Source organism: Kitasatospora herbaricolor (assembly GCF_030813695.1).
GTDB lineage: Bacteria > Actinomycetota > Actinomycetes > Streptomycetales > Streptomycetaceae > Kitasatospora > Kitasatospora herbaricolor.
Genome location: NZ_JAUSVA010000002.1, coordinates 6,511,403 through 6,567,572, shown reverse-complemented (window position 1 = coordinate 6,567,572; position 56,170 = coordinate 6,511,403). Strand labels below are relative to the sequence as shown.

Here is a 56,170-nt window from a genome sequence, read left to right as displayed (position 1 = left end):
GTGCCTAGGCGCCGCCGTTGTGCACCGAGAAGGCCGAGCGGCGGGCCGCCCGGGCCACCGCCGGGTCGGGGTGCACGCCGGAGACGGCGGTCAGGACGGAGGCCGCGCGCGGGTGCCCGGACTGCCGGGCCCGGGCGAAGAGCCGTACCGGGTCGCCCGCCGAGGCGCCCTCGACGTGGCCGACCAGCAGTCCGGTCTCCCCGTGGTCCAGGACGGCGGCGGCGGTGTCGACCCAGAGCCAGGCGGCGTCCTCCGCCCCGAGGACGTCGGCCGGGGAGACGCCCTCCTCGTCCGACTGCTCGGCGAGCCACAGCAGGGCGTACGGGCGCAGCACGGGCTCGTCGACGGCGGCCCTGACCGCCTGCTCGGCGGTGCCGCCGGCCACCCGCAGCGCCTCGAAGGCGAGGCCGCGCACCAGGGCGTCGTCGCCCTGCGCCGCGTCCAGCAGCTCGGCGACGGCGCGGTCCACCGGCCGGGCGGCGACCCAGGCGCGGTACTCGGCGCGGGCCGGGCCCGGGGAGTAGTCGGCGCAGGCGTTGAGGAGCTCCAGCGCGCTCTGCTCGATGTGCCCGGCCGCGGTCTGCGCGACGGTGCAGATCTCCTCCAGCTTGGCGCGCACCGCCCAGTGTCCGAGCGGGGAGAGTTCGGCGGCCTCGTCCAGCCGGATCACGGCGCCGACGGCCGCCAGGCCGTCCAGCATCCAGTCCAGCACGGCGGCGACGTCGGAGGGCGCCGCCGGGGTGTCCACCTGGGGCTCCCGGCAGGTGCCGCGGACGGCCGAGACCGCGGAGGCCGCGTGCGGGACGGGCGACAGCGACAGCAGGCCGGTGCCGGCCCCCATCCGGCGCTCGTCCAGGCCGCGGCGCAGCAGCTCCATCAGCTCGCCGTCGGAGACCGGGCCGTCCACCAGGTGGAGGAAGGAGAGCAGCTGCGGGGCCTGGTCGACCGCCTGCCCGGCGAGCACCGCGAAGACACCGCGCAGGGCGGCGGGCGGTACCGGGGCGAGCAGCGTCCAGGCGTCGAAGAGCGCGGACCAGCCGCGGACCACGGCCTCGTCGTCGTGCTCCCAGGCGTGCAGGCGCCAGCCGGGGGCGGCGCCGCCGTCGCGGGGCTCGACCAGCCCGACCAGCAGGGCCTGGCCCCAGGCCTTGGCGGCGGCGCCGACGGTCATCGCGAGCGCGCGTCCGGCGGCGCGGGCGTCCTCGGGGAGGAGTTCGCCGCGCTTGTCGACCTGCTCCAGCTCGCCGGCCCAGCGGGCGATCCGGACGGCGTCGACGAGCATCCGCCGGGCCAGCGGGGCCAGCTCGGCGGGGGCGGGGAAGCCTTCGGGTACGGGTGCGCGCCCGCGACCGGGAGCCGGTGCGGGGCCACGGCGGCGGGGTGCGCCGGGAGTGCCCGGGCGCGCACCGTCGGGACGGTGGGCCGTACCGGGCAGACGGGTCACCGTCGCGCCGGTACCGATCGTCGGCGGGAGCGGGGCATCACGGTCGCGCGGGTTCCGAGACGTCACGCCGTGCAGTCTTCCCCGTGCACGGGCGTTCTGTCACATCGAGTTCGGCGAGTCTGCGGGGAGCCGGGGCGGGGAGGGCCGCAAGATCGGGCAACAGACCCCAAACCGGGCTTGCGCACCGCAAAAATGACGTGGTCACGCCACCTATTGGATGGTGTACCCCCCGGCGAGGGGCGGCCCGGGCCGCTGCCGCCGGGTGCCTCGCACGGCGGCCCGGGCGGGCCCGGCAGGGGGCGCCGGGGCCGGTGCGGCGGCTCGGGTCACGGCGGCCGCGCGGGTCGCAGCAGCCGCCCGGGTCACAACAGCGGCGTGAGGAAGCGCCGCAGGTTCTCCTCGTACCCGTGCGGGTCGGCGTTCCACAGCGCGGCGTGCGCGGCCCCGGGCACCGGGCGCAGGCTGACCAGGTCCTCACGGCGGCCGGCCAGACGCTCGGCGGCCGGCCAGGGGGCGACCGCGTCGTCCGGGCTCTGCATCAGCAGCGTCGGCACCCGCAGGTCGGTGCCCTCGGCGAGCCGTGCGAAGCCCGCCAGGTCGACGCCGGAGCGCCCCTGGGCGGCCAGTGCCCCGAGCCCGGCCAGCGGGGCGCTGACACCCGCCCCGGCGGCCTCCCTGCGCACCGTCCTGGACCAGTCGAGCACCGGCGAGTCGAGGATCAGGCCGCTCACCGCCTCGGCCCAGGCCGAGCGGGCCGCCGTCTGGAGGGCCATGGTGGCGCCCAGCGACCAGCCGAACAGCACGACCTTGCCCGCGCCGCTGTCCAGCGCCAGCCGGACGGCCGCCTCGACGTCGCGCCACTCGGTGTCGCCGAAGTGGCCGAGCCCGTCGGGCGAGGCCGGCGCGCCCTCGTCGCCCCGGTAGGTGACGGCCAGCACCGGCAGTCGCAGGCGGTGCAGCAGCGGGACGACCGGGAGCGTCTGCTGCCGGTCCGCCCCCGGGCCGTGCACCAGCAGCACCCAGGTGCCGCGCATCCCGTCCAGGTACCAGGCGGGCAGCGGCCCGGCCTCGCCGACCGCGGCGGTCTCCAGGAAGGGCAGCCCGAGCGCGGTGGTCGGGTCCCCCAGGTGGACCCGGGGGGTCAGCCGCACCACGGTGCCGGTCTCCAGGGTGCCGGTGTCCGCCCGCTCCAGCCGGCGGGTGACGGCCTGCTGGTCGCTCTGCAGGACCTCGCCGACCACCGCGTGGCCGTCGGCCCCCCATTCCAGGGCGTAGCGGCCCGGACGGGCGGTCTCCACCGTCCGGGTGAGGGTGACCCGGCCGGCGGCCACGCCGAGCACCCGGACCGGCCGGGCGCCGGACGCGTGGTCCGCGCGGGGGTGCACCGCCCGCTCCGACACCTTGCGCCCGAGGGCCAGTACGGCCACGCCCGTACCGGCCGCGGCGGCCGCCACGACTGCTGCGGTTCCCCAACGCATATCTCGCTCCCCGCTCTGCTGCTCCCTGCCGGGCGGCCGGCCACGGCCCGGTTGGATCCGCTCCCCAGTCCACGCGTCGCGGGGCCGGGCGGCCACCGGTGCGGGGCCGTCCGGGGCACGGGCGGGGATCGGAAGCGGGCGGGCGGGGAGCCGTGCGGAGCGCGGAGGAAGGAACCCGGAAAGGGGGACGCGGAGGAAGAAAGGGGAAGGAGAGGCTCGGGGGTCAGACCGGGATCTCGGTGGGCCGCCGGGACAGCAGCTCCCAGAAGCGCTCGCCGAGCGGCCGGGTCTGCCGCGGGGGCTCGGGCTGCGCCGGGGCGGACGACCCCCAGCCGCCGGAGCCCCAGTGCGCCGTCACCTGGTACTCGTTCTGCAGGTCCGTCAGCACCGCCGCGAGCAGTTCCTTCGGCACCGGGACGATCCGCCCGACCGCCTTCACCTGGGCCTGCCAGCGCCCGTCGACGCAACGGCGCAGCCGCTGGTCCAGCTCCTCCCCACGGCCGAGGACGGCCACCACCTCCCGCAGCGTCATCCCGAGCACCTGGGCGAGCGCGTACGTCCGGTCCTCGTCCCCGGTCCACCGGCCGGCGTCCTCGGCGAGGTCGTAGGCGCGCGGCGACAGGCCGATCCGGCGGGCGGCCTCGTCCCGGCCGAGCTCCCGGGCCACCCGGAAGTCGCGCAGGCAGGCCGGCCGGGCTCCCATCAACTGGGCGGGCGGGCACCACAGGGCGCGGGCGAGGGCGATGAACTCCTCCTCGGAGGGCCGGATCTCCCCCGTCTCCCAGCCGATCACGTGGGCCGGCAGCAGCCGGACCCCGTGCGCGGCCATCCCCTCCGCCACTTGATGAGGGGTCAGGCCCAGCCCGGCGCGGTGCGCCCTGGCCGCCATGGGCGAGAAGGGCACCGGCGTCACGGAGGGCTGTCTGGATCGCATGAGCAACGACCGTACGGGCCGGGCCCGGACGGCCCCAGACGCCGAACGCACGAAGCGCAGGTCAGGCCCCCGGTGGGCGACTGGCGGATCGTACAGATCAGTGCCGCCCGACGGGCGCGCTACTCGGAGGTAATGACGGTTTCCTCCAAGGCGCACCGCTACGCGGGTAGCGCGACCCTGGCCTGCGCCGCTCGCGGACGGCCGGCCCGGCGCCCGGGGTGCGTCGTCCGCGCGCCGCGCACGGCGCACGCGGGCCGCGCGTGTGACCAAACCCTCGGTGGCCTTGGTTGACTCCCGGTTCGGCCGCGTGATGGGATCCATCAGCCAAACGGAGGCATGCAGAGGAAGCCGGTGCGAATCCGGCGCGGTCCCGCCACTGTCACCGGGGAGCACGCTCGAACCATGGTCACGGCGGTCCGTCAGAAGCCCGCGGGAAGGCCCGAGGGTGTGTCCGACCCGGAAGCCAGGAGACTCTCGCCCCCGGTACGTCGAGCCAGGGCGCGGACCCTGAGTGAGGACACGCACGCCATGCAGGCTGCCCGGGCCGTCCACCGGCCACCGTCGAACCGAGCCCGCCGCCGTACCGCCGCGCACCTGCCGTGCGCGGGCTGACCCGCGGCGCAGCCTTCGCCCTGGGCGCCGTCGCCGGACACCTGGCCGACGCCCGCTTCGCCGACCCGCGACGCGGTCACCCGGTGGCCGCCTTCGGCACCGCCGCCGGCCGCCTGGAACGGCTGCTCTGGCGCGACCGGCGGGCCGCCGGCGCGGCGTACACCGCGCTCTGCGTGGGCACCGTCGCGACCGTCGCCACGCTCGCCGACCGCACCCTGGGACGCTCGCCGGCAGGCAGGGCGGCGCTGGCCGCCGCCGCGACCTGGACGGTGCTCGGCGGCACCTCGCTCATCCGGGAGGCCGGGACCGTCGGGCGCTCGCTCTCGGCGGGGGACCTCACCGCCGCCCGGGAGCGGCTGCCGCACCTGTGCGGGCGCGACCCGAGCGCGCTGGACGAGCAGCAGATCGCCCGGGCGGTGGTGGAGTCCGTCGCCGAGAACACCGCCGACGCGGTGGTGAACGCCCTGGTCTGGGGAGCGCTGGCCGGCACCCCCGGCCTGCTCGCCTTCCGGGCCGTCAACACCCTGGACGCGATGGTCGGGCACCGCTCGCCCCGCTACGTCCGCTTCGGCTGGGCCTCGGCCCGGCTGGACGACGTGGCCGGCTGGCCCGGCGCCCGGCTCACCGCGCTGCTGACCGTCCTGGCCGCGCCCCGGCCCGCCACCGCCTGGCGGGTCTGGCACCGCGACGGCGCGGCCCACCCCAGCCCCAACGCCGGCCGGGCCGAGGCCGCCTTCGCCGGCGCGCTGGGCGTGCGCCTCGGCGGCACCCTGGCCTACGGCGAGAGGGTCGAGCACCGGCCGGTACTGGGCCGCGAACTGCCCCCGGTCGGGGTGGCCGACATCGAACGGGCCTGCCGGCTCTCCCGCCGGGTCGGGCTGCTCGCGCTCGGCGTCACCGCCGCCGGGCACGCCCTCCTGCACGGCGCGGGCCGGGGCCTCACACGTCAACGGAAGGGTGGCCGCAATTGAGCGGGGCACTGCTGGTCGCCGGAACGACCTCGGACGCCGGCAAGAGCGTGGTCACGGCCGGGATCTGCCGCTGGCTGGCCCGACAGGGCGTCAAGGTCGCGCCCTTCAAGGCGCAGAACATGTCGCTGAACTCCTTCGTCACCGCCGACGGCGCCGAGATCGGCCGCGCCCAGGCGATGCAGGCGCAGGCCGCCCGGGTCGAGCCGGAGGCGGCGATGAACCCGGTGCTGCTCAAGCCCGGCGCGGACGGCCGCAGCCAGGTGGTGCTGCTCGGACGGGCGGTCGCCGAGGTCGGCGCGCTGGACTACCGCGAGCGCAAGCCCGTCCTGCTGGAGAAGTCCCTGGAGTGCCTGGCCGACCTGCGGCGCCGCTACGACGTGGTGGTGTGCGAGGGCGCCGGCTCACCCGCCGAGATCAACCTGCGGGACCGCGACATCGCCAACATGGGCCTGGCCACGGCTGCCGCCCTGCCCGTGGTGGTGGTCGGCGACATCGACCGGGGCGGGGTCTTCGCCGCGATGTACGGGACGCTGGCGCTGCTCTCGGCCGAGGACCAGCGGCACGTGGCCGGGTGGTTCGTGAACAAGTTCCGCGGCGACGCCCGGCTGCTGGAGCCCGGCCTGGAGATGCTGCACCGGCTGACCGGCCGTCCGGTGCTCGGCACCCTGCCGATGCTGAAGGGCCTCTGGCTGGACGCCGAGGACTCGCTCGACCTCTCCACCGTGGTCGACCGCGAGGACACGCCCGGCCCGCTCGGCGCGGACGTGCTGCGGGTGGCCGTGGTGCGGTTCCCCCGGCTGTCCAACTTCACCGACGTGGACGCGCTGGCCCAGGAGCCCGGGGTGCTGGTCCGCTGGGCCACCCGCCCCGAGGAGCTGGCCGACGCCGACCTGGTGATCCTGCCCGGCACCCGGGCCACCGTCGCCGACCTGGCCTGGCTGCGCGAGCGCGGCCTGGAGCCCGCCCTGCGGGCCAGGGCCGCCGCCGGGCTGCCGGTGCTCGGCGTCTGCGGCGGCTACCAGATGCTGACCCGCGAGATCGTCGACCGGGTGGAGTCGAAGGCCGGCGCGGTCGACGGGCTGGCGCTGCTGCCGGCGCACGTCCGGTTCGGCGCCGAGAAGGTGCTGGCCCGTCCGGTGGGCGAGGCCTTCGGACAGCGGGTCGAGGGCTACGAGATCCACCACGGCGTGGTCACCGTCGAGGGCGGCGAGCCCTTCCTGGACGGCTGCCGGACCGGGTCGGTGTGGGGGACGACCTGGCACGGCGCGCTGGAGAACGACGGGTTCCGCCGGGAGCTGCTGCGCGAGGTGGCGAAGCTGGCCGGGCGCGCCTTCGTCCCCGCGCCGGACACCTCCTTCGCCGCGGCCCGCGAGGCCCGGCTGGACCGCCTCGGCGACCTGATCGAGGAGCACGCCGACACCGGCGCGCTGTGGCGGCTGATCGAGGGCGGCGTCCCGGCCGACGGCCTGCCCTTCGTGCCGCCGGGTGCGCCGTGAAGACGTTGCCGGGTACGGATGCCGCAGGACCGGCCGAGGAGAGGGACACCCGATGACTGACGTCCGATACCCGTTCACCGCGATCGTCGGCATGGCCGACCTGCGGCTCGGGCTGCTGCTCAACGCGGTCTCGCCGGCCGTCGGCGGGGTGCTGGTCCGCGGCGAGAAGGGCACCGCGAAGTCCACCATGGTCCGCGCGCTGGCCGGCCTGCTGCCCTCGATCAGCACCGTCGAGGGCTGCCGCTTCGCCTGCGACCCCGCCGCCCCCGACCCGCAGTGCCCGGACGGCGCCCACGAGGGCCCGGCCGTCACCGACCGGGCCGCCCAACTGGTCGAACTGCCGGTCGGCGTCACCGAGGACCGGATCGTCGGCTCGCTCGACCTGGAGCGGGCGCTGTCCGAGGGCGTCAAGGCCTACGAGCCGGGGCTGCTGGCCAAGGCCCACCGCGGCGTGCTGTACATCGACGAGGTCAACCTGCTCCAGGACCACGTCGTCGACCTGCTGCTGGACGCCGCCGCGATGGGCCGCTCGTACGTCGAGCGCGAGGGCGTCTCGGTGCGGCACGCCGCCCGCTTCCTGCTGGTCGGCACGATGAACCCGGAGGAGGGCGAACTGCGGCCGCAGCTGCTCGACCGCTTCGGCCTCACCGTGGAGATCGCCGCCACCCGGGAGCCGCGCGAGCGGGCCGAGGTGGTGCGCCGCCGGCTCGCCCACGACGCCGACCCGGCCGCCTTCGCCGCCCGGTTCGCGGACGAGGAGCGGGCCCTCGCCGAGCGGATCACCGCCGCCCGCGAACTGCTGCCGACGGTCGAGCTGACGGACACGGCGCTGCGCCAGATCACCGCCGTCTGCGCGGCCTTCGAGGTGGACGGGCTGCGCGCGGACATCGTGATGGCCCGCACCGCGGTCGCGCTGGCCGCCTGGTCGGGCCGCACCGAGGTGCTGGAGGAGGACGTCCGCAAGGCCGCCCAGCTCGCCCTGCCGCACCGTCGCCGGCGCAACCCGTTCGACGCGCCGGGACTGGACGAGGAGAAGCTGGACCGGACCCTGGAGGAGCACGCCGAGCCGGACGAGCGGCCCGAGGAGACCGGCTCCGAGGAGACCCCCGGCGAGGGCCGCGGGCCGGACGAGGAGCAGCCCGGCCCGGACGGCGACGGCCCCGACGACGACGGCCCGGACGGCGGCGGCCCCGACGGCCCGGACGGCGGGCCCGGCGGCGGCACGCCCGACCCCGCCGGACCGGCCGCACCCGAGTTCGCCGCCACCGACGCCGCGCCCGCGCCGGACGCCCCCGAGGCGGACGTGCCCGCCCAGCACCCCCGTCCGGCCCGGGAGAACGCGCCGGTCGCCGCCGGCGATCCGTACCGGACCAAGCTGTTCAAGGTGCCCGGCACCGGCAAAGGGGCCCAGGGGCGCCGCTCCCCCGCCGAGACCGACGGCGGCCACACCATCCGCGCCCGCCGCCCGGCCGGCCAGCTGACCAGGCTGCACCTGGCCGCCACCCTGCAGGCCGCCGCCCCGCACCAGCACGTGCGCGGCCGCGCCGGCCGGGCACTGGAGCTGCGCCGGGACGACTTCCGCGAGCAGGTGCGCCAGGGCCGCGAGTCCAACCTGGTGCTGTTCGTGGTCGACGCCTCCGGCTCGATGGCCGCCCGGCAGCGGATGACCGCCGTCAAGGGCGCCGTGCTCTCCCTGCTGATGGACGCCTACCAGCGGCGCGACAAGGTCGGCCTGGTGACCTTCCGCGGCGCGGGCGCCGAGCTGGCCCTGCCGCCGACCTCCTCGGTGGAGGTCGGCGCGGCCCGGCTGGAGACGCTGCCGACCGGCGGCCGCACCCCGCTGGCGGCCGGCCTGCTTCGGGCCCACGAGACCCTGCGGGTCGAGCGGATGCGCGACCCGCACCGCCGGCCGCTGCTGGTCGTGGTCACCGACGGCCGGGCCACCGGCGGGCGGGACGCGCTCGGCGACGCGGGCCGGGCCGCCGGACTCCTCGCCGCCCGGGGCCTGGCGAGCGTGGTGCTGGACTGCGAGTCCGGCCCGGTCCGCCTCGGCCTGGCCCGCAGGCTCGCCGGACAGCTCGGCGCCTCCGCCGTGACCCTGGACGAACTGCGCGCCGAGGGCGTCACCGCGCTGGTGCACGCCCACCGCCCCGCCACCAGCACCACCACCGCCAACCGAAAGGCAGCCTGACCCATGCCACAGGGAAAGCCGGAGAGCGTCCCCGACGACGGCCTGACGACCCGCCAGCGCCGTACCCTGCCGATCACCGCCGTGCACACCGGGCCCGGCAAGGGCAAGTCGACCGCCGCCTTCGGGATGGCGCTGCGGGCCTGGAACCAGGGCTGGCCGGTCGGGGTGTTCCAGTTCGTGAAGTCCGCCAAGTGGAAGGTCGGGGAGGAGAACGCGCTGCGCGTGCTCGGCGCCTCCGGCGAGGGCGGCACGGTCGCCTGGCACAAGATGGGCGAGGGCTGGTCCTGGGTGCAGCGCAACGCCGACATGGTCGAGTCCAGCGAGGACGCCGCCAAGGAGGGCTGGGAGCAGGTCAAGCGCGACCTGGCCGCCGAGACCTACCGCTTCTACGTGCTCGACGAGTTCACCTACCCCATGCACTGGGGCTGGGTCGACGTGGAGGAGGTCGTCGCGGTGCTCAAGGACCGCCCCGGCAACCAGCACGTGGTGATCACCGGCCGCTACGCCAAGGAGCCGCTGACCGACCTCGCCGACCTGGTCACCGAGATGACCAAGGTCAAGCACCCCATGGACGCCGGCCGCAAGGGCCAGCGCGGTATCGAGTGGTAGAGCCGACACAGCCGTGAGCACCGTGAACATCCCCCGCATCGTCGTCGCCGCGCCGGCCTCCGGCACGGGCAAGACCACCGTCGCCACCGGACTGATGGCGGCGCTGTCCGCCCGGGGCCTGACGGTCTCGCCGCACAAGGTCGGCCCGGACTACATCGACCCGGGCTACCACTCGCTGGCCGCCGGGCGCCCGGGCCGCAACCTGGACGCCTGGATGTGCGGTCCGCAGCGGGTCGCCCCGCTGTTCCTGCACGGCGCGGCCGGTGCCGACGTCGCCGTGGTCGAGGGCGTGATGGGGCTGTTCGACGGTGCCTCCGGGCAGGGCGAGCTGGCCTCCACCGCCCATGTGGCCAAGCTGCTGAAGTCCCCCGTGGTGCTGGTGGTGGACGCCTCCTCGCAGTCCCGGTCGGTGGCCGCACTGGTGCACGGCTTCGCCTCCTGGGACCCGGAGGTCCGGCTCGCCGGGGTGATCCTCAACCGGGTCGCCTCCGACCGGCACGAGCTGCTGCTGCGGGAGGCCCTGGAGGAGGGCTCCGGCGTCCCGGTGCTCGGCTCGGTGCGCCGCTCGGCCGCCGTCGCCACCCCGTCCCGCCACCTCGGGCTGATCCCCGCGGTCGAACGCTCGGCCGAAGCCCTGCGCGCCGTCCGGGACATGGGCGAACTGATCGCCGCCTCGGTCGACCTGGACGCCGTACTGGCCCTGGCCCGGACGGCTCCGCCGCTGCCGGACGCCGCCTGGGACCCGGCCGCCGAGGTCACCCCCGTCGCGGGCCGGCGCCCCCGGATCGCGCTCGCCGCCGGCGCGGCGTTCTCCTTCTCCTACGCCGAGAACGCCGAACTGCTGGCCGCCGCCGGCGCCGAGGTGCTGCCCTTCGACCCGCTGCACGCCCGGGACCTGCCCGCGGGCACCGCCGGCCTGGTGATCGGCGGCGGGTTCCCCGAGATGTACGTCGCCGAGCTGAGCGCCAACACCGCACTGCGCGAGGCGATCCGCACGCTCGCCGCCGGCGGCGCGCCGGTCGCCGCCGAATGCGCCGGACTCCTCTACCTGGGACAGGAGTTGGACGGCCGCCCGATGTGCGGGGTGCTCGACACCGGTGCGCGGATGACCGAGCGGCTCACCCTCGGCTACCGCGAGGCGGTCGCACTGCACGACTCCCCGCTCGCACCGGCCGGCACCCGGGTCCGCGGCCACGAGTTCCACCGCACGGTCTGCGAACCGGGCGCCGGCAAGGAGCCCGCCTGGGGCTGGCGCACCCCGGCCGGGCCGCGGACCGAGGGCTTCGCGGCCGGCAACGTGCATGCCTCCTACCTGCACCTGCACTGGGCCGGGGCGCCGCAGCTCGCCGAGCACTTCGTCGCCGCGGCCGCCGCCGGGCAGGGCTGACCTTTCGTCGGCCGAGCAGAGCCGACCTTTCGTCAGATCAGGCTGCGGGCAGAGCCCTTCGGGCCCTGTCCGGCACCGAGGCCGCCGCCAGGCCTACTGAACCCGCACCAGCGCCGGGCCGGGAACCCGGGCCCTTGCCCGCCCGGGGTGGGGCCGAGGTCGACGACCGGGCGCTCGGCCACGCCGCCGTCCCGCGGCAGGCGCACGCGGCGCCCCCGCCGGCCGGCCTGGGACACGGCTGACCCGGGGGCGCCGGGGCACCGCCGACACGAGGGCGCCGGGCCTCAGGGCCGGGCGTACGTCCGGGTGATGATCTCCATGTTGTGGCCGTCGGGGTCGGCGAAGTAGGCGCCCCGGCCGCCGAAGAGGTGGTTCACCCGGCCGGGTTCGGTGTGGTTCGGGTTGGCGTAGTAGGTGACCCGGAGCGCCTCCAGCCGCGCGATCATGGCGTCGAAGCCGTCCTCCGGCACCAGGAAGGCGTAGTGCTGGGACTGGATCGGCTCGTCACGCTGCTGGTGGTAGTCGAGCGTCACGCCGTTGCCCAGGTCGACGGGCAGGAACGGCCCGAACGGGGCACCGACAGCCAGCCCCAGGACCTCGGCGAGGAACTCGGCCGACACCTGCCGGTCGGTGGCGTGGACGACGGTGTGGTCGAGCCGGACCGCCCCGGCGGGCGGCGTGTGCGGGCGCTGCGAGTGTTGCGGCTGTTGCGGGTGTTGCGACTGCTGCGGGTGATGCTGCTGGTCGGGCGACATGGGCGGACTCTCTCCGGTCTGGTTCCGTTGCGGACCAGGCGCCACGCGCGGGCGCCTGCGAGGAGGACACGAAGAGAACAGGGCGGGGCCCGGGCCCGCCCCTGGCTCACGTCGGGGCCGGGCGCCCCACTCGTGCATGGCCCATGGCCGACCCGGCAGTCACGGGAACGACCCTAACTCCCGCCCCGGGACCGGGCAACGCCGATCCGCTCGCCCAGCCGGCTCAGAAGGCCGCCCGCACCGAGTCGTCCACCCGGCCGACCGCCTCCTGCTGGAACGCCGCGTCGTAGCGCCGCCGGATCTCCTCGATCTTCAGGTCCGAGGACCGGGCCGCCCCGCGCGGGTACAACAGGACGACGTGGTAGGAGCGTTCACGCTCGATCGCCCCGAAGCGGTCCCGGTACCGGCCCCGCCCCTCCTCGACCGTCAGGCCCTCCGGGAACCGTGAGGTCACCTCGGCGTCCAGGAAGGCCTCGAACTCCTGAGCGGTGACGGCCGCCCCGCCGTCCGGCCGCTCGGTGCCGAAGGACAACTCGGTACGGGTGTAGGCGTCCCGCGGCCCCACCGGTACGTCGACCGCCCCGGCCACCGGCGCGACGGCGGCGCCGGTGGCGAGCAGGGCGGCGCCGGCGAGGAGGCCTGTCCAGATCCTGGTCTGCATGCCCGCCCCAACTCCCCCGGCGGCCCCCGCGACACGGGCGGGGCCGCCGTCCGGGTGAGGGCCCTGGAAGCCGGGTCACGCCGAGCGGGCGTCCCGGAGTGAGATCCTCTGAAGCATGGAACAGGGCGAGGTACTGAAGCGCGTCATCGGCATTCTCACCCAGGCGGGCGAGTGGCTCCACGAGCCGGACGGCGTACCCGAGGACGCCACCGAGGAGGGACCGGGCGTGGTGATGCAACTGCTCAACGACGTGATGCCGCAGGTGACCATCCCCGCCGACGCCTCCGCGGCGGAGATCAGCACGATCCTGAGCGAGGAGCTGGGCGGCCGCATCATGCAGCTCACCACCGCCTTCGCCATCGCCTTCTGGGAGCTGGCCGAGGTGCACGACAGCGGACGCACCGACGTCACCGCGCTCGACGTCCTGCAGGAGCTGGCCCTCCGCTCGGAGACGGACTCGTAGGCGGGCCCTCGCCCGGGAAGGTGCTCACCCTCGGACTGCCCCTCCGGGAGCCGCTCGGCCGGGGACAGCGCCTCGCCCTGCTCGCCCATGAACTCGGCCACGATGTGGGTCGCCGGGTTCCGGGCCGCGTTCACCGCCGAGCCGGCCTCGGTGCCGCCGCAGGAGACGGGGCGGCTGATCAGGCTGTCCGTACGGGAGTTGAGAAGTGTCGACAGCACCCGTCCGCCGACCTGCCGGCGGATCAGGATGCTGGCCACCGGCCCGTCCCGGCGCCTGCGCCGGTCGTCGCGCCGCAGGAGGCCGCGGCGACCGAGGCGGAGCCGGCTCCGTAGCGCCTGCGGATCGCCCGCGAGCTGCCGGCCTGAGCCCGGTTCCCGAACTCCCGAACTCCCGGGCTCCCGGGCTCCCGGGCTCCCGCCAGGGCGGCGGCTAGGATTCCGGCGACGACGAAGGGGGCCGACGATGGACCGGCTGCACACGTACGACACGGTGGTGACCTGGACCGGCGACCGCGGCACGGGGACCAGCGACTACCGTGGTTACGAGCGTTCGCACGAGGTGGCGGCCGCGGGCCGGCCGGTGATCCCCGGCAGTTCCGACCCGTCGTTCCGGGGCGACCCCGCGCGGTGGAACCCGGAGCAGATGCTGCTGGCCTCGCTCTCGCAGTGCCATCTGCTCTGGTACCTGCACCTGTGCTCGGTGTCGGGGGTGGTGGTGACGGGCTACGTCGACCGGGCGGTGGGGACGATGGCCGAGACCGCCGCCGGCGGGCACTTCACCGAGGCGGTGCTGCGCCCGCGGGTGCGGGTCGCGGCGGCGGGGATGGTGGAGAAGGCGCTGGCGTTGCACGCGGACGCGCACCGGGCCTGCTTCATCGCCAACTCGGTGAACTTCCCGGTCCGGCACGAGCCGGAGATCGAGGTCGGGCCCGGGGCCGACGTCGAGGCCGCCGGGTGACCGGGGAACCTGAGCCGATCGCCCGGGCGCTGCTCGCCGCCGGGGTGCTGTTCTTCGACCCGGAGGGCCGGGTGCTGCTGGTGAAGCCGACCTACAAGGACGGCTGGGAGGTGCCGGGCGGCCATGTGCTGCCCGGGGAGTCCCCGTCGGCGGCCGCCGTCCGGGAGGTGGCGGAGGAGCTCGGGGTGACGGCCCCGCTCGGCCCGCTGCTGGTGGTGGACTGGGCGCCGATGGGCCCGGAGGACCGGGTGCTCCTCCTCTTCGACGGGGGTGTGCTGGACGACGCGCAGCAGGCCCGGCTGTCGCCGGACGGCGTGGAGATCGGCGAGGCCGCGTTCCGACCTGCCGGGCAACTGGGCGAGTTGCTTCCCGCGCGGCTGGCCCGGCGGGTCCTGGCCGGGATCGCGGCGCGGGCCGCGGGGCGGACCGACTACCTGGAGCACGGCGTCAGGGGCTGAGCCGTGGCGCCGTGCCGCAGCGTGTTCCGCCGCCCGAGGGGCCGCGCGGGCCCGGGCGGGCGGATCCGCACGCGTTCCACCGTTCCCCGGTCACCGTCCCCGACGGCAGGGCGATCCTCCCACGGCCGGCGGGAGCCGGGCGTCACGCCGGCGGCCGGACGAGTCTGGCCGCCAGGGCGTCGAGGACCCAGTCCAGGCCGGTCGCGAAGGTTTCCTCGGCGTCCACGTCCGTGCCGTCGTGCACGGCCTCGGCCAGTGCCGGGTAGCGGCCGGTGGCCAGCATCCTCGTCAGGTGCGGGCCGGAGGCACGCTGCCAGTCGAGCCTGGACAGGCCGGTGGCGCGCTCGGCCCGCAGGTTCGCGGTCTCCCGTCTGATCGCGCCGGTGAAGTAGGCGCTGACGGTCTCCACGGCGCGCATGACGGTGTCGATGTCGGCGAGGCCGTCCAGGGCGGACAGCGTGGCCTCGGCCACGGCGAGGCCGTTCGGGCCCAGGGCCGGGCGGCCGCCGAGCAGGTCGGCCAGCCATTCGTGGCGCAGGGCGGCCCGCCTGGTGCGGTGGGCGAGGGCGCCCAGCGCCTCCCGCCAGTCGCCGGGCCGCTCCTCGGGGAGGATCTCGGCGTACACCTCGTCCACCATGAGGTCGAACAGCTCCTGCTTGGTGGAGATGTATCCGTACAGCCGCATCGGGCCGGCCTCCAGCCGGGCGGCGACCTTGCGCAACGACACCGCCTCCAGCCCGCCCTCGTCGGCCAGCGCGATCGCGGCTGCGACGATCCGCTCACGGTCGAGCGGCACGGGACGAGCCGGTGGCTGGGGCCGGTCCCACACAGTCATGGTCACACCGTTCCGTTGCGTCGCATCACGATCGGGAAATACAGTGTATCGGCATGAGACACCGTATCGCCGTGGTCGGGAGCGGCCCCGCCGGCCTCACCTTCGCCCGTGTCCTGCACCGCCACGGCCACCCGGTCACCGTCCTCGAACGCGATCCTGCCCCCGACGCCCGCCCGCCGGGCGGCACGCTGGACCTGCACGAGGGGCTGGGCCAGCTCGCGCTGGACAAGGCCGGGCTGCTGGCGGACTTCCGGGCGCTGTCCCGTCCCGAGGGCCAGGCCATGCGGATCCTGGACACCGACGGGACCGTGCTACGCGAGTGGCGACCCCGTCCGGACGACCGGGCCAACCCGGAGATCGACCGCGGGCAACTGCGCGACCTGCTGCTCGGCCCGCTCGACGTCCGGTGGGGCCGGGGCGTGACCCGGGTGGTGCCGGGGGCGGGGGGCGGCGCACAGGTCCACTTCGCGGACGGACGGGCGGAGGCGTTCGACCTCGTGGTCGGCGCGGACGGTGCCTGGTCCCGGACCCGCCCGGCCGTCTCGGCGGTGACGCCGCACTACACCGGTGTCACGGCGTTCGAGACCTCCCTGGACGACGTCGACACCCGCCATCCCGGCCTCGCCCGGTTGATCGGCGACGGCTCCCTGGCCGTGTACGGCGTGAACCGGGCTCTCGTCGCCCAACGCAACAGCGGCGGCCACGTCAAGGTGTACGCCCAGTTCCGCGCGCCGCTCGACCGGCACGCGGACCTGGACCTGGCTGACGCCGAAGCCGTGCGGTCGGGCCTGCTGGCCCGGTTCGACGGCTGGGCCGCTCCCGTCCTCGACCTCCTCCGCCACGGCGCCGCGTTCGTCCACCGCCCCCTGTACGTGCTGCCCGTCGCCCACACCTGGACCCACCTCCGCGGGGTGACCCTGCTGGGCGACGCCGCCCATCTGATGCCACCGCTCGGGGCCGGCGCCAACCTCGCGATGCTGGAGGGCGCCGAACTCGCCGAGTCCGTCGCCGCCGCCCCCGGAGATCCGGACGAGGCCGTCCGCGCCTTCGAGGAACGGATGTGGGCCCGGGCCGAGAGGTGGGCGAGGATCACGACGGTCGGCCTGGACCGCCTGGTGAGCCCCGACCCCGCCGCGGCCCTCGCCCTCTTCGACGAGGTCCAGCCGTCCTGACCGCCGGGCGCGGGAGCGGCGGCCGCACCGGCGGCGCCGGCCCACGAACCGCGTCCCGGCGACCTCAGCCCAGGAAGGCCGCCGCCACCGCCGCGTCCAGCAGCGGGGCGGCCGCGCCGCTGCCGTCGGCGGGGACGGTCCACAGGTCGGCGCCGAAGTCGCCGGGCAGGGCGTAGACCAGGGTGGAGGAGTCGGACCAGAGCGCCTGGTCGTCGATGCTGCGCTGCTCGGCGGTCGCGGTCTCCGTCATGGTGGCCAGGTCCAGCACGTACAGGCGCCAGGGCGCGTCGGCGTCGGCGCCGGCCACCCGCTTCTTGTAGGCGATCCTGGTGCCGTCGGGCGACAGGGACGGGCACTCGACGTTCTGGTGCAGGGTGGTGAGGGTACGGGCGGCCAGGTCGCCGCGGACCAGGTAGGTCTGCCCGGCGGTCGCCAGCGTGGCGTAGAAGGTGCCGTCGTCGGCGAAGGTGACGCCCCAGATGTTGACGTCGTGCGCCTGGTACGGGTGTCCGTCCTTGACCACCGCGAAGGTCTCCAGGTTGTCCTGCAGGCTCCAGTCGCGGGTGTCGACGATCGAGGTCCGGGTCGAGAAGTCGGTGCCGGCGTAGGAGTCCCCGCTGACGAAGACCGTCCAGGCCGCCAGGTGGCCGGAGGGCGAGACCCGGGACCGGGTCGGGATGCCGGCCACCGGGAAGTGCCGCAGCTCCTGCATCCGGTCGTCCAGCACCACGGCCCGGTAGGTGTCCTGCAGGGCGCCGCGCTCGGCCTGCAGGCAGATCCCGGTGCCGGCGGCGGCGTGGAAGCGCAGGCACTGCAGGCCGGAGGCGGTGCGGACGCCCCGGGGGTCGTCCAGCGGGACGCTGACGATCTCGTCGTGGTGCGGCCCCCAGGCCATGTTCCGGAACAGCATCCTCCGGGCGCCCGCCGACGCGTGCAGTTCCACGTGGCCGGGGACGACCGACGGGCCGCCGGGCTGCGCCTGGTCCCGGCGGCCCGAGCGGTCCGCCGCGTACAGCACCGAGCCGGTGCCGACCGCGCCCAGCAGCAGGACGGCCACCAGCAGGACCACCACCCGGCCGGTCGGGCGCCCGCGGCGCGGGGACAGGAGGTCGGTCACGAAGGCACCTCGGAGGGGTCGCGGGGTTCACGCAGGACGAAGGCGGCGCCGGCCACGCAGAGCGCCAGGGCGCCGGCCGACCAGGCCAGCGCCGTGGTGCCGCCGACCGCGCTCCAGGCCGCGCCGAAGGCCAGCGAGCAGGCGAACCTGGCCAGCGCCTGCCCGGTGCCGACCAGGGCCAGGCCGGCTCCGCGCTGCCCCTGGGGCACGGCGTCGGCGGCGGCCGCCGCCAGCACGCCGTCGGTGGAGGCGTAGAAGGCGCCGTGCAGCAGCAGGACGCAGAACGCCACGGCGTCGCCGGACACCGGGCCGAGCAGCAGCCCGTACGCCAGCAGCAGCAGGCCGTGGCCCGCCAGGAACAGCCGGCGGCGGCCGATCCGGTCGGCGAGGGCGCCGAGCGGGACGGCGAGCAGCAGGAAGGCCGCGGCGGTGCCCAGCGGCAGCAGCGGGAACCACTCGGCGGAGAGGCCGAGCCGGCGCTGCAGCAGCAGGTAGAGGAACGAGTCGCTGACGGTGGTCAGGCCGAGCAGCACCGCACAGACCGTCAGCCGGCGCAGTGCGGGCAGCCGCAGCAGGGCGAACGCGTCGCGCAACGAGGCGGGTGCGGGCGACGGTGCCTGCTTCCCCGGCCGGCCCGGCACGAAGAGCAGCAGCACCAGCACGCCCAGCGCGGCGACGCAGCCGCTGACCGCGAACACCGCGTCGTAGCCGCCCTGCTCGCCCCCGTCGGCGAGCAGCGGCCCGCCGGCCAGGCGCAGCACCGCGAACGCGGCCAGGGGGCCGAGCAGGGCGCCGGCCGTGTCCATCGCGCGGTGCACGCCGAAGGCCCGGCCGCGGTGCTCGGGTTCGGTGGCGAGCGAGATCATCGCGTCCCGGGGGGCGGTCCGCAGTCCCTTGCCGGTGCGGTCGACGGCGATCACGGCGCCGATCAGCGGCACGGTGTGGGCGAGCAGCAGCAGCGGTTTGCAGAGCGCTGAGAGCCCGTAGCCGACGGCCGCGACCGTCTTGTGGCCGCTCCGGCCGCGGTCGGCGAGGTGCCCGCCGGCCAGCCGGACGAGGGCGCCGACACCGTTGTTGAGGCCGTCCAGGACGCCGAAGCCGAGCGGGGACAGGCCGAGTCCGGTGAGCAGGTAGAGCGGCAGGACGGCGCTGACCATCTCCGAGGAGACGTCGGTGATCAGGCTGACCGCGCCCAGGGCGAGCACCGTGCCGGGGACGGCGGCCGCCCGCCGCCCCGGGCGGGTGCCCGGGGCGGCGGCGGCGGAGGCCGGCGCGGTGGTGCCGCGGCGATCCGCGAGGTACACGGCCGTCAGTTCCAGATGCCGGTGATGTCGGCGGCGGTGGCGGCGTTGCCGGCGTGGCTGGTGAGACCGGCGAGGTCCTCCACCGTGCGCAGCACGTTGTAGTGGTTGTAGGTGGTGGCGGAGCTGCTGCCCGGCGTCACGTGCTGGCCGTACAGGACGGTCGGGATCTTGTTGCCGGACAGCTTGTTGTCCTCGTCGAAGGTGACGACCAGGATGCTGTTGTGGGTCTGGGCCCAGGTGGCGTACGCGCCGAGGTTGTTCTTGATCCAGGTGTCACCGGTGCCGACCGAGCAGTCGTGCATGTCGCTGCACAGGTTCGGGACCACGAAGGAGACCTTCGGCAGCGTGGTGTAGTCGGTGGGGAACTGCGCGAAGGTGTACGCGGTGTTGGTCGGCACGTTGCTGAAGCCGAACCACGGGTTGTGCTTCTGCGCGTACTTGCCGCTGGAGCAGACCGTCGAGCCCTGGCTCGGCAGCGTCTCGTTGTAGCTGGCCCAGGTCTTGCCGGCGGCGATCAGCTCGGACGCCAGGTTCGGCTGGTTGATCGAGCCGACACCGACACAACTGTCGTCGGTGCGGCCCTGGTTGCTGCCGGAGAACAGCATGTAGTAGTTGGGCTCGCTGGGGTGGGTCAGCCCGTAGGAGTTGGTCAGGCTGGCGCCGCCGGCCTTGAGGGTGTTGTTGATGTACGGCGCGCTGGAGCTGCCGATCACCTGGGAGTAGGCGTGGTTCTCCATCACCACGACGATCACGTGGTCGGGGGTGGGGAGACCGACCACGGCCTGGGCGGTGCTGCCGGTGGCGGCCCAGATGCCGAGCGAGCCGGCGACCAGGCCGAAGCCTGCGGCGAGGGCGGTGAGGGGACGGCGGGGGCGCTTGCTGTTCCGAGCGAAGGGCATGGTGACCTCCGTGCACAGGGGAATGGGGGGCGGAGCGCCGTAACCCTAGGGTCGGCCCGGTGGCGTTTACGGCACAAGGGACATGAAGAAAAAGCGAACAACGGCCGCCCGGGGCGTCACCTGCCGCGGTCACCCGGCGGCGCAGGTCACAGTTGTCCCGATTGACCGCCCGCGTACCGGCGTGGTGGGATTTCGGGGCCGCGCAGCGGTGACCGGACGGGAGGAGCCACGCGTGATCGGTCTGGTCGCCGTCAGCGCCGCAGGCCGCCCGCTCGCCGCCGAACTGCACGCCGCCTGGCCGGACGGCAGCCGGGTCCACCGCGCCGTCCGGGGCTCCTGCGCCGGCCCGGCCGAGACCTTGGCCAGGGCCCTCCAGGAGTGCCGGCAGGTGGTCTGCTTCAGTTCCGTGCCCCTGGCGGTCCGCCTGCTCGGCCCCGAGCTGGAGCACCTCGACCCGGTCCCCGCGGTGGTCTGCGTGGACCCGGACGCCCGGTACGCCGTCCCCCTCACCGGCGGGGCCGAGGAGCTGGCCGCGCAGGTCTGCGGCGTGCTCGGCGCCCGCCCGGTCGTCACCGGCGGGCCGCCGGCCGCGCCCGGACCGCTCGACGCCCTGCGGCGCCACGGCACCACGATCAGCGCCGGGGGTGCGGGCGAGGAGATCACCCGGGCGATCGCGGCCGGGCAGCCGGTGCGCCTGGAGCGCGACCGGGTGCACCCCCTGCCGGCGCTCCCGCCCGGCGTCCGCGCGGACGCCCCGGCGCACGCGCCCGTGCTGCGCGTCACCGACCGCGCGCCCGGCGCGGGCCCGGCCGGGCTCACCTTCCACCCGCGCACCCTGGTGGTCGGTGTCGGCGCCGGCCGCGCCGCCGACGGGCAGGAGCTGGTCCGGCTGGTCCTGGCGGCCCTGGCCGAGGGCGGCCTGTCCCGGTACTCGGTCGTCCAACTCTCCACCCTGGACGGCAAGAAGGACCACCCGGCGGTCCGCTGGGCGGCCCTGGTGCTGGGCGTACCCGTGGTGGGCCACCCGGCCGACGCACTGGCTGCCGTACGGGTGCCGCACCCCTCACGTGCGGCGGAGCTGGCGGTCGGCACCCCGAGCGTCGCCGAGGCGGCCGCCCTGCTGGACGCCCCCGGCGGTGAACTGCTCCTCCCCAAGCGGAAGTCGGCGGCGGCCACGGTCGCGGTGGCCCGCCGCGCGGTGCGCGGACGGCTCGCGGTGATCGGCCTGGGCCCGGGCGACCGGGACCTGCTCACCCCGCGCGCGGTGGCCGAACTGCGCCGCGCCGCCGTGGTGGTGGGCGCCGCCGAGGAGTTGGACCGGATCGCCGACCTGCTGCTGCCCGGCACCCGGCGGGCCGCACCCGCGGCCGGCTCCGGCCCGCCGGCCGGCAGCGCCGGGCGCGACCGGGCGGCCGTCGCCGCCGGCCTCGCCGAGCAGGGGTACGCCGTCGCGCTGGTCGGCGCCGGTGACGCGGCCGAGTACGCCGGGCAGGTCGCGGCGGGCGCCGGGTTCGACCTGCTGCACGTCCCCGGGTTGCCGGCGCCGGGGCCTTCGGCGGCCGGGCCTCCGGCGCCCGGCCCGCCCGCGTCCGGCCACCCCCCACCCGGCCCGCTCGTCCCCGGAGTGCCCGCAGCCGGCCAGCCCGCTCGTCCGAACCACGCAGGAGCAACACCGTGACCAGCACCATCGACCAGCCCGACACCGCCGCCCCGGGCGCCGGCGACACCGGCGCGGCGGGGCCCGGGCCCGACCTGCGACACCACGGTGACGCCGAGGTCCGCACCCCCGGGCTGGTCGACCTGGCCGTCAACGTCCGCACCGGCACCCCGCCGGCCTGGCTGCGCGAGCACCTCGCCGACACCATCGCCGGACTCGCCGCCTACCCCGAGCAGAGCGCGGCCCGCGCCGCCGTCGCCGCCCGGCACGGCCGGCCCGAGGACGAGGTGCTGCTGACCGCCGGCGCCGCCGAGGCCTTCGTCCTGCTGGCCCGCGTACTGACCCCACGTCAGGCCGTCGTGGTGCACCCGCAGTTCACCGAACCGGAGGCGGCCCTGCGGGACGCTGGACACCAGGTCGGACGGGTCGTGCTGACGCCCGGGAACGGGTTCCGGCTCACCGCCGGCGCCGTCCCCGAGAGCGCCGACCTGGTGGTGGTCGGGAACCCCACCAACCCGACCTCCGTCCTGCACCCCGCCGCGGCCCTCACCGCCCTGGCCCGGCCCGGCCGCACCCTGGTCGTGGACGAGGCCTTCATCGACACCGTCCCCGGCGAGCACGAGTCCCTGGCCGCGCTGCGCGGCCTGCCCGGCCAGGTCGTCGTGCTGCGCAGCCTCACCAAGACCTGGGGCCTGGCCGGCCTGCGGATCGGCTACGTCCTCGGGCCCGCGCCGCTGATCACCGCGCTCTCGGCCGCCCAGCCGCTCTGGCCGGTCTCCACGCCCGCCCTGGCCGCCGCCGAGGCCTGCAGCGCACCCGCCGCCCTGGCCGAGGCCGAACGGGCCGCCGCCGCCACGGCCCTGCAGCGCACCCACCTGCTCAAGGGCCTGGCCGTGCTCCCCGCCGTCCGGGTGCACGGCGACCCGGCCGCCTCCTTCGTCCTGGTCGAACTGCCCGACGCGGCCGCCGTCCGGCTCCGGCTGCGCGACGCCGGCTTCGCCGTCCGCCGCGGCGACACCTTCCCCGGCCTCGGCCCGGACTGGCTGCGGATCGCCGTCCGCGACGAGGGGACGACGGACCGGTTCCTGGCGGCCTTGGCGTCCGTGCTCGGCTGACCCGGGCCGCCGGCTCCCCCGGCCGGCACCGGTCAGGCCCTCGGGGCGGCCGCCCAGTCGGCCAGCGTGGCGAAGTCGGCCGGGAGCAGGCCGGTCCGGGCGTCGATCCGCAGGGTCAGGGCCGGGCCGGGGTGGTGGGCAGCGATCCACTCGGTGTCCTGCGGGCCGAGTTCGTCGTCCACCCAGGCGAAGGGGCGCCCGGCGGCCCAGGCGGTCAGCCGGCGGGTCTTCCAGTGCAGGCCGTCCGGGTCCTCCTGATGGAGCTGCGGCCAGGCGATGTACGGCAGGCGGGGCAGGCCCAGCAGCGGGGCGAGCCAGGTGTTGGCCTCGTCCATCCAGGTGCTCGCCCAGACCAGTTCATAGGGCAGCGCGAGCAGTTCGGGGCCGTGCCCGGGGTTGAGCCAGACCCGCAGCGGCCGCACGTACTCGGCCGGCCGCTGCGGATGCCGGGCCACCCAGGAGTCCGGCTTGATCCGGTGCGTGCGGTAGCCCGCCGGGCGGCGGTGCGGCTTGGCCGCGTACGGGTTGAGCGGGCCGTCCACGTCGAGGAGCAGCAGCGGCGCGGGCGGCGGCGTCATGCCCGCCATCCTCGCCCGGCGGGCGGTGGACGGACAAGGGAGCCCGGAGGCCGCAGTGCCCGAGTGCGGGGCCGGCCCCGGTCCGGAGCCACCGTCAGGGCCGCTGCCAGAGCTTGCGCTCGGCCAGCAGCGGCAGCACGCCCTCGCCGAACCAGTAGGCCTCCTCCAGGTGCGGCATGCCGGAGAGGATGAACTCCTCGATGCCCAGGGCGTGGTACTCCTCGACGAGGGCGGCCACCTCCCGGTGGCTGCCCACCATCGCGGTGCCCGCACCGCCCCGGATCAGCCCGATGCCGGCCCACAGGCCCGGGTGGATCTCCAGCCGCTCGGCCGAACCGCCGTGCAGCTCCAGCATCCGCCGCTGGCCCACCGACTCGCTGCGGGCGAGGGCCCGTTGGGTCTCCCGGATCCGGTACGGGTCCATCCCGGCGAGCAACCGGTCCGCCTCGGCCCAGGCCTGGGCCGAGGTGTCCCGGGCGATCACGTGCAGCCGGATGCCGAACCGCGGCGCCCGCCCGTGCGCGGCGGCCAGCCCGCGGATCCACGCGATCTTCTCCGCGACCTGGGCGGGCGGTTCGCCCCAGGTGAGGTAGACGTCGGCGTGCCGCGCCGCGACCTCGCCCGCCGCCGCCGAGGAACCGCCGAAGTACACCGCCGGGACCGGCTCCGGCAGGCGGTTCAACTTGGCCCGCTCCACCCTCAGATGCGGGCCGTGGTGGTCGACCGTCTCGCCCGCCCAGAGCCGCCGCGAGATGTCCAGGAACTCGCCGGCCCGGGCGTACCGGGCGTTCTTGTCGAGGAAGTCCCCGTACGCGCGCTGCTCGGCGGACTCGCCGCCGGTGACCACGTTGAGCAGCAGCCGCCCGCCGGACTGGCGCTGGTAGGTGGCCGCCATCTGGGCGGACAGCGTCGGGCTGACCTGACCCGGACGGAAGGCCACCAGGTACTTCAGCCGTTCGGTCACCTGGGTGAGCATCGCGGTGGTCAGCCAGGCGTCCTCGCACCAGGCGCCGGTGGGGGTGAGCACCGCCTCGAAGCCCAACTGCTCCGCGCTGCGGGCGACCTGCCCCAGGTAGGCGATGCTAGGCGGCCGGTCGGAGCCGGCCGCGCCGGGGGTCGAGCCGTGGCCGCCGCCGACGACGTGACGGCTGTCGCCGTTGGTGGGGAGGAACCAGTGGAAGGCGAGGGACATGCGCGTACTCCTGACCGGGTGCGGCCGGCACTGCCGGGCGCTGCCTGCGGAAACCTGCGGGTGACGGAGGTGACGGGTCAGCCTCGACAGGTGGCACCGGCCAGCCGGCACAGGTCGACGTGCAGGCGTCGGACCAGGCGGCGGGCGGGAGCGGCGGTCATGGGGAGGATTATCCGGGGGCGGCTCGCCCCGGATCAAGGGCCGGGGGCCGGCGCCTCGTCGCCGGGCGGGGCCGGGCGGCTCTCGTCGGGGCGGGCCGGGCGGTGCGGGTCTCGCGGGGCGGAACGACGGACGCCCGCCGTCACCCCTTGCGGGGGACGGCGGGCGTCACGTTGCAGCGGACGAACAGAGCCTCGGGCTCAGATCTGGCCGGCCTTTTCCAGCGCCGAGCAGCAGGTGTTGACCATGAGGCGGGTCACCACGTACGGGTCGACGTTGGCGTTCGGGCGACGGTCCTCGATGTAGCCCTTCTGGTCGACCTCGACCTGCCACGGGATGCGGACCGAGGCGCCGCGGTTGGAGACGCCGTAGCTGTAGACGTTCCACGGGGCGGTCTCGTGCTTGCCCGTCAGGCGGGACTCGATCTCGGCACCGTACTGGGTGACGTGCTCCAGGACCTTCTCCTGCGAGGCGCCGAGCGACTCGCAGGCGGTGATGATGGCGTCGTAGCCCTCACGCATCGCCTTGGTGGAGAAGTTGGTGTGCGCGCCGGCACCGTTCCAGTCGCCACGGGCGGGCTTGGCGTCGAGGGTGGCGTCGATGCCGAACTCCTCGGCGGTGCGGTAGAGCAGGTAGCGGGCGACCCACATGTGGTCGGAGACGGTCAGCGCGTCGACCGGGCCGATCTGGAACTCCCACTGGCCGGGCATGACCTCGGCGTTGATGCCGCAGATCGCGAGGCCCGCGGCGAGGCAGCGGTCGAGGTGCAGCTCGACGATCTCGCGACCGAAGACCTCCTCGGCGCCGACGCCGCAGTAGTAGCCGCCCTGCGGGGCCGGGAAGCCGCCCTCGGGGAAGCCGAGCGGGCGCGAGCCCTTGAAGAAGGTGTACTCCTGCTCGATGCCGAAGATCGACTCCTGAGCGGCGAACTGCTCGGCGATCGGGCGCAGCAGGGCGCGGGTGTTCGAGGCGTGCGGCGTGCCGTCGATCTCGTTGACCTCGCACAGGACGAGGATGTTGTCGCCGCCACGGATCGGGTCCGGGAAGGTCGCGACCGGCTCAAGAACGCGGTCCGACGCGTGACCCTCGGCCTGGTTGGTGGACGAGCCGTCGAAGCCCCAGGTGGGGATCTTGTCCGCGTTGGCCAGGATCCGAGTCTTGGAGCGGAGCTTGGCGGTCGGCTGCGTGCCGTCGATCCAGATGTACTCGGCCTTGATTGCCACGGCGGTGAACCTCGCAAACTGAGTGGTGGGTGCCCGCGTAGCGTCGCAAGCCGCCGTTTCCCGGTTGTTCCTCCTATGTGACGCCCATGTAAACCAACTGTCCGCACCGGCCCTGTCACGCTCCGGGAGTGCCGCCGGTGTCACCCCCGGGGCGCACGGGTGCCCCTGGAGACGGGGCGGACTTCCGAGGAAACGGGGCGGCCGCGCGCCGGGGTGCGGCGGCGGCCCGCCCAGGGTGACAGTCGGGGCGCACCTGTCTCAAGAGGCGCACCTCTCTCAAGGGGAGCGCCCTTCCCAAGAAGCGCTCCCCTTCCCGCTGTACCCACCCGTTCTGTACGCACCCGTCCCGGGAGGCGCCCCGCGCCCTCGGGTACCGCCCGCCCTCAGTGCCGTCGGGCGTGCACCCGGCGGCGGCGGGCGAACCAGAGGGCGCCCGCACCGCCGGCGAGCAGCGCGGCGGCGCCGGCGGCCAGCGGGCCGGTGCCGTTGCCGCCGGTGGCGGCGAGGTGCTCACCGGCGGCCTGCGGCACGGCCGCCTTGCCGCTCGCCGTGCCGTCCGCCGCCTTCACGGCGGCCGGGGTCGCCGGCGGCGGGGTCGAGGGGGCGGGGGCCGCCGTTCCGGGGGCGGTCGGGGCCGGCTTCTCGCAGCTCACCGAGGCGATCGTGACGGTGCCGCTGACCTTGGCCACGTTGAGGTTGAGCGGGTTCAGCTCGACGCGGACCTCCAGGGCGGAGGCGGCGGCCGTGCTGCTGGTGGCGCTCCGCCTGGAGAACTCGACCGAGACGCTGCCGACGGCCGGCACGTCCACCGTGGTGGGTGCGTACAGGCCGACGGCGACCGGCTTGCCGAGGACGGTGAGCTTGGCGGGGGCGGTGACGTCGGCGGTGGGCGGCCCGTCGACCGGGCAGGTCACCTTGGAGCTGAGGGCCTCCAGGCCGAGCAGCGAGGTGAGCGGCAGGCCCGGCGCGTGGACGTCGGCGTTGACCAGCTCGACGGAGGCGGCGGCCCCCTTGGCGTCGACCGTGGTGACGGACCGGCCGACGTCGGCCTTGACCAGCGTGACCGGGCCCTGCTGGTCGACGCCGTCGACCTTCGCGGTGAGCACGGAGCCGTCGCGCCTGGCGGGGCTCTCCACCTTGTTCAGCGAGATGTTCACCGGCACGTCCACGGCCTTGTTCAGCAGGCTGACGTCCAGGTCCACCTCGGCCGTGACCGCGCGGGCGCTGCCGGTGGCCGGGCCGCCCGTCGAGCCGGTGCCGCCGGCGCCGGAGACGGCGCCGGGCCCGGTCGCGTGTGCGGCGGTGGCGGGCAGCACGGCCGCCGCGACGACCAGGGTGGCGACGGCGACACGGAGAGATGAGGACAGCAAAGGAGGAACCCCCACACATGGCGATCGGGAGAGAGCGCGCCACCGATGTCACCCCGTGCGCGGCAAGGCTCCGCGTCGGACCGGGGGAAGGCTGTCGCTCTCGACTGCCGCCATCCTCTTCGAACAATCCGTCACATGAGTAACACGGAGCGTCAGTTCACTCCTTCGGGTGAGATTGACGCCATGTGTTGACGGTACGGCGACAGGAGCCCACCGCGCGCCCCGGACCGGGCCACGGCACCGGGCGGCCCAACGCCCGTGAGCGCTAAGGCAGTCGCCAGTCCACCGGCTGCGCACCCTGCCGGACCAGCAGTTCGTTGGCCCGGCTGAACGGACGCGAGCCGAAGAAACCGGAGTTCGCCGAGTACGGACTCGGATGCGCCGACTCCACCGCCGGCACCTCCCCCAGCAACGGGCGCAGGTTACGGGCGTCGCGCCCCCAGAGGATCGCGACCAGCGGGCCGCCGCGCGCCACCAGCGCCTTGATCGCCTGCTCGGTGACCTCCTCCCAGCCCTTGCCCCGGTGCGCGGCCGGCTTGCGCGGCGCGGTCGTCAGGGCGCGGTTGAGCAGCAGGACGCCCTGCTCGGTCCAGGGCGTGAGATCGCCGTTGGAGGGCTGCGGCAGGCCGAGGTCCTGGCCGTACTCCTGGTAGATGTTGATCAGGCTGGCCGGGATCGGCCGGACCTCCGGCGCCACCGAGAAGGACAGGCCGACAGCATGCCCCGGTGTGGGGTAAGGGTCCTGTCCGACGATCAGCACCCGCACCGCGTCGAAGGGCTGCTGGAAGACGCGCAGCACGTTCGGCCCGGAGGGCAGGTAGGTTCGGCCGGCGGCGATCTCCGCGCGCAGGAAGTCGCCCATGGCGGCCACCTGTCCGGCGACCGGCTGCAGTGCGGTGGCCCAGCCGGGCTCGACGATCTCGTTCAGTGGACGCGGTGCCATGCGCACCACCCTATCGGCCCAACGCGGGCCGCCCCGCCGGGGCCGCCGGCCGGCCGGACGCGGCCCGTACGCCTGCCCCGCCGCGGCCGTAGGCCTGCCCGGCCGCGGCCCGTACGACCACCCCGGCGGGGCGAAGGACCCGTCCTGACGGCGCCGCGGGGAACCGCCCGGCCGACCGGATCAGCCGACCGGACGGCCCCGCAGCACCACCAGCCGCGGGTCCGCCAGCACCCGGACGTCGGCGCGCGGGTCCTCGGCGTAGACCACCAGGTCGGCGGAGGCGCCCTCGGTCAGACCGTCCCGGCCGAGCCAGGCCCTGGCGGCCCAACTGGCCGCCGAGAGCGCCTCGGCGGCCGTCAGGCCGGCCTTCACCAGTTCCGCGACCTCCTGCGCGACCAGGCCGTGGGCGAGCGAGCCGCCGGCGTCCGTGCCGACGTAGACCGGGATCCCGGCGTCGTGCGCGGCGGCCACCGTGTCGTAGCGGCGCTCGTGCAGCCGGCGCATGTGCGCGGACCAGGCCGGGAACCTGTCCTCGCCGCCGGCCGCCAGCTTCGGGAAGGTCGCGATGTTGACCAGGGTCGGGACGATCGCCACCCCGCGCTCGGCGAACTGCGGGATCAACTCCTCGGTCAGGCCGGTGGCGTGCTCCACGCAGTCGATCCCGGCGGCCAGCAGGTCGGGCAGCGACTCGGCGGCGAAGCAGTGCGCGGTGACCCGAGCGCCCTCCTGGTGCGCCGCCGCGATCGCCTCGGCCAGCGCGTCGCCCGGCCAGCAGGCCGCCAGGTCGCCCCGGTCGCGGTCGATCCAGTCGCCGACCAGCTTCACCCAGCCGTCGCCGCGCCGGGCCTCCGCGCGGACGTACGCGGGCAGGTCCCCGGGCTCGATCTCGTGCGCGTAGTTGCGGATGTAGCGCCGGGTGCGGGCGATGTGGCGGCCCGCGCGGATGATCCGGGGCAGGTCCTCGCGGTCGTCGATCCAGCGGGTGTCGGCGGCCGAGCCGGCGTCGCGGATCAGCAGGGTGCCGGCGTCGCGGTCGGTGAGGGCCTGCTTCTCGCTGGTCGCCTCGTCCACCGCTCCGTGCGCGTCCAGGCCGACGTGGCAGTGCGCGTCGACCAGGCCGGGCAGCACCCAGCCGGTGACCGTCCGGACATCGCCGCCGGTCGGCCGGTCGAAGGCCACCCGCCCGTCCACCACCCAGAGTTCGTCCCGGACGTCCTCGGGGCCGACCAGCACCCGGCCCTTGATGTGCAGCACCCCAGCGTCGCTCATGCCCGCACTCTACCGACGGGTCCGGCCGGGCCGGCGGCGGACGATGGGGCAGACTGGGCACCGGGGCCCGTCCGCACGGTGCCCTCCGTACACCACTGGCCGCCCCCGGCCACCGGTGGGGCGGCCCCGCGGAGGCCTGCGGGCCCGCCCCCGGCCGGCCGGGGGCGGGCCACCACGACCAGCGAAAGGCCGGCCCCGTGAGCCCCTTCCTCGACCTCCCCCCGCTCGGCGCCGCGCACTTCGCCGCGATCGAGGACAAGGTGGCCGCGCTGCTGCACACCACCGCCGACGTGATCATCACCCAGGGCGAGGCCCTGCTCCCGCTGGAGGCGGCCATCCGCGGCGCCGCGCACCCGGGCAGCACGGCGCTCAACGTCGTCACCGGCCCGTACGGGCAGACCTTCGGGAACTGGCTGCGGGACTGCGACGCCAAGGTCGTCGACCTGACGGTGCCGTTCGACTCCGCCGTCACCGCCGACCAGGTCGCCCAGGCCCTGCGGGCGGACCCGGAGATCGACTTCGTCTCGCTGGTGCACGCCGAGGCCGCCACCGGCAACACCAACCCGGTGGCGGAGATCGCCGCGGTGGTGCGCGAGCACGGCGCCCTGCTGATGCTGGACGCCGTCGCCTCGGTCGCCGCCGAGCCGCTGCTGACCGACGCCTGGGGCGTGGACCTCTGCGTGATCGGCGGGCAGAAGGCGATGGGCGGCCCGGCCGGGGTCTCGGCGGTGTCGGTGAGCGGGCGGGCCTGGGAGCGGATCACCGCCAACCCGGCGGCGCCGCGCCGCTCCTACCTCTCGCTGCTGGACTGGAAGGAGCGCTGGACGGACGCCGGACGCACCGTGCTGCCGCACGCCCCGGCCCAGTTGGAGATGCTCGCGCTGGACGCCTGCCTCGACCGGATCGCCGCCGACGGCCTCGACGCCACCATCACCCGGCACCGGGCCGCGGCGGCCGCCGTCCGCGCCGGGGTGCGGGCGCTCGGCACGCTGACCCCGTTCGTCCCCGCCGACGGGCACGCGGCTCCGGTGGCCACCACCCTGCGCACCCCGCCCGGTCTGAACGCGGCCGAGCTGGCCGCCGGCCTGGACCCCGCCCTGCCCGTCCAGGCGGGCGGCGGCGCGCTGGCCGCGGAGATGCTGCGGGTCAACCACTACGGCCGGAACGCGTCGGCGGAGGTCGTCCAGGACTGCCTGACCGCACTCGGCGAGGCGTTGCTGGCCACGGGCGCAGCCGCCGACGTGCCGACGGCGACGGCGGCCGCGGCGACGGCCTGGAGGGCGGCGGGCGGCCCCACCGGGTGACCCCCGCCGCAGGGGGCCGGTCGGGGCGGAGCGGCCGCCCCGACCGTGCGCGTGCGGGCGCCCCGGGGACGGCCGGGGCGACCACGACCGACGGGCCTCCCGAACACCTCAGGTGAACAAGGAAGAGCTCTCCGTAACACGCATCGATGTATCATACGTTGCCGTATGATTCCTCCTTGGATGTCTGGTGACCCATGTCCTTCTACGGCCGTCACGACGTACTGCAACAACTGGCCGGGCACCTGAGCGCGATCAGCGCACAGGGGCAGGGTCGGATGCTCGCGGTCCGCGGCCGGCGACAGGTCGGCAAGTCCCGCCTGTTCACGCGCTTCGTGGAGGGGTCCGGCCTGCCGTACCTCTACTTCACGGCGGTGAAGAACGCCGACCCGCAAACCCAGTTGCAGGGGCTGACGGCCGACCTCGGCACGGCGCGCACGCCCCTTCCGGAGGCCGACACCCTGTTCGCCTCACCGCCGTCCTCCTGGTCTGACGCCTTCGGCCGGCTCGCGCTCGCCTGCTCGCGGACACCCGCCGTCGTGGTGCTGGACGAGTTCCCCTGGGCCGCGGCCACGGACCCGACGTTGGAGGGCGCCCTGCAGAACGCCTGGGACCGGCGGCTGGAGCGGACGCCCGTCCTGCTGGTCCTGATCGGCTCCGACGTCACCATGATGGAACGGCTCACCGAGCACGACCGGCCGCTGTACGGGCGAGCCCGCGAGCAGCTGATCCGGCCCTTCAACCCCGCCGAGTGCGCCGAGGCACTGGGCTCCGGCCACGATCCCATGGACGCCTTCGACGCCCATCTGGTCACCGGGGGCTACCCACGACTGCTCCTGGAGTGCGCGACCGCGGGCGGCGCCCGGCGTCTCGTCGAACAGGAGCTGACCGACGAGAACAGCAGCCTCGTGGTCACCGGGCAGCGGGTGGTGGACGCCGAGTTCCCCGACGGGCCGCAGGCCCGGCGGGTGCTCTCGGCGATGGGCGGTCACGAGGTGGGCGTGGCCGCCTTCTCGCAGATCGTCGGCCGGCTGCCCGAAGCCGGCAGCACCGCCCAGACCGCGGCGACCCGTGCTCTCAAGACGCTGACCGAGCAGAAGGGCGTCGTCGCGGCGGACGTGCCGATCGGCGCGCCACCCCGCGGGAAGCTCCGGCGCTACCGGATCGAGGATCCGTACCTACGGTTCTGGTTCCGCTTCGTGGAGCAGCAGATCCCGCACATCTCGCGCGGCCGGGCCGACATCGCCCTCGACGCGTTCGGGCGGGACTGGACGACCTGGCGGGGCAAGGCCGTCGAACCGCTGGTGCACGAGGCCCTGTTGCGACTGGCGCCCGAACTGCCGGCGCTCGACGGCGCGGACGAGGTGGGCAGCTGGTGGACCCGCGACAACACCCATGAGTACGACGTCGTGGCCCGGACCGCCCGGACCCGGCGGGTGACGGCCGTCGGCACGGTGAAGTGGCGGGAGCGCAAGCGGATCACCGCCGGCGAACTGGCCCATCTGGCCGGAGCCCGGGCCGTGGTGCCCGAGGCCGCCGGGGCCCGGCTGGTCACCGTCTGCCCGGCTGGCCTGCACACCGGGGTGAAGCCCGACCTGCACCTGGACGCGGGGGATCTGCTGGCAGCCTGGCAGCGATGAGGGCGGCCGGGCACGCCGGCCGACCGGAAGGGCTCCGGAGCAACGGGCGCCGGAGCGTGGGGGCGGAGTGCGGGGCCAGGGGTCCGGCGTGCGGGGGCCGTCCGGGCGGCGCGGGCCGGGTGAGGCCCGTCGGCCCGGGCTGCGGAGCGGCCGGGCCCGTGCGAACCTACGAAGGTGCCGGAGACCACGGAGGACGCCGCACCAGGCGAGGAACAGGGCCGGCCGGCGGGCGCTGCCCTGCTGGCCGCCACCTGCGTCTCGACCCTGGTCGTCAACGCCAACACCTCGGCGGTGAGCATCCTGCTGCCGGCGATCAGCGCGGACACCGGCGCGTCCCTCGACACCCTCCAGTGGGCCATCACCGGGTACTCGCTGGTCGGCGCGGCCGTGATCGTCACCTCGGGCGCCCTCGGCGACGTCTTCGGTCGGCGGCTGGTCTTCCTCGCCGGGCTGGCCCTGTTCATCGCCTCCTGCGCCGTGATCGCGCTGTCCGACAGCGGCGCGGGGGTCATCGCGGGCCGGGCGGTCCAGGGCGCCTCCGGGGCCACGATCCTGGCCTGCGGGATGAGCCTGCTGTCGGTGGCGACCTCGGGACAGGGCCGGGTCCGGGCCGTGACCGTGTGGGGCGCCGCCTCGGCGGTGGGCGCGGCCGTCGGGCCGCTGGTGGGCGGCCTGCTGGTGGACGGCATCGGGTGGCAGGGCCTGTTCTGGATCGACGCGGCGATCGCGGCGGCCTGCGTCCCGGTCACCCTGAGCGGCATCACCGAGTCCCGTGATCCGGACCGCAGCCGGTCGATCGACTTCGCGGGGACGGTACTGATCGCCGCCGTGCTGGCCCCGGCGCTGCTCGCGCTGAGCGAGGGCGCCGACTGGGGCTGGACGTCGGCGGGAGTGCTGGGCTGCCTCGCGCTGTCCCTGCTCGCGGCCCTCGCCTTCGTCGCGGTGGAGCGGCGGGTGGACGAGCCGCTGGTGGACCTGCGGCTGCTGCGCGACCGCGTGCTGATCGGCGCCACGGTGGCGATCCTGCTCAGCGCCGGCGTGATCAACGGCCTGATGTACCTGGTCAGCCTCTACTTCCAGAATCCCGCCACGCTCGCCCTGAGCCCGTTCCAGGCCGGCCTTGCGACCCTGCCCGCGACCGTGGGCCTGATCGCCGTCACCCCGCTGGTGCCCCGGGCCGTCAAGCGGCTGGGCGTCGGGCCGGTGATCGGGGCCGGTTTCGCGGCGGCGACGGCCGGCTGCGCGCTGCTGGTGCTGGTGCAGGCCGACTGGCGGTACGGGGCGTTCGCCCTGCCGCTGGTGCTGCTGGCCGCCGGCCTGGGGCTCGTGAACGGCCCGGCGAGTTCGGCGTCCACCTCGTCGGTGGCCGAGGACGACGTCGGCGCGGCGTCCGGCATCTCGAACATGGCCCGCTACATCGGTGCCGCCGCCTTCACCGCGGCCGTGGCCACCGTGAACACGTCCGTCGGCGCGTCGCACCTCGCGAGCGGCGAGGGGACGGCGCAGGCGCTGGCCGCGGGCCTCTCCCGGGCCTGCCTGCTGCTCACCATCGCGTGCGGGGTGGGCATCCTGCTCTCCGTCCTGGCGGCCCGGGCCCGCCGTCGCCGGGTCCGGCCCGGTGCGTACGGGGCGGCGGCGGCCTCGCACGCCCACACCGTGCGCACCGTCAGCGGTGTGGGCACCGCCGGCACCGCCGGCACGGAGGACGCGCCGTAGGGACGCGCGGCAGGAGGGGAGGCGGCGGGGGCGGCCGGTCCGTCCCGGGTCTTGCGGCCGAGCGGGAGAGCACTGTTCCCCGATCGTTCATCTCGGCGGCATCCCCGCCTCATCCACGCCCGGGATGGTCGTCGCAGCGGCATAGTTGGCTATACAACTCTGCCCGGCCGGAAACGTAGCGAGACGTTTCGGGAAGCACCGGACTAGGAGACACCCATGCCCCTGTCGCCGTACTGGCTGCGCGACAACTGCCCCTGCCCCGAGTGCCGCGACCCACGCAACGGGCAGAAGCTGTTCCAGATCACCGACCTGCCGGAGGACCTGGCGATCGCGGACCAGGACGAGCGCGACGGCCGGCTGGCGGTGCTCTGGTCCGACGGCCACCGCTCGCGCTACCCGCTGGAGTGGCTGGACTCCGAGGGCAGCGACGACGGGCGCAGCGAGGCCGGCAAGCGGCTGTGGGCCGCCGCCGACTTCGCCGCGGGCCTGCCCGAGGCCGACTGGGACGCCTACCTGGCGGACCCGGCGGAACGCGCGGCGGTGCTCGGCGCGGTGCTGCGCTCCGGCTTCGCCGTGCTGCGCGGGGTGCCGGCCGTCGAGGGGCAGGTGCTCGACGTGGCCCGGACCTTCGGCTACGTCCGCGAGACCAACTACGGCGAGCTGTTCGACGTCCGGGTGGAGGCCGACCCGAACAACCTGGCCTTCACCAGCGCAGCCATCGCCCCGCACAGCGACAATCCGTACCGCGACCCTGTGCCGACCCTTCAACTGCTGCACTGCCTCGACAACTCGGCCGTCGGCGGCGACTCCGGCCTGGTGGACGGGTTCCGCGCGGCGGCGCAGCTGCGGGCGGAGGACCCGGCGGCCTTCGCGGTGCTCACCCGCACCCTCGTCCCGTTCGTCTTCCGCGACCGCGCCACCGAACTGCGCGCCGACCGCCCGCTGATCGAGCTGGACGCGCTCGGACGGATCCGCGAGGTGCGCTTCAACAACCGCTCGATCGGCACCCTGCGCCTGCCCGCCGCCGAACTGGACGCCTTCTACGCCGCCTACCGGCGCTTCGCCGCCGTCACCCTGCGCCCCGAACTGCGGCTGGAGTTCCGGCTCGGCCCCGGCGACTGCCTGATCTTCGACAACGTCCGCCTGCTGCACGCCCGGACGGCCTTCGAACCGGCCGGCCCCGGGGGCGGCGCGCGCCACCTCCAGGGCTGCTACGCCGACCTGGACTCGCTGGCCAGCACCCTCGCGGTGCTGGACCGGCGGGCCGCCGCGCTCGACACCATCGCCGGGTACTTCGAGGGCGAGGGCGCCGCCGAGTACCTGGGCGAGGCCGTCACGCTGGCCGAGCACATGCTGCAGGCCGGCGCGCTGGCCCAGGCGGCCGGGGCACCGGACCACCTGGTCGCGGCGGCGCTGCTGCACGACGTGGGCCACTTCGAGGGCACCGGGCTGGAGTTGATGGCCGGCCGGGACAACCGGCACAGCGACACCGGCGCCGACTGGCTGGCGCAGTGGTTCGGTCCCGAGGTGACCGGCCCGGTCCGGCTGCACGTGGCCGCCAAGCGGTACCTGTGCACGGCCGAGCCCGGCTACCGGGCCCGGCTGTCCGAGGCGTCCGAGTACACCCTGCGGGTGCAGGGCGGCCCGATGAGCGCGGAGCAGGCCGTCGCCTTCGCCGCCCTGCCGGGTGCCGCGGACGCGGTGGCGGTCCGCCGATGGGACGAGGAGGCCAAGTACGCGGACGCGGCCACGCCCGGCTTCGACCACTTCCGTCCGCTGCTGGCCGCCCTGATGCGCTGACAGCTGACGGCTGACGGCTGACGGCTGACGGCTGACGGTGCCAGGCAGCGGGGCGACGGGGCGCCACCCCGCCGGCACGGCCCTGGCGCCCTGGCGCCCGGTGGGCCGGTGGGCCGGTGGGCCAGTCGGCCGGTCGGCCGGTCGCTCAGTCGCTGTCCCTTGCGTGCCGCGAGAGCGCCGACGTGGCCAGCGAGTTGTGCACGCTGAAGGCCACCGTCCCCGGCAGGTAGCGGTCCTGCGACCACTCCACCGGGGTGCCGGTCGGGTCGGTGGTGCGGCGGCGCTCGCGCAGCAGCGGGCTGCCGCGCCGGCAGCCCAGCAGCCGGGCGTCCTCGGCGTTCGCCGCGACCACGTCGATGGTGTGGTCGGCGTCGGTGAACAGGATGCCGTGCTCGCGCAGCTGCTCGGTGTGCGAGACCACGTCGGCCGGCAGCTCGGCCACCAGCTCGCCCACCAGGGGCGGGTAGACCGTCCGCTCGACCATCACCGGCGCGCCGGACAGGGTGCGCAGCCGGACGATCGCGTAGACCTCGGCGCCCGGCTCCAGGCGCAGCTGCTCGCGCTCGGCGGCGTCGGCCGGGCGGCGGACCAGCGAGTCCAGGATGCCGCCGGGCTCCTCCCCCATCGAGCGGGCCCAGTGGGTGAAGCTGAGCAGCTCCGAGAAGCTCTGCACCCGGGCGTTGCCGAGCACCACCCGGCGGGTGCCGCGGCGCGAGGTGACCAGACCGTCCGAGCGCAGCACCGCCAGGGCCTGTCGCACAGTGCCGCGGGAGACGCCGTACTGCTCGGCGAGCGCGCCCTCGGCGGGCAGCCGCCCGGCCTCGCCGAAGGCTCCGGTGGTGATGGCCTCGCGGAGGTCGGCGGCGACCTTGCGGTAGAGGGCGGCGCCGCGCTCGGTTCCGGCCGGGCCGGGTGCGGACTGGTCCGGTTCGAGTGCCACGTCAGTCAAGGTCCCTCCTGGGGCGGTGTCCTGCGCAGCCGTACCGGCGCGGACAGGCTGACCTTATCCGTTGCGCCCTCGAAGCATCGCACCATTCCGATCACCGGCCGCCGGGCGCATTCGACCGTTCCCGCAGCCGCCCCCGGTTCTCGGGCATCCGTTCACCTTCCCGTCACCGGGCTCCGGCGTACTTACCCCCGTCGGCAAAGTTGGCTAGTCAACTCAGCCAGGCTCAGCCCTTGAGCCAGGCGGCCAGTCGGGCCGGCCCCCACTCTCGCAATCGCATCCCTCGCAGTACGCCCCCTGATCAGGAGACTGACTCGTGACCGTGCACCGTGCCCGTGCCGCCGCCTTCGCGGCCGTTCTGACCGCCGCCGCGCTCTCCCTTTCCGCCTGCGGCTCCGCGGGCTCGACCGCGAAGTCCGGCGACGCCGCCAAGGCCGGCGCCAAGGAGGCCAAGGACGCCACCTCCGCCGCCGACCTCGGCGGGATGGACGCACTCGTCGCGGCCGCCAAGAAGGAGGGGAAGCTGCACGTCATCACGCTGCCCCGGGACTGGGCCAACTACGGCAAGATCATGGACTCGTTCAAGGCCAAGTACGGCATCGAGATCGAGGACGAGAACCCGGACGGATCCAGCCAGGACGAGATCAACGCGATCACCTCCCGCAAGGGCCAGGACCGCGCCCCCGACGTGGTGGACCTGGGCAGCGCCTTCGCGCAGTCCGCCGCCAAGGACGGCCTGCTCGCCCCGTACAAGACCGCCAACTTCGACAAGATCGCCGACACCATGAAGGAGGCCACCGGCCTGGCGGTCAACGACTACGGCGGCTACGTCTCGATCGGCTGCGACGCCAAGAAGATCGCCAACTGCCCGAAGACCTTCGCCGACCTGCTCAAGCCCGAGTACAAGGGCCAGGTCGCGCTGAACGGCAACCCGACCAAGTCCGGCTCCGCCTTCGGCGGCGTCTACGCGGCCGCGCTGGCCAACGGCGGTTCGCTGGACAACATCCAGCCCGGCATCGACTTCTTCGGCAAGCTCAAGCAGTCCGGCAACTTCAACCCGGTCGAGTCCACCCCGGCGACCATCGAGAAGGGCGAGACCCCGATCAGCATCGACTGGTCGTACCTCAACGCCGGCTACACCGACGAGTTCAAGACCAAGGGCATCGACTGGCAGGTCTCCGTCCCCAACGACGGCAGCTACGCCCAGTACTACAACCAGGCGATCAACAAGTGGGCCCCGCACCCGGCGGCCGCCCGCCTGTGGCAGGAGTACCTCTTCAGCGCCGAGGGCCAGAACCTCTTCCTCGGCGGCTACGCCACCCCGGCCCTCTTCGACGCCCTGAAGAAGGACGGCACCCTCGACGCGGCCGCCGCCGCCAAGCTGCCGGCCGTCGAGAAGCCCTTCACCACCTTCCCGACCCAGGACCAGATCGCCGCGGCCAAGAAGGTCGTGACCGAGAACTGGACCAAGGCGATCGCGGGCTGATCACCACCATGACAACGGCTCCCACCCCGGTGCCGACCCCGGCCGCCACTGACCACAGTGGCGGCGCGGGGGTCTCCGGCACCGCCTCAGCGACCTCCCCCACCGTCCCCGCGCAGCGCGCCCCCGGCCGGCCCACCGCCGGCCGGCGCCGACTGCGCCCGCGCGCCGGCGGCTGGCTGGCCACCGTCCCGCTGCTCGCCTTCTTCGCGATCAGCTTCGGCCTGCCCGCCGTCGCCATCGCCATCGGCGCCTTCACCGCCTCCAGCGACGCCGAGACCGGCGCCGGCCAGTTCACCACCGACAACCTCACCGCCTCCGTGCAGGGCGCCTACTGGACGGCCCTGCTCAGCAGCGTGAAGCTGTCCGCGCTCACCGCCCTGCTCGGCACCCTGATCGGCCTGCCGATCGCACAGGCCGTGGTCACCTCCCGCCACAAGGCCGTCCGCGAGGCCGTGCTGTCCGCCTCCGGCGTGCTCGCCAACTTCGGCGGCCTGCCGCTGGCCTTCGCCTTCGTCGCCACCCTCGGCAACGCCGGCGAACTCACCAAGCTGCTGCACCTCACCGACCACGGCTGGAGCCTCTACTCCTTCACCGGCCTGACCGTGGTCTACCTGTACTTCCTGGTGCCGCTGATGGTGCTCAGCATCACCCCGGCGCTGGACGGCCTGCGGGTGCAGTGGCGCGAGGCCGCCCACAACAACCGGGCCACCACGCTGCAGTACTGGCGCCACGTCGCCCTGCCGATCCTCTTCCCGTCCCTGCTCGGCGGGTTCGTGCTGCTCTTCGGCAGCGCCTTCGCCGCCTACGCCACCGCCGCCGCGATGGTCGGCGCCACCGTGCCGCTGATCAGCCGCTCGATCGCCGACGCGCTGTCCGGCAACGTGCTGGTCGGCCAGGGCAACCTCGCCCTCGCCCTCAGCCTCGACATGATCGTGGTGGCCGCCCTCGTGATGGCCGTGTACCTGCCCCTCCAGCGCCGGAGTGCCCGATGGCTCAGCTGATCTCAAGGCTGCGCCTGTGGCGCGGCGCCGTCCTGCTGATCGCCGGCACCTACTTCCTGCTGCCGATGGCCGCCTCGGTGTGGTTCAGCATCGACGACCCGAAGGGCATCACCTTCGAGGCCTACACCGGCCTGCTGAGCGCCCCCGGCTTCACCGACAGCCTGTGGCTGACCCTGCAGCTCGCCGTGGTGACCGTGCTGGTCGTCCTGCTGCTGCTGGTACCGGCCCTGATCGCGGTGCGACTCGGCTCGCCGAAGCTGCGCACGGTGCTGGAGGTGGTCTGCACGCTCCCGCTGGTCGTCCCGCCGGTGGCACTCACCGCCGGCCTGATCGGCGTACTGCGCTGGGGCCCGGACTACCTGATGGACACCCCGTTCTTCCAGACCTTCGTGTTCGTCCAGGACCCGAAGTTCCCGCTGGTGCTGGTGATCGCGTACGTGCTGATGTCGCTGCCGCTGGCCTACCGGGCGCTGGACGCCGGACTGCGCGCGGTGGACGTCCGGACCCTGGTCGAGGCCGCCCGCAACTGCGGGGCGAGCTGGCCGCGCGCGGTGTTCACCGTGGTGCTGCCCAACCTGCGCGGGGCGCTGCTGAACGCGTCCTTCCTGACCCTGGCACTGGTGCTCGGCGAGTTCACCTCCGCCTCGATCCTCGGCTACCAGCCCTTCGCGGTGTGGATCTACTCGGTCGGCAACAGCCAGGCCCAGATGTCCGTCGCGGTCTCGGTGCTCAGCCTGCTGATCACCTGGGTGCTGCTGCTCCTGCTGGCCGCCGCCGGCCGTGAGCGCCGGCACCGCACGCCTGCCCGTCCCTGACACCGTTAGCGAGAAACCCCCATGACCACGGTTACCGCCCACGTTGCCGGCGCACCGCTCGCGCCCGGCAGCGCGACCGTCGAATTCCGTTCCCTGCGCCGCTCGTTCGGCGCCACCACCGCCCTGGACGGGCTCGACCTCACCGTCCACCCCGGTGAGCTGCTCGCCCTGCTCGGCCCGTCCGGCTGCGGCAAGACCACCGCCCTGCGGATCCTGGCCGGCTTCGAGCAGCACGACAGCGGCCGGGTGCTGGTCGACGGCGAGGACATCACCCGGATCCCCGCGCACCGGCGCGACGCCGGCATGGTGTTCCAGTCGTACAGCCTCTTCCCGCACCTGACCGCCGCCGACAACGTCGCCTTCGGGATGCGGATGCGGGGCACCGCCAAGGCCCGGCGGCGCAAGCGCGCGCTGGAGCTGCTGGAGCTGGTCGGACTGCCGCAGCACGCCGACCGCTACCCGCACCAGCTCTCCGGCGGCCAGCAGCAGCGCATCGCGCTGGCCCGCGCGCTGGCGCTGGAGCCGCGCGTCCTGCTGCTCGACGAGCCGCTCTCCGCGCTGGACGCCAAGGTCCGCCTCAGCCTGCGCGAGGAGATCCGCCGCCTGCAGCAGGAGCTGGGCATCACCACCCTGTTCGTGACCCACGACCAGGAGGAGGCGCTGTCGATGGCCGACCGGGTCGCCGTCCTGCGGGCCGGGCGCCTGGAGCAGTGCGCGACGCCCTCCGAGCTGTACGCCCGCCCGGCCACCGCCTTCGTCGCCGAGTTCGTCGGCACCATGAGCCGGATCCCGTGCGTGCGCTCCGGCGAGGGGGTCGAGGTGCTCGGCCGCAACCACCCGGCGGACGGCGAGATCCCCGCCGACGGTGAACTGCACGTGCTGGTAAGGCCGGAGAACGTCGGCCTGACCCCCGCCGCGAACGGCCCGGCGCTGGTCGTCGCCGCCTCCTTCCTGGGCGCCGTGACCCGGCTGACCGTCCGGCTCGCCGACGGCACCGAGGTCAAGACGGACCTGCCCACCGAGGCCGCGGCCAATCTGCCGATCGGCAGCACCGCCGACATCACCCTCCCCGAGCGGCCCGTACTGGTGGACCGCCGCCCCGCCTGACACCGTCGAACGGGAGCCCGCGCGGCGAACGGCCGGCTCGTCCGGGCAGCCGGCTCGTCGGACCGCCGGCTTGTCCGGGCAGCCGTCCTGGACGGACCTGTCCTGGACGGGCCTGTCCTGGACGGCCGGCCCGGCGGCCCGGCGACCGTACGCGCGGCACCCGCACGACCGGCTCCACCCGAAACACCGAAAAAGGTACCGCCATGCCTGCATCCGACCTGCCCGATTCCGCCCTGCCCGGCTCCGGGCCGACCGACCCCGGTTCGACCGGTTCCGCTGGTTCCGCTGGTTCAGCCGGCTCTGCCCCTTCCGCCCGCTCCGGCCGGCCCTGGGCGCCGCCCGCCGCCGTCCTGTTCGACATGGACGGCACCCTGGTCGACACCGAGCACCTCTGGTGGCAGGCCGCCGCCGAGATCGCCACCGGGCTGGGCCTCACCCTGACCGACCAAGACCTGCCCGAAGTGCTCGGCCAGGCGATCGAGCACACGGCCGGCCACCTCCACCGCAGCAGCGGCACCGACCTCAGCGAGGCGGAGCTGGCCGCGCGGCTCGGGGACAGCTTCGCCGGCAAGGTGGCGGCCGAGATCGTGCCGCGCCCGGGAGCCCTCGCCCTGCTCGCCGCGCTGCGGGACGCCCAGGTGCCCACCGCGCTGGTCTCGGCCTCCCCCCGGCGGGTGGTCGACCTGGTGCTCGGCAGCCTGGGGCGCGACTGGTTCACCGTCACCCTGGCCGCCGAGGACACCGAGCGCACCAAGCCCGCCCCCGACCCGTACCTCGCGGCCGCCGGCCTGCTCGGCCTCGACCCGGCCGGCTGCGTCGCCGTCGAGGACACCCCGACCGGAGTCGCCTCCGCCCACGCGGCCGGCTGCGCCGTGCTGGCGGTGCCCTCCGCCGTCCCGATCGCCGCCGCCCCCCGGGTCACCCTGCTCGACAGTCTGGAGCGGGCCGATCTGGCCCTGCTCGGGAAGCTCGCCGCGGCCCGGGCGGTTTGACGGACCATGCCCTATCTGCTGCTGAGCCTCGCCATCGTCAGCGAAGTCTGCGCGACCAGTTGCCTGAAGCTCACCGAGGGCTTCAGCCGGCTCTGGCCGAGCCTCGGCGTGGGAGTGGGCTACGTGCTCTCCTTCGTCCTGCTCGGTCAGGCCCTGAAGCACATACCGGTCTCCGTCGCGTACGCGGTGTGGTCCGGGGCCGGCACGGCCGCCGTGGCCGGCATCGGCGTCCTCGCCTTCGGCGAGAGCCTGGGCCGGGCCCAGTGGCTGGGCCTGGCCCTGATCATCGTGGGCGTGGTCGCGCTGAACCTGCGCGGGGGGCACTGAGCCGGCTGCGGGTTGACCGGGCTGCGCGGGCTGCTTCCGGGCTGCTTCCGGTTTGTGGATGCGCGGTGGCCGAGTTGGTGGCCGGGCGTCAGCCGGAGGGGGTCCGGGCGGCATGCGGCCGGGGTCCGGGCCAGCCGTCGGGGACATGTTCTGACGGTCGCGGGGCTCGGGGCGCGCCCCGAGCCCCGCGGTCGACTCGTGCACCGTCATGGGGGTGGTGCCGTCTCCTGCTGCGACGGCGGGTGCGGTCCTTGGGTTGAACATGTAGGCCGGTCTATCGCGGGGTTCACTCGTAGAGCGGCCGGCTCGGCGCGGCGACCCCTAGCGGAATATGTAGGCCGGTCTATCGAGTGGGACACCCATATGACAGGGAGTCGTTGACGCCACGGCTCCCGCGAGGACCAGTCCCGCCCATGGACAGAATATGTAGGCCGGTCTATTCTTTCGCCATGGGAGCAAAAGGCGAGGAGACACGCGCTCGGCTGATCGCCGCGACGCGGGCGCTCATCGAGGCGCAGGGATACTTCGGCACCGGCCTCAACCAGGTGCTGGCCGAGAGCGGGGCGCCACGAGGCTCGCTCTACTTCCACTTTCCCGCCGGAAAGGACCAGCTGGTCGGGGCAGCCCTGACCGAAGCCGGACTTGAGATCAGCGGACTGATCGACTCCTTCACTCGCGACAAGCTGAGCGCGGGCGTCATCGTCCGGCGACTGCTGGACGCCTTCGGCGACCGCATGGAAGGGTCCGGCTACACCAAGGGCTGCCCGATCGCCACCGTCGCCCTGGAGGTTGCGGGCGGGAACGAGGAGCTCCGGAAGGCCTGCGCCGAGGCCTACGACAACTGGCAGCAGGCACTGGCCGCGCAACTGGTCGCCGAGGGCCGGACACCCGAGGCGGCCGACGTCGCCGCCGGCGCGGTGCTCGCCCAGTTCGAGGGCGCATTGCTGCTCGCGCGGGTACGACACAGCCGCACTCCGCTGGATCAGGCGGCGCGCGCCACACAGTTGCTGCTCACAACCTCCTGAGGCCGGACGGGGTGACTCGGGCGGGCCGGCTTCGCGGCCACCTCGAGAATATGTAGACCGGTCTACCCAGGGCGCGGAGACCACCGCCGCACCCGCGATCGAGTGTCATCCCGTCAACAGCCGGAGCAAGTACCCACCTCCCCCTTCCATGCACCACCCATCCTTCCGACCGTCCAAAAATTATGTAGATCGGTCTACCGAGAGGTGTTCGCGCACATGCCCCCCACCAACAGCCCCACGCCCACAACCCCCACCACCCTCGTCCTCGGCGCCACCGGCTTCATCGGCCGCTGGCTGGTCCTCGAACTCCTCTCCTCCGGCCTCACAGTCGCGGCCGCCGTCCGAGGCGGCACGCGGCGCGACGGCGAACTCCGCAACTGGCTCCGTGAACACGGCGCGGACGATCGCGGACTGCTCACGGTCGAGGCCGACATCACCCGTCCAGGGCTGGGGCTCAGCCCGACCGACGACGCGCAACTGGCGACCGTCCGAGACGTCTTCAACACCGCGGCCCTCTACCGTTTCGGCCTGTCCAGGGCCGAGGCCCACGCCGCCAACGTGGACGGCGCGCTGCACGCGCTGCGCTGGGCGTCCACCCGGCCACGGCTCCGCCGTCTGGTGCACATCTCGGGTTATCGCGTCGGGACGGGCCCTGCCGTCTTCCCGCTCCCACCCCACGAGGCCGACGAACGGTACGCCCGACTCGGCGCCTACGAGGCCTCGAAGCTGGAAGGCGACGCGGCCGTCCGCGTCGAGGCGGGCGGACTGGACGTGCCGCTGACCGTGGTGAACCCAAGCAGTGTGATCGGGCACTCCGTCACCGGTGAGGCCGGTCAGTACATCGGCCTGGCCAACCTGGTCGAGCAGTTGTGGCACGGCCGACTCCCGGCGCTTCCCGGCAGCCGGCGCACCTTCCTCCCCGTGGTGGCGATCGACCATCTGGCCCGCTTCCTGGCCGCCGTGCCCGAGCACGACAGCGGCCCGCTCAGCGTGCACACGGTGCTCGACCCGGCGACCCCCGATCTGCCCGAGCTGGTCGGGATCGTGGCCGCGCACCTGGGCGTTCGCGCGCCCCGTCGGCTCATCCCGACGACCGTCCTGCGCCGGCTCCCCCGCGCGGTCACCCGCACGGATCCCGAGACGCTCTCCTTCATCTCCGAGGATCGCTACGACACCTCTTCCGCCGACCTGTTGGCCGAGTCCGCCGGTATCAGCCATCCGCCCGTCGAGGACCTGTTGCGGCGGTGGGCCGCCCGCCTGGTCGCGGACCGGTTCGGCGCCGCACCCGGAGGGCCGGCGGGCTCCTTCGTCGGGCTGGCCGGGAGCCGCAGCTACGTGGCGGGCGAGCGGGAAGCACCCGGCTACGTCCTGCTGCACGGTCTGCCGCTGGACTCGGACGGCTGGCACGCCGTCGTGGACCGCCTTCCGGCTCCCTCCCTGCTCGCCGACCTGCCGGGGCTCGGCCGCTCGTCGCCCGCCACCGGTAGCGCCTCGCAGTGGCTCGCCGAGCTCCTGGCGCCGGTCCGTTCGCGGCCCGTGATCGTCGCGCACTCGGCGGCCGCCGGTCCCGCGCTGGCCTACGCGGCGGCGCACCCCGAGCGGGTGTCCGAACTGGTGCTGGTGGCACCGTACTTCCTGCAGCCCCGGCCGCCCCGGGCGGTGCGGACGGTACCGATCACCGCGGCGGTCCTGCGCAGGGCGTCCGTCGACTTCCTGGCGGGCTCCCTGCTCGGTCCGGGCCCACGCAGTGCGGAGGCCGACGCCGCGGTGGCGGCCGCGGCGCTCGGCCTGCGCCGGCCGGGAGTGTCCGGACGAACCGCGCGTCGTCTGCGAAGCCTTCAGAGGCCGATGATGCGTGCGGAGTTGTCGGAACTGCTGCGGTCCTGCCCGGTGCCCGTACGGCTGGTGGTCGGCGAGCACGACCCGCTGACGGTGGCCGTTCCCGCCAATCCCGCGATCGCCCTCCCGGTCGTCACCGTTCCGGGGGCGGGCCACCATCCCCAGCTGAGTCATCCCGCCCGACTGGCCGAGGTTCTGGCCGAGTTGACCAACCCCGCTGCACCGGCGGACCTGCCCACCACCGACCCCGGGTCCACCGACCCCGGGTCAACTGCCCTGACGTCGCCCGACCCGACACCCACCGACCCGACCGCAGCGAAGGTGCACGTCCGACGGTGATCCCTCGGCCGGCGGCCGCACACCGTAGCCGCCGGCCGACGACCCAGGCCCAGGCCCCGACCCCGACCCCGACCCGGCCCAGGCCCAGGCCCCAGTCCCCGGGCCGTGTCCCCTTGCCGGCCCCGCCCGACGACACCGAGCGCGGCCCCAAGCCCGACCTCAACCTCAGGTCACCCACGCGGACCCACCCCGCCTGTGCAGCCCTGGAGTTACCGCGCGCCCCGGCGCCCGGCAACTCGCCGTTCACGCGCAGTACGCCGTCCTTCGGGTCAATAGGCCTCCAGTTGTGCAACCAACTTGACCTGAAGGATCCTCGTGGCCACAGGCAGCACCCTCACCCTCAGCTCCCCCGGCAGCCCCACCGAAGGGGACAAGCTCACCTTCCACTGGACCACCGGCGCGCCCGACGCCAAGAACTGGGTCGGGATCTACGACGGGGCCCGGCAGCCCGGCACCGGCTCCTCGCTGCTCTGGAAGTACACCCCCGGCGCCTCGGGGGACGTCCAGCTGGACACCTCCGCACTGACCGGCGGCCCGTACACCGCCTACCTGCTGGCCAAGGACGGCTACGGCATCCTGGCGCAGAGCGCGCCGTTCACCTTCCGTCCGAAGCCCTCCGTGCCGCGGCCGCATTCGGCGGTGGACGCGCTGACCGCGACCGCCGTGGCGCCGGGCGGGGCAGTCACCGTGAAGCTCGGCAAGCTGTGGTCCCGGCCGGCGGGCAACCCGGCCGGCACGGCGACGTTCCGCCGGATCGGCGGGGACAGCTGGCTCTCCGTCGCGGCGGACGGGACGGTCACCGGCACCGCGCCGGCCACCGCCCCGGCGCACCCGGGCCTGGTCACCGTCGGGGTCAAGGACAGCGCGGGTGCCACCGACACCGTGACCGTCCTGGTGCCCGTCCGCGCCGCCACCGGACCGCTGCAGCTCAAGACCGCGGCCTGGAATCTCTGGGACGCCGGCACCCACGTCACCGACGCGCTGGAGAAGCAGCTGCGGGTGATCCTCACCCAGGGCCTGGACGTGCTCGCGCTCCAGGAGACCGCCGGCACCGCGGCCCAGGCCCTGGCCGACGCCCTCGGCTGGTACGCCTACCAGAGCCCCGGCAGCGTCGGCGTGCTCAGCCGCTACCCGATCACCGCCGTCACCGCGGTGACGACCGCCCTGCCGGCCGCCGGTGTCACCCTGCAACTGCCCGGCGGCCGCACCGCCCGGTTCTGGGCCGCCCACCTGAGCGAGACCGGCTACGGCCCGTACGCCGTCCAGGACGGCCAGAGCGCGGCCCAGGTGGAGGCGGCGGAGAACGCCTCCGTCCGGCTGCAGCAGGCCAAGGCGCTGGCGACGGCGGTCAAGGCGGACATCGCGACCGGCGTCCCGGTGCTGCTGGCGGCGGGCCTCGCCTCGCCGTCCCACCTGGACTGGACGGCGGCCACCGGCCGACCGCTCAACTGGCCTGTCACGGTGGCGCTTCAGGCCGCCGGGCTGACCGATGCCTTCCGCAGCGCGCACCCCGACCCGGTCGCGCTCCCGGGGAACACCTGGTCGCCGACCCGCAAGGTCCGGGGCAGCAAGCCGGAGCCGCAGGACCGGATCGACCAGGTGCAGTTCGCGGGCCCGGTCACCTTGGTCGAGGCGCACACCCTGGCCACCGGTTGGCCGCAGGCCGACCCCGCGACGGCCGCCAACGAGTGGCCCTCGGACACCGCCGCCGCCGTCGCCACCTTCACCCTCTGAGAGGCCGGTCCACCATGCCTGAGCTTTCCCGCCGCAGCTTCGTCGGCGCCACCGCGGCGGCCGGCGCCGGCGCCCTCGTCGGCCTCTCCACCACCCCCGCCACCGCCGCTCCTGCCGACGCCGCAACCGCAACCGCAACCGCAACGGGCAGCATCGCGGACGTGAAGCACGTGGTCATCCTGATGCAGGAGAACCGCAGCTTCGACCACTACTTCGGCACCCTCGACGGCGTCCGCGGCTTCAACGACAAGCAAGCCCTGCAGTTCCCCGACGGCACGGACGTCTTCCGCCAGCCCGACACCGCCCGCGCCGACGGCGCCGCGATGCTCCCCTACCGGATGGACACCACCAAGTACAACGCCCAGAACGCCGGCGGCCTCGCCCACGACTGGGCCACCGGCCACCAAGCCATCAACAACAGCGCCATGAACAAGTGGATCGCCGCCAAGGGCGAACGCACCATGGGCTACTTCACCCGCACCGACATCCCCTACCAGTACGCCCTCGCCGACGCCTTCACCCTCTGCGACGCCTACTTCTGCTCACTCGCCGGCCCCACAGACCCCAACCGCCTCTACCTCTGGACCGGCACCGCCGGCCCCGGCCGCGACGGCACCACCGGCCCCTGGATCGACAACACCCCCGTCACCGACAACCCCGTCGCCGACTGGACCACCTACGCCGAACGCCTCCAGGCGGCCGGCATCACCTGGCGCGTCTACCACAACCCCAGCAAGGACGACCGCACCGGCGACTACGACGACAACGCCCTCTCCTACTTCAAGCAGTTCCACAACTACCCCACCACCGACCCCCGCTACATCAACGCGATGACCAAGTTCGACCCCGCCGCCTTCGACGCCCACTGCAAGGACGGCACCCTGCCCACCGTCTCCTGGCTCGTCGCCCCCTACCTCTTCTCCGAACACCCCAACGCCGGCCCCGCCTACGGCGCGCACTGGGTCAACACCGCCCTCCAGTCCCTGATGTCCAACCCCGCCGTGTGGCAGCACACCGTCTTCCTCGTCATGTACGACGAGAACGACGGTTACTTCGACCACATGGTCCCGCCCACCCCCGAGGCCGGCACGCCGGAGGAGTTCACCCAAGGACGCGCCATCGGCCTCGGCAACCGCGTCCCGCTCTGGGTCGCCTCCCCCTGGACCCGCGGCGGCTACGTCAACTCCCAGGTCTTCGACCACACCTCCGTCCTCCAGTTCCTCGAAAAAGTCACCGGCGTCCAGGAGCCCAACATCTCCGCCTGGCGCCGCGCCGTCTGCGGCGACCTCACCAGCTGCTTCGACTTCACCACCCCCGACACCACCATCCCCGCCCTCCCCGACACCACGGCCCTGATGGCCAAGGCCGACGCCGGCACCAAACTCCCCGCCGTCCCCCTCCCCGCCAACGGCACCCAGGCGATACCGGTCCAGGAGCCGGGCACCCGCCCGTCCCGCCGGCTGCCGTACCGGCCGTGGGCGGACGCGACGGTCGACCGGGCGACGGGTGTGGTCACCTGCACGCTGGCGAACCAGGGGTCGGTGGCGTTCCCGTTCACCGTGTACCCGAACATCGTGTTCCCGTTCGCGGGCACGCCGTTCACGGTCGCGCCGGGTGTCCAGCGGACCTACACCTGGGACGCCGCCACCACGGACGGACGCTACGACTTCACCGTGCACGGCCCGGACGGCTTCGTCCGCCGCTTCGCCGGCACCGTGGTCCGGGCGGGCCAGGACGACGTCGCGGTGCCGTCCGTCACCGCGGCCGCCCCGGCCCCCGGCGCCACGACGGTGGCCGTGCTGCTCGCCAACGGCGGCCGGACGGAGACGTCGTTCACCCTGACGCCCAACGACTTCGCCGGCACCGCCCAGACCACCTGGGTCGCCCCCGGTGGCAGCGTCACCGTCAACTGGCCTCTCGATCTGGGGCGTTACGACCTGACCGTGACGGCGGGCACCGGCACCCGGTTCGCCCAGCGGTACGCGGGCCGTCTGCACTGAGCCCGGCTCCGGCCCGGTGCCGCCCTCGTTCGGGGGCGGCACCGGGCCCGAACGACAAGGCTCGCGGGCCGGTGGCCGCTACCTGAGCGCCAGGTAGGCGTGGGTGTAGACGCAGGTCAGGCCGATGCCCCAGTCGTCCGCGTCGTCGCGCCGGAGCGCCGGGTCGGCGAAGGCACGTCGCAGGCCCTCGAAGGGGATCACCGTGAACTCGTTCCGGTCCGGGGCGGGTCTGTACCGCACCTCGATCCAGCCGTCGCGGACCAACGGCAGCAGCGGCGCGAGTTGGGCGTCCACCAGGCCCGCGCGGTCGGACTCGTCGAGGTCGTCCGGGAGGTCCGCCCAGATCCCGAACGGGCCGGTCAGCATCCCGCTGGCCTCCATGGCGCAGATCATCACGTCCCGTTGGTCCTGGTCCAGTTCCTCCCAGGCGGGCGGGGCGGGACGGGCGGCGGCGTCGGGAACCGCGTAGCGGTCCCGGCGCCAGTCCTCGCCCACCGCCTCGGTGGCGGCGAGACGGTACCGGTCCGGCGGCCGGGGGTTCCAGAGCCAGGTGGACGGCCGGCCGAGGAGATCCCGCAGCTCCGCCCCGACGACCGCCGGATCGTCCTCGGCCGGGAAGCTCCCGCGCAGCCTGCGAACGGTGACCAGTCCCCGCTCGGCCAGGTCGAGGGTCAGCGCCGCGAACGCGGGCACCAGCGCCCGCTGTTCGTCCTCGGTCCAGCTGCGCGGAGGCGGGGCCTCCGCCGCGCCCGCCCAGCGCAGGGCGGTGCCGTACACCTGGATCTGCCCGGCAAGCGAGCCACCGGACATGGCGGCCCGCAACAGGGTCTGTTCGGCGACGGTCAGTGAGTCCCAGGCGTGCACGTCGAGCATTCTCGCAGGCCGCCCGCGCGCCGGGGCGGGCCCGGTCAGCGGGCCAGCCGCCCCATCAGGGAGGAGGCCGCGGCGATGCCGGCGAGGGCCGCGAGGATGAGCACGCCGAAGTCCAGCCAGAGGTGGGACGGGGTGCCCAGCAGCAGGCCGCGCAGCGCGTCGACCTGGTAGCTGAGCGGGTTCACCTTGCTGACCGCCTGGAGCCAGCCCGGCATCAGGGCGACGGGGTAGAGGGCGTTGGAGGCGAAGAAGAGCGGCATGGTGATGGCCTGGCCGATGCCCATCAGGCGGTCCCGGGTGAGCACGATGCCGGCGATGGACATCGAGAGGCAGGAGAAGAACGCCGATCCGAGCACCACCACGACCACCACCCCGAGCAGGCGCAGCGGGTTCCAGGTCATCGCGACGCCGAGCACGGCGGCGATGAGGATCACCACCACGGCCTGGATCACCGACTTCACCCCGGCGGCGAAGGCCTTGCCGGCCACCAGGGCGGAGTGCGGGGTGGGGGTGACCAGGAGCTTGGGGAGCACGCCCGAGTCGCGCTCCCAGATGATCATGATTCCGTAGAAGATCGCGATGAACATCGCGGACTGGGCGATGATCCCCGGGGCCAGGTAGTCCAGGTACGGGATGCCGCCGGTCGGGATCACGTGCAGCCGGGTGAACGTCTCGCCGAAGATCAGCAGCCAGAGGGCGGGCTGGACGGCGCGGGTGTACAGCTCGGTGCGGTCGTGCCGGAGCTTCTGCAGCTCGACCACGCACATGGCGCCGACCCGGGCCGGGAAGACCGCCCAGCCGGATCGGACCCTCGGCGGGGTGCCGAGCAGACCGATGGCCGGAGCGGCCGGGGTCTCAGCCGACTCGGGACGCGGTACGACGGGTGTTGCGGACATCGCGGAACTCCCCTCCTGCCTGGTCGTCGGTGAGGCCGCTGCCGGCGAAGTGCCGGAAGACGTCCTCCAGGGTGGGCGCCGGACCGCCCGCCTCCCCGTTCGAGGCCCGCTGCCCGGCCAGTTCGGACTTGAGCTGGGCGGGGGTGCCGAGCGCCCGGATCCGGCCCCGGTGCATCAGGGCCAGGCGGTCGCAGTACTGGTCCGCCTCGTCCATGTAGTGGGTGGTGACCAGCACGGTCATCCCGGTCGCCGCGCGGACCTCGGCGAGGCGGTCCCAGACGCTGGTGCGGGCGATCGGGTCCAGACCGATGGTCGGCTCGTCCAGGATGAGCAGCCGGGGCGCGCTGACCAGGGCCTGGGCCAGCTCCAGCCGGCGGACCATGCCGCCGGAGTACGTGCCCGCCATCCGGTCGGCGGCGTCGCCGAGTCCGACCGCCTCCAGCGCCTGGGCGATCCGCGGCGCGCGCTCGCGGCGCGGCACGTCGTAGACCCGGGCGAACAGTTCGACGTTCTCGCGCCCGGTCAGGTTGGCGTCGGCGGACAGCTGCTGCGGGACGTACCCGAGCAGCCGCCGCACCGCCATCCGCTCGCGCGCCACGTCCAGGCCGAAGACCTGGACCATGCCGGCGGGGACCGGCAGCAGCGTGGTGATCGCCCGGATCGCCGTCGTCTTGCCCGCGCCGTTGGGGCCGAGCAGGCCGAACACCTCTCCCGGCGCGACCGTGAGGTCGACCCCGTCGACGGCTCTGGCCCCGCCGAAGCTGTACTCCAAGCCGGTGCAGCTCACCGCGTCCGCGGTACCCGTGCCGGTGCGGTCGGTCATCGCGCGGCCTCCTCCTCGTGCAGGTTCGCGGCCAGCCTGCGCAGCGCGGGCAGCGCCGCCGCGAGCGAGGCCCGGTCCTCCTCCGACAGCCGGTCCAACTGTTCGCGCAGCAGCGCCGCGCGGCGCTGCTCCCAGGCCCGCAGCCGGCCGGCCGCCGCCGGGGTGACGCGCAGCAGCGCCGCCCGGCCGTCCTGCGGGTCGGGCTCCCTGGTCAGCATCCCCAGTCCGATCAGCTGCCGGACCAGCGTCGACACCGAGTTCCCGGCAAGCCGCAGCTCCTCGGCCGCCTCCGAGACCCGCAGCCCCGGCCGGGCCCCGACCAGCCGCAGCAACTCGACCTGCGCACCGCGCAGCCGGGGCTCGGGCACTCCACGCCGGAGCCGGCGCCGCACCAGCCGGTTGATACCGACCAGCAGCCCTTCGAAGTCGCCGGGGAGTGCCGAGTCGTCCATGGTTCGATTTTAGCTCTCACTGAGAGCAAAAAGCTCGGGAAATCCCGAACCCGCCCCCGGACACGCCGGAGCCCCGCCATCCCCGGAGGGACGGCGGGGCTCCGAAGTGGACGGTCGGGTCAGACGGCGCCGAACTCGCCGCGCGCGGCGGCGGCCACGAACGCCCGCCAGGCGCCGGCGGCGAACACCAGGGCGGGCCCCTCGGGGTCCTTGGAGTCGCGGACGGGCATCACGCCGTCGAAGCCGGGGGCCACCTCGATGCACTGGCCACCCCCGTTGCTGTAGGAACTCTTCAGCCAGGGAGCGCCGGACAGGTCGACATCGGTGGAGGTCATGATGGGCAGTTCCTTCCGTAAGGCGCGGACCATGGCCAAGGAGTCGGCCCGCGAGAGGGCCTCAACCTGAAGCCGATCGTAGTCCTTGGCCCATCCCGCAACTGCTTCTGTTTCGCTCTCCAGGAAGCCACGTGCCAGAGTCTCCGTGTACCCGAGGAGGGTTCGGCCACGCATCGTCAGCAGCGTTACGGGCATGGTGAACGGGACCCGCTCGCCGAGGTCGAACGGCGCCACCTGAAGAATCACATTCGGTCGCCGGGCGATCTGCTCCAGGTGGCGCAACTGCCCGGCCATGACCCCCGGGCCACCCACCGTTCGCCGGAGACAGCTCTCGTCGAGGACGGCATGGACGACAGGTGCCGCAGCGCGGTACAGAAGGCGCTGCCGCGCGAGCCGGAAGGCCAATCGCTCGTCGGCCTGCCTCTGGGTGATCTCGCCGCGCGCAGCGGCCGCGTTCACCAATGCTGCCGCGTAGGACTCGGTCTGGAGCAGCCCCGGCACCACACTCAGCTCGAAGAGCTGCACTGCTGCTGCCTCGGCCTCACGGGCTGCGTACTCCGGAAAGCCGTCGCTCAGCGAGCTGTGTCCGAGATGCCACCACATGAGCGCGAGCGTGCCACCCGTCTCCAGTGCGTCATCGGCCAACTTGGCGAAGCGCACGGGTGGGGTGCGCTCGGCCCTCTCAACATAGGAGACATAGGCACCGGAGTAGTTCAGGAGTTCGCCTAACTGACCTTGCGTCAACCCCCTTGCCTCCCTTGACCTGCGCAGCTGCACGCCGAAGGCAGCGAGCGGAGACGCCGAAGGGTCAAGATCCCGCCGATTCATCGGACCTCCAAATCAACAGACCTTCCTGTCAATTCAAATTCCTTCCGATCGTAGAGCGCCGCGCCGATCATTGGTGGCAGAAAGCAACAGGATCACCACGGAGTGCCACCTATGACCGAAGAGCAGCAGCGTGACCAGCCCGGAACGACAGCCGATCGCAGAGCCTTCCCCCCGTGCGAGTGCGGCGGCCGCCGCTGCGGCGGCCGCCCCGAGGCCGGGCTCAGGCTCACCAGCCCGTACCCGCCGGTCGCGGCCGCGGCCGGCCGTTCGACGCCGCCGACCGTCCCGTACGTTCCCCGACGGGTGGGCGAACTCGTGCTCGACGCGCTGAGCGGGCGGCTCGGGACCTTCATGGACCGGATCGGGAAGGCGGTCTACCTCCGGCCGGAGTCCGGCGGCGCGGAGTGGGAGGCCGATCCCGGCTGGATCGAGCGGCCGCCCAAGGGGCTCGGGACGAAACTGTCCGAGCGGAACCGGGACAGCCGGCTCAACTCCGGTACTGCGGAGCCGGCATGAGGCCCGCACCGCGTCCGGTGGCGGCGCCGGCCGCCACCGTCGTGGTCGTCGCCGTCAGCGGCGCCGTCGCCTTCGGTGCGGCCTGGCCGATCCGGGACGGGCCGGCGGGGACCACCGGTCTGGTCGCGCTGCTGACCTTCGGGATCTCGCTCATGGTGGGGGTCTCGGTGTCCGAACCGGTGATGCGCCGGGTGGCCGCAGACCCGGCCGGGGCGGCGCCGGACGCGGGGCGGGACTCGGTGTCGGACCCGGGGCGGTGTGCCGGGCCGCCCCCGCCGTGGGTGTCCGGCCCGGCGCCGGCCCCGGCACCGGCGCCGACGGCGGAGCGGTCGCCGGTGGCCGCCCCGGACGGCGAACGGCGGCGCGCCGACCGGTGTTTCGGCTGCCTCCGGCTGGAGGAGGTGGCCGGTTCGGGCCAACTGACCGTGGCCGATTCGACCGTCCCGCTGCACCTGTGCCGGTGGTGCCTGGAACATGTGGAGGGCTGGCACGCCCGGGAGGCGGCCCGGCTCCGGACGGAGCGCGAGCCGGCCTCCCGTGGCTGAGGCGGGCGCGGGCGGACAGGGTCGGCCCACGCCAAGCCCACGCCAAGCCCACCCCAGGCCCGCGATCAGCGCGCGATCAGCCCGCGATCAGCCCGCGATCAGCTTCGGCAGCTCGGTGATCGAGGCCAGGACGTGGGTCGCGCCGTCCGCGCGCAGCCGCTCCTCGCCGTGGGCGCCGGTGAGGACACCCGCGACGATCGGGGCGCCGGAGCGGGTGCCGGTGAGCATGTCGTAGCCGGTGTCGCCGGCGACGGCGATCTGCCGGACGGAGTCGGTGCCGGTGCGGAGCAGCGCGGTGAGCACCATGTCCGGGTAGGGGCGGCCGCGGCCTGCCTCGGACGGGCAGAGGGTGAGGTCGGCGATGCTCTGCCAGCCGAGGGCGTTCAGGATGCTGTCCTGGGTGGAGCGGGAGAAGCCGGTGGTGAGGACCACCTTCCGGCCCTGGCCGCGGAGTTCGGCGATGGCCTCGGCGGCGCCGGGGATGGCGGCGCAGTGCCCGGCGCCGACCAGGTCGTGGTAGGCCTCCTCGAACGCGAGGTTGGCGCGCTGGGCCTTCTCCTCCTCGCCGAAGAGGTGCCGGAAGACCGAGATCTTGGACTCGCCCATGGTGGCGTGGACGTGCTCCAGCATGCGCCCGTGCTCGGGGCTGTCGGCCTCGACCCCGAGGGCGGCGGCGGCGGAACGGAAGGCCAGCTCGACCAGGCCGTCGTCGGCGACGGTGGTGCCGGCCATGTCGAGGACGACCAGACGGATGTCGGTGCTCATGGTCAGGTTTCCTTAGGGATCGGTGCGTTCGGGTGCGAGGGGAGCAGGTCGGGCGGGGTGCGGGGGCGGGCCTCAGAGGCCGGCGAGGTCCGCGGTGCTCTCGGCGATGGCCGGCGAGCAGGTCATGCCGCGCCCGCCGGGGCCGGTGACCAGCCAGACGCCGCCGCGCAGTTGCTCGCGGTGGACGACCCGGGAGCTGTCGGTGCACTGGGCGTAGACGCCGGCCCAGCGGCGGCGGATCCGGGGCAGGCGCCGGCCGAGCAACTCCTCGGCGACGGAGACGAGGTGCTCGTACGGCGCCTCGTCGACGTCGAAGGCGAACGGGTGCTCGTACTCGTGGGTGTCGCCGATGGTCAGGCCGCCGTCCTGGCGCTGGACCATCAGCAGCTGCATCTTGTGCTCGGCCGCGACCGGCGGCTGCGGCTGGACGGCCTTCAGCTGCTCCAGCGCGTCGCCGGCGAAGGCGGGGTAGTAGCGGAAGCTGTCGCCGTCGGCGACGGAGGTGGTGAGCGGCTCGTCCAGCGGGTCGGTCTGCATCATCTGCAGGCGGACACGGCGGACCGGCAGTTCGGGGGCGAGTTCGCGGATCAGGCCGCCGGTCCAGGCGCCGGTGCAGAGGATCACCAGGTCGCCGGTGTGCACGTCGCCGTGGTCGTCGCGGACGGCGTTCTCGCCGATCACCTCGCGCACCTCCCGCCCGGGGAGGAAGGTGTAGCGGCCGGTGGCCTGCATGGCCGCGCGCAGCGCGGGCTGGGCGGTCCGCGGCTCGACGGCGCCGTCCTGGCCGCACCACAGGGCGCCGAGCAGCTTGCCGCGCAGG

51 protein-coding genes and 1 riboswitch (1 of these 52 only partly in view) are annotated in these 56,170 nt (G+C 74.5%); of the genes, 27 read left to right on the top strand and 24 right to left on the bottom strand.

Annotation, left to right across the window (positions count from 1 at the left end; translation table 11 throughout):
- Positions 1–4: 4 nt before the first annotated feature.
- The 3 genes from J2S46_RS28860 to J2S46_RS28850 all read right to left on the bottom strand — a co-directional run bounded on the left by J2S46_RS28860 (position 5) and on the right by J2S46_RS28850 (position 3,856).
- Positions 5–1,510 carry a hypothetical protein gene (locus tag J2S46_RS28860; RefSeq protein ID WP_229912676.1) on the bottom strand — a complete coding sequence of 502 codons (1,506 nt, stop codon included), beginning with the start codon at positions 1,508–1,510 and terminating at the stop codon, positions 5–7.
- A 296-nt stretch (positions 1,511–1,806) separates the two neighbouring features.
- Positions 1,807–2,922 (bottom strand): alpha/beta hydrolase family protein, encoded by a 1,116-nt coding sequence (locus J2S46_RS28855; protein ID WP_191289848.1) that lies wholly within the window; start codon positions 2,920–2,922, stop codon positions 1,807–1,809.
- 223 nt (positions 2,923–3,145) lie between these two features.
- Positions 3,146–3,856 carry a helix-turn-helix domain-containing protein gene (locus J2S46_RS28850; protein ID WP_191289849.1) on the bottom strand — a complete coding sequence of 237 codons (711 nt, stop codon included), beginning with the start codon at positions 3,854–3,856 and terminating at the stop codon, positions 3,146–3,148.
- A 341-nt stretch (positions 3,857–4,197) separates the two neighbouring features.
- A riboswitch (cobalamin riboswitch) is annotated at positions 4,198–4,330 on the top strand.
- 125 nt (positions 4,331–4,455) lie between these two features.
- On the opposite strand from J2S46_RS28850, the gene J2S46_RS28845 reads away from it, so the two are divergent.
- From J2S46_RS28845 to J2S46_RS28825, 5 genes are read left to right on the top strand one after another with little or no spacing between them, the layout of a single operon-like run.
- Positions 4,456–5,439 (top strand): cobalamin biosynthesis protein, encoded by a 984-nt coding sequence (locus J2S46_RS28845; protein WP_370882256.1) that lies wholly within the window; start codon positions 4,456–4,458, stop codon positions 5,437–5,439.
- Positions 5,436–6,935: a cobyric acid synthase gene (locus tag J2S46_RS28840; protein ID WP_191289850.1), complete on the top strand. Its 1,500-nt coding sequence runs from the start codon at positions 5,436–5,438 to the stop codon at positions 6,933–6,935. Before J2S46_RS28845 ends, J2S46_RS28840 begins: the two co-directional genes overlap by 4 nt.
- A 52-nt stretch (positions 6,936–6,987) precedes the next feature.
- Positions 6,988–9,126, top strand: coding sequence for a putative cobaltochelatase (locus J2S46_RS28835; protein ID WP_191289851.1), 2,139 nt, complete (start codon positions 6,988–6,990; stop codon positions 9,124–9,126).
- A 3-nt stretch (positions 9,127–9,129) separates the two neighbouring features.
- Entirely contained in the window at positions 9,130–9,735 is a 606-nt protein-coding gene (gene cobO / locus J2S46_RS28830; protein WP_073928813.1) for a cob(I)yrinic acid a,c-diamide adenosyltransferase, read from the top strand.
- Between the two features lie 22 nt (positions 9,736–9,757).
- The gene (locus J2S46_RS28825) at positions 9,758–11,122 is read left to right on the top strand and encodes a cobyrinic acid a,c-diamide synthase CobB (RefSeq protein ID WP_191289964.1); all 1,365 of its coding nucleotides are present in this window, start codon (positions 9,758–9,760) and stop codon (positions 11,120–11,122) included.
- A gap of 284 nt (positions 11,123–11,406) precedes the next feature.
- Here J2S46_RS28825 and J2S46_RS28820 read toward each other — a convergent pair whose 3' ends face one another.
- A complete protein-coding gene (locus J2S46_RS28820; RefSeq protein ID WP_191289852.1) occupies positions 11,407–11,877 on the bottom strand; it encodes a VOC family protein in 471 nt (156 codons plus the stop codon).
- 223 nt (positions 11,878–12,100) lie between these two features.
- Positions 12,101–12,538: a DUF3574 domain-containing protein gene (locus J2S46_RS28815; RefSeq protein ID WP_191289853.1), complete on the bottom strand. Its 438-nt coding sequence runs from the start codon at positions 12,536–12,538 to the stop codon at positions 12,101–12,103.
- Between the two features lie 115 nt (positions 12,539–12,653).
- Between J2S46_RS28815 and J2S46_RS28810 the strand changes: the two genes are divergently transcribed.
- From J2S46_RS28810 to J2S46_RS28800, 3 genes are all read left to right on the top strand, one after another.
- Positions 12,654–13,001 carry a hypothetical protein gene (locus tag J2S46_RS28810; RefSeq protein ID WP_229912677.1) on the top strand — a complete coding sequence of 116 codons (348 nt, stop codon included), beginning with the start codon at positions 12,654–12,656 and terminating at the stop codon, positions 12,999–13,001.
- Positions 13,002–13,463: 462 nt separating this feature from the next.
- Positions 13,464–13,958, top strand: a complete 495-nt coding sequence (locus tag J2S46_RS28805; protein ID WP_191289854.1) for an OsmC family protein — start codon at positions 13,464–13,466, stop codon at positions 13,956–13,958.
- Positions 13,955–14,416 carry an NUDIX domain-containing protein gene (locus tag J2S46_RS28800; RefSeq protein ID WP_191289855.1) on the top strand — a complete coding sequence of 154 codons (462 nt, stop codon included), beginning with the start codon at positions 13,955–13,957 and terminating at the stop codon, positions 14,414–14,416. Before J2S46_RS28805 ends, J2S46_RS28800 begins: the two co-directional genes overlap by 4 nt.
- Positions 14,417–14,558: 142 nt before the next feature.
- Here the strand turns inward: J2S46_RS28800 and J2S46_RS28795 are convergent, their stop codons facing one another.
- Positions 14,559–15,251 carry a TetR/AcrR family transcriptional regulator gene (locus tag J2S46_RS28795; protein WP_191289856.1) on the bottom strand — a complete coding sequence of 231 codons (693 nt, stop codon included), beginning with the start codon at positions 15,249–15,251 and terminating at the stop codon, positions 14,559–14,561.
- Positions 15,252–15,304: 53 nt separating this feature from the next.
- Here J2S46_RS28795 and J2S46_RS28790 point away from each other — a divergent pair, with 53 nt between their 5' ends.
- Positions 15,305–16,423, top strand: coding sequence for an FAD-dependent oxidoreductase (locus J2S46_RS28790; RefSeq protein ID WP_191289857.1), 1,119 nt, complete (start codon positions 15,305–15,307; stop codon positions 16,421–16,423).
- Between the two features lie 64 nt (positions 16,424–16,487).
- On the opposite strand, the gene J2S46_RS28785 is transcribed toward J2S46_RS28790, so the two are convergent.
- Genes J2S46_RS28785 through J2S46_RS28775 form a run of 3 tightly spaced genes read right to left on the bottom strand, consistent with a single transcriptional unit; the run spans position 16,488 to position 19,743 of the window.
- Positions 16,488–17,540, bottom strand: a complete 1,053-nt coding sequence (locus J2S46_RS28785) for a TolB family protein (RefSeq protein ID WP_229912678.1) — start codon at positions 17,538–17,540, stop codon at positions 16,488–16,490.
- Positions 17,537–18,844, bottom strand: coding sequence for an MFS transporter (locus tag J2S46_RS28780; RefSeq protein ID WP_191289858.1), 1,308 nt, complete (start codon positions 18,842–18,844; stop codon positions 17,537–17,539). Before J2S46_RS28780 ends, J2S46_RS28785 begins: the two co-directional genes overlap by 4 nt.
- Positions 18,845–18,849: 5 nt before the next feature.
- Positions 18,850–19,743, bottom strand: a complete 894-nt coding sequence (locus tag J2S46_RS28775; protein WP_191289859.1) for an alkaline phosphatase family protein — start codon at positions 19,741–19,743, stop codon at positions 18,850–18,852.
- Between the two features lie 232 nt (positions 19,744–19,975).
- Here J2S46_RS28775 and J2S46_RS28770 point away from each other — a divergent pair, with 232 nt between their 5' ends.
- Together J2S46_RS28770 and cobC are read left to right on the top strand one after the other, a co-directional pair.
- The gene (locus tag J2S46_RS28770) at positions 19,976–21,421 is read left to right on the top strand and encodes a cobalamin biosynthesis protein (protein ID WP_191289860.1); all 1,446 of its coding nucleotides are present in this window, start codon (positions 19,976–19,978) and stop codon (positions 21,419–21,421) included.
- Positions 21,418–22,515: an Rv2231c family histidinol phosphate aminotransferase CobC gene (gene cobC / locus J2S46_RS28765; protein ID WP_370882255.1), complete on the top strand. Its 1,098-nt coding sequence runs from the start codon at positions 21,418–21,420 to the stop codon at positions 22,513–22,515. Before J2S46_RS28770 ends, cobC begins: the two co-directional genes overlap by 4 nt.
- Before the next feature lie 32 nt (positions 22,516–22,547).
- Here cobC and J2S46_RS28760 read toward each other — a convergent pair whose 3' ends face one another.
- The 7 genes from J2S46_RS28760 to J2S46_RS28735 all read right to left on the bottom strand — a co-directional run bounded on the left by J2S46_RS28760 (position 22,548) and on the right by J2S46_RS28735 (position 29,249).
- Complete coding sequence (locus tag J2S46_RS28760; protein WP_191289861.1) at positions 22,548–23,093, bottom strand: hypothetical protein; 546 nt, start codon at positions 23,091–23,093, stop codon at positions 22,548–22,550.
- A 94-nt stretch (positions 23,094–23,187) separates the two neighbouring features.
- Entirely contained in the window at positions 23,188–24,285 is a 1,098-nt protein-coding gene (locus tag J2S46_RS28755; RefSeq protein ID WP_191289862.1) for an LLM class flavin-dependent oxidoreductase, read from the bottom strand.
- 77 nt (positions 24,286–24,362) lie between these two features.
- Positions 24,363–24,446, bottom strand: a complete 84-nt coding sequence (locus tag J2S46_RS40925; RefSeq protein ID WP_353652359.1) for a putative leader peptide — start codon at positions 24,444–24,446, stop codon at positions 24,363–24,365.
- A 198-nt stretch (positions 24,447–24,644) separates the two neighbouring features.
- Positions 24,645–25,667 carry a glutamine synthetase gene (gene glnII / locus J2S46_RS28750; RefSeq protein ID WP_191289863.1) on the bottom strand — a complete coding sequence of 341 codons (1,023 nt, stop codon included), beginning with the start codon at positions 25,665–25,667 and terminating at the stop codon, positions 24,645–24,647.
- A gap of 383 nt (positions 25,668–26,050) precedes the next feature.
- Positions 26,051–27,037: an SCO1860 family LAETG-anchored protein gene (locus J2S46_RS28745; RefSeq protein ID WP_191289864.1), complete on the bottom strand. Its 987-nt coding sequence runs from the start codon at positions 27,035–27,037 to the stop codon at positions 26,051–26,053.
- Positions 27,038–27,302: 265 nt separating this feature from the next.
- A complete protein-coding gene (locus J2S46_RS28740) occupies positions 27,303–27,980 on the bottom strand; it encodes a uracil-DNA glycosylase (protein ID WP_191289865.1) in 678 nt (225 codons plus the stop codon).
- 180 nt (positions 27,981–28,160) lie between these two features.
- On the bottom strand, positions 28,161–29,249 hold the full coding sequence (locus J2S46_RS28735) for an amidohydrolase family protein (protein ID WP_191289867.1): 1,089 nt from the start codon (positions 29,247–29,249) through the stop codon (positions 28,161–28,163).
- Positions 29,250–29,446: 197 nt separating this feature from the next.
- Here J2S46_RS28735 and J2S46_RS28730 point away from each other — a divergent pair, with 197 nt between their 5' ends.
- From J2S46_RS28730 to tmpA, 4 genes are all read left to right on the top strand, one after another.
- Positions 29,447–30,553: a pyridoxal-phosphate-dependent aminotransferase family protein gene (locus J2S46_RS28730; protein WP_191289868.1), complete on the top strand. Its 1,107-nt coding sequence runs from the start codon at positions 29,447–29,449 to the stop codon at positions 30,551–30,553.
- Between the two features lie 194 nt (positions 30,554–30,747).
- Positions 30,748–32,190 carry an ATP-binding protein gene (locus tag J2S46_RS28725; protein ID WP_191289869.1) on the top strand — a complete coding sequence of 481 codons (1,443 nt, stop codon included), beginning with the start codon at positions 30,748–30,750 and terminating at the stop codon, positions 32,188–32,190.
- Between the two features lie 174 nt (positions 32,191–32,364).
- Complete coding sequence (locus J2S46_RS28720) at positions 32,365–33,906, top strand: MFS transporter (protein WP_229912679.1); 1,542 nt, start codon at positions 32,365–32,367, stop codon at positions 33,904–33,906.
- Between the two features lie 216 nt (positions 33,907–34,122).
- Positions 34,123–35,706, top strand: a complete 1,584-nt coding sequence (tmpA, locus tag J2S46_RS28715) for a 2-trimethylaminoethylphosphonate dioxygenase (RefSeq protein WP_191289870.1) — start codon at positions 34,123–34,125, stop codon at positions 35,704–35,706.
- Between the two features lie 145 nt (positions 35,707–35,851).
- On the opposite strand, the gene J2S46_RS28710 is transcribed toward tmpA, so the two are convergent.
- Complete coding sequence (locus tag J2S46_RS28710) at positions 35,852–36,646, bottom strand: GntR family transcriptional regulator (RefSeq protein ID WP_191289968.1); 795 nt, start codon at positions 36,644–36,646, stop codon at positions 35,852–35,854.
- Between the two features lie 322 nt (positions 36,647–36,968).
- On the opposite strand from J2S46_RS28710, the gene J2S46_RS28705 reads away from it, so the two are divergent.
- The 10 genes from J2S46_RS28705 (at position 36,969) to J2S46_RS28660 (ending at position 49,317) form a co-directional block, all read left to right on the top strand.
- Positions 36,969–38,138 (top strand): ABC transporter substrate-binding protein, encoded by a 1,170-nt coding sequence (locus tag J2S46_RS28705; protein WP_073928834.1) that lies wholly within the window; start codon positions 36,969–36,971, stop codon positions 38,136–38,138.
- A gap of 8 nt (positions 38,139–38,146) precedes the next feature.
- Entirely contained in the window at positions 38,147–39,139 is a 993-nt protein-coding gene (locus tag J2S46_RS28700) for an ABC transporter permease (RefSeq protein ID WP_229912680.1), read from the top strand.
- Positions 39,127–39,954 (top strand): ABC transporter permease, encoded by an 828-nt coding sequence (locus J2S46_RS28695; protein ID WP_229912681.1) that lies wholly within the window; start codon positions 39,127–39,129, stop codon positions 39,952–39,954. The genes J2S46_RS28700 and J2S46_RS28695 overlap by 13 nt, the downstream gene beginning before the upstream one ends.
- A gap of 21 nt (positions 39,955–39,975) precedes the next feature.
- The gene (locus J2S46_RS28690; RefSeq protein ID WP_191289871.1) at positions 39,976–41,061 is read left to right on the top strand and encodes an ABC transporter ATP-binding protein; all 1,086 of its coding nucleotides are present in this window, start codon (positions 39,976–39,978) and stop codon (positions 41,059–41,061) included.
- Positions 41,062–41,411: 350 nt separating this feature from the next.
- Positions 41,412–42,053, top strand: coding sequence for an HAD family hydrolase (locus tag J2S46_RS28685; RefSeq protein WP_268255690.1), 642 nt, complete (start codon positions 41,412–41,414; stop codon positions 42,051–42,053).
- A 6-nt stretch (positions 42,054–42,059) separates the two neighbouring features.
- Complete coding sequence (locus J2S46_RS28680; protein WP_073928836.1) at positions 42,060–42,380, top strand: DMT family transporter; 321 nt, start codon at positions 42,060–42,062, stop codon at positions 42,378–42,380.
- A gap of 449 nt (positions 42,381–42,829) precedes the next feature.
- Positions 42,830–43,405 (top strand): TetR/AcrR family transcriptional regulator, encoded by a 576-nt coding sequence (locus tag J2S46_RS28675; protein WP_191289872.1) that lies wholly within the window; start codon positions 42,830–42,832, stop codon positions 43,403–43,405.
- A 216-nt stretch (positions 43,406–43,621) separates the two neighbouring features.
- Positions 43,622–45,583 (top strand): alpha/beta fold hydrolase, encoded by a 1,962-nt coding sequence (locus tag J2S46_RS28670; protein WP_191289873.1) that lies wholly within the window; start codon positions 43,622–43,624, stop codon positions 45,581–45,583.
- 315 nt (positions 45,584–45,898) lie between these two features.
- Complete coding sequence (locus J2S46_RS28665; protein WP_191289874.1) at positions 45,899–47,317, top strand: endonuclease/exonuclease/phosphatase family protein; 1,419 nt, start codon at positions 45,899–45,901, stop codon at positions 47,315–47,317.
- A 14-nt stretch (positions 47,318–47,331) separates the two neighbouring features.
- On the top strand, positions 47,332–49,317 hold the full coding sequence (locus J2S46_RS28660; RefSeq protein ID WP_191289875.1) for a phosphocholine-specific phospholipase C: 1,986 nt from the start codon (positions 47,332–47,334) through the stop codon (positions 49,315–49,317).
- Positions 49,318–49,395: 78 nt separating this feature from the next.
- Here J2S46_RS28660 and J2S46_RS28655 read toward each other — a convergent pair whose 3' ends face one another.
- From J2S46_RS28655 to J2S46_RS28635, 5 genes are all read right to left on the bottom strand, one after another.
- Positions 49,396–50,181, bottom strand: coding sequence for a hypothetical protein (locus J2S46_RS28655; protein ID WP_190214792.1), 786 nt, complete (start codon positions 50,179–50,181; stop codon positions 49,396–49,398).
- A gap of 44 nt (positions 50,182–50,225) precedes the next feature.
- Complete coding sequence (locus J2S46_RS28650; RefSeq protein WP_191289877.1) at positions 50,226–51,086, bottom strand: ABC transporter permease; 861 nt, start codon at positions 51,084–51,086, stop codon at positions 50,226–50,228.
- A complete protein-coding gene (locus J2S46_RS28645; RefSeq protein WP_191289878.1) occupies positions 51,046–51,909 on the bottom strand; it encodes an ABC transporter ATP-binding protein in 864 nt (287 codons plus the stop codon). The genes J2S46_RS28650 and J2S46_RS28645 overlap by 41 nt, the downstream gene beginning before the upstream one ends.
- Entirely contained in the window at positions 51,906–52,361 is a 456-nt protein-coding gene (locus J2S46_RS28640; protein ID WP_191289879.1) for a MarR family winged helix-turn-helix transcriptional regulator, read from the bottom strand. The genes J2S46_RS28645 and J2S46_RS28640 overlap by 4 nt, the downstream gene beginning before the upstream one ends.
- A 119-nt stretch (positions 52,362–52,480) precedes the next feature.
- A complete protein-coding gene (locus J2S46_RS28635) occupies positions 52,481–53,524 on the bottom strand; it encodes a helix-turn-helix domain-containing protein (RefSeq protein ID WP_307351577.1) in 1,044 nt (347 codons plus the stop codon).
- Positions 53,525–53,635: 111 nt separating this feature from the next.
- On the opposite strand from J2S46_RS28635, the gene J2S46_RS28630 reads away from it, so the two are divergent.
- Both J2S46_RS28630 and J2S46_RS28625 read left to right on the top strand, forming a co-directional pair.
- Complete coding sequence (locus J2S46_RS28630) at positions 53,636–54,040, top strand: hypothetical protein (protein WP_191289881.1); 405 nt, start codon at positions 53,636–53,638, stop codon at positions 54,038–54,040.
- The gene (locus J2S46_RS28625; RefSeq protein ID WP_191289882.1) at positions 54,037–54,585 is read left to right on the top strand and encodes a hypothetical protein; all 549 of its coding nucleotides are present in this window, start codon (positions 54,037–54,039) and stop codon (positions 54,583–54,585) included. The genes J2S46_RS28630 and J2S46_RS28625 overlap by 4 nt, the downstream gene beginning before the upstream one ends.
- Positions 54,586–54,672: 87 nt before the next feature.
- On the opposite strand, the gene J2S46_RS28620 is transcribed toward J2S46_RS28625, so the two are convergent.
- A complete protein-coding gene (locus tag J2S46_RS28620; RefSeq protein WP_191289883.1) occupies positions 54,673–55,350 on the bottom strand; it encodes a phosphonatase-like hydrolase in 678 nt (225 codons plus the stop codon).
- 72 nt (positions 55,351–55,422) lie between these two features.
- Positions 55,423–56,170: the 3' portion of a TIGR03364 family FAD-dependent oxidoreductase gene (locus J2S46_RS28615; RefSeq protein ID WP_191289884.1), read on the bottom strand. The gene runs 374 nt beyond the window's last position; 748 of the gene's 1,122 nt are visible here — the last part of the coding sequence; its start codon lies off the right edge, out of view; it ends in the stop codon at positions 55,423–55,425.

What these genes read in the sequence shown, in the direction of transcription:
- J2S46_RS28855 (WP_191289848.1), bottom strand. Translation starts at nt 2,922, where the DNA reads ATGCGTTGGGGAACCGCAGCAGTCGTGGCGGCCGCCGCGGCCGGTACG.
- J2S46_RS28850 (WP_191289849.1), bottom strand. Translation starts at nt 3,856, where the DNA reads ATGCGATCCAGACAGCCCTCCGTGACGCCGGTGCCCTTCTCGCCCATG.
- J2S46_RS28835 (WP_191289851.1), top strand. Translation starts at nt 6,988, where the DNA reads ATGACTGACGTCCGATACCCGTTCACCGCGATCGTCGGCATGGCCGAC.
- cobO (WP_073928813.1), top strand. Translation starts at nt 9,130, where the DNA reads ATGCCACAGGGAAAGCCGGAGAGCGTCCCCGACGACGGCCTGACGACC.
- J2S46_RS28820 (WP_191289852.1), bottom strand. Translation starts at nt 11,877, where the DNA reads ATGTCGCCCGACCAGCAGCATCACCCGCAGCAGTCGCAACACCCGCAA.
- J2S46_RS28815 (WP_191289853.1), bottom strand. Translation starts at nt 12,538, where the DNA reads ATGCAGACCAGGATCTGGACAGGCCTCCTCGCCGGCGCCGCCCTGCTC.
- J2S46_RS28810 (WP_229912677.1), top strand. Translation starts at nt 12,654, where the DNA reads ATGGAACAGGGCGAGGTACTGAAGCGCGTCATCGGCATTCTCACCCAG.
- J2S46_RS28805 (WP_191289854.1), top strand. Translation starts at nt 13,464, where the DNA reads ATGGACCGGCTGCACACGTACGACACGGTGGTGACCTGGACCGGCGAC.
- J2S46_RS28795 (WP_191289856.1), bottom strand. Translation starts at nt 15,251, where the DNA reads ATGACTGTGTGGGACCGGCCCCAGCCACCGGCTCGTCCCGTGCCGCTC.
- J2S46_RS28790 (WP_191289857.1), top strand. Translation starts at nt 15,305, where the DNA reads ATGAGACACCGTATCGCCGTGGTCGGGAGCGGCCCCGCCGGCCTCACC.
- J2S46_RS28775 (WP_191289859.1), bottom strand. Translation starts at nt 19,743, where the DNA reads ATGCCCTTCGCTCGGAACAGCAAGCGCCCCCGCCGTCCCCTCACCGCC.
- J2S46_RS28760 (WP_191289861.1), bottom strand. Translation starts at nt 23,093, where the DNA reads ATGACGCCGCCGCCCGCGCCGCTGCTGCTCCTCGACGTGGACGGCCCG.
- J2S46_RS28755 (WP_191289862.1), bottom strand. Translation starts at nt 24,285, where the DNA reads ATGTCCCTCGCCTTCCACTGGTTCCTCCCCACCAACGGCGACAGCCGT.
- J2S46_RS40925 (WP_353652359.1), bottom strand. Translation starts at nt 24,446, where the DNA reads ATGACCGCCGCTCCCGCCCGCCGCCTGGTCCGACGCCTGCACGTCGAC.
- J2S46_RS28740 (WP_191289865.1), bottom strand. Translation starts at nt 27,980, where the DNA reads ATGGCACCGCGTCCACTGAACGAGATCGTCGAGCCCGGCTGGGCCACC.
- J2S46_RS28735 (WP_191289867.1), bottom strand. Translation starts at nt 29,249, where the DNA reads ATGAGCGACGCTGGGGTGCTGCACATCAAGGGCCGGGTGCTGGTCGGC.
- J2S46_RS28725 (WP_191289869.1), top strand. Translation starts at nt 30,748, where the DNA reads ATGTCCTTCTACGGCCGTCACGACGTACTGCAACAACTGGCCGGGCAC.
- tmpA (WP_191289870.1), top strand. Translation starts at nt 34,123, where the DNA reads ATGCCCCTGTCGCCGTACTGGCTGCGCGACAACTGCCCCTGCCCCGAG.
- J2S46_RS28700 (WP_229912680.1), top strand. Translation starts at nt 38,147, where the DNA reads ATGACAACGGCTCCCACCCCGGTGCCGACCCCGGCCGCCACTGACCAC.
- J2S46_RS28695 (WP_229912681.1), top strand. Translation starts at nt 39,127, where the DNA reads ATGGCTCAGCTGATCTCAAGGCTGCGCCTGTGGCGCGGCGCCGTCCTG.
- J2S46_RS28690 (WP_191289871.1), top strand. Translation starts at nt 39,976, where the DNA reads ATGACCACGGTTACCGCCCACGTTGCCGGCGCACCGCTCGCGCCCGGC.
- J2S46_RS28680 (WP_073928836.1), top strand. Translation starts at nt 42,060, where the DNA reads ATGCCCTATCTGCTGCTGAGCCTCGCCATCGTCAGCGAAGTCTGCGCG.
- J2S46_RS28675 (WP_191289872.1), top strand. Translation starts at nt 42,830, where the DNA reads ATGGGAGCAAAAGGCGAGGAGACACGCGCTCGGCTGATCGCCGCGACG.
- J2S46_RS28670 (WP_191289873.1), top strand. Translation starts at nt 43,622, where the DNA reads ATGCCCCCCACCAACAGCCCCACGCCCACAACCCCCACCACCCTCGTC.
- J2S46_RS28660 (WP_191289875.1), top strand. Translation starts at nt 47,332, where the DNA reads ATGCCTGAGCTTTCCCGCCGCAGCTTCGTCGGCGCCACCGCGGCGGCC.
- J2S46_RS28650 (WP_191289877.1), bottom strand. Translation starts at nt 51,086, where the DNA reads ATGTCCGCAACACCCGTCGTACCGCGTCCCGAGTCGGCTGAGACCCCG.
- J2S46_RS28645 (WP_191289878.1), bottom strand. Translation starts at nt 51,909, where the DNA reads ATGACCGACCGCACCGGCACGGGTACCGCGGACGCGGTGAGCTGCACC.
- J2S46_RS28640 (WP_191289879.1), bottom strand. Translation starts at nt 52,361, where the DNA reads ATGGACGACTCGGCACTCCCCGGCGACTTCGAAGGGCTGCTGGTCGGT.
- J2S46_RS28635 (WP_307351577.1), bottom strand. Translation starts at nt 53,524, where the DNA reads ATGAATCGGCGGGATCTTGACCCTTCGGCGTCTCCGCTCGCTGCCTTC.
- J2S46_RS28630 (WP_191289881.1), top strand. Translation starts at nt 53,636, where the DNA reads ATGACCGAAGAGCAGCAGCGTGACCAGCCCGGAACGACAGCCGATCGC.
- J2S46_RS28625 (WP_191289882.1), top strand. Translation starts at nt 54,037, where the DNA reads ATGAGGCCCGCACCGCGTCCGGTGGCGGCGCCGGCCGCCACCGTCGTG.
- J2S46_RS28620 (WP_191289883.1), bottom strand. Translation starts at nt 55,350, where the DNA reads ATGAGCACCGACATCCGTCTGGTCGTCCTCGACATGGCCGGCACCACC.